57 protein-coding genes and 1 pseudogene (1 of these 58 cut by a window edge) are annotated in these 56,405 nt (G+C 60.5%); 13 read left to right on the plus strand and 45 right to left on the minus strand.

The window, feature by feature from the left end:
* From KP003_RS16140 to KP003_RS16160, 5 genes are all read left to right on the plus strand, one after another.
* Positions 1-472, plus strand: partial view of a DegQ family serine endoprotease gene (locus KP003_RS16140; RefSeq protein ID WP_216789188.1) — the end only. The gene continues 962 nt to the left of window position 1, outside the view; only the last 472 of its 1,434 coding nucleotides appear in the window; its start codon lies off the left edge, out of view; it ends in the stop codon at positions 470-472.
* A 59-nt stretch (positions 473-531) separates the two neighbouring features.
* Complete coding sequence (locus tag KP003_RS16145) at positions 532-795, plus strand: hypothetical protein (protein WP_216497702.1); 264 nt, start codon at positions 532-534, stop codon at positions 793-795.
* 104 nt (positions 796-899) lie between these two features.
* Positions 900-1,859 (plus strand): RluA family pseudouridine synthase, encoded by a 960-nt coding sequence (locus KP003_RS16150; protein WP_216497701.1) that lies wholly within the window; start codon positions 900-902, stop codon positions 1,857-1,859.
* 76 nt (positions 1,860-1,935) lie between these two features.
* Positions 1,936-2,736, plus strand: a complete 801-nt coding sequence (gene pgeF / locus KP003_RS16155; protein WP_216497700.1) for a peptidoglycan editing factor PgeF — start codon at positions 1,936-1,938, stop codon at positions 2,734-2,736.
* Positions 2,737-2,808: 72 nt separating this feature from the next.
* Positions 2,809-3,855 (plus strand): hypothetical protein, encoded by a 1,047-nt coding sequence (locus KP003_RS16160; protein ID WP_217299896.1) that lies wholly within the window; start codon positions 2,809-2,811, stop codon positions 3,853-3,855.
* Between the two features lie 79 nt (positions 3,856-3,934).
* Here KP003_RS16160 and KP003_RS16165 read toward each other — a convergent pair whose 3' ends face one another.
* The 7 genes from KP003_RS16165 to KP003_RS16195 all read right to left on the minus strand — a co-directional run bounded on the left by KP003_RS16165 (position 3,935) and on the right by KP003_RS16195 (position 13,541).
* Positions 3,935-4,099: a hypothetical protein gene (locus KP003_RS16165; RefSeq protein ID WP_216497698.1), complete on the minus strand. Its 165-nt coding sequence runs from the start codon at positions 4,097-4,099 to the stop codon at positions 3,935-3,937.
* 3 nt (positions 4,100-4,102) lie between these two features.
* A complete protein-coding gene (gene glgA / locus KP003_RS16170; RefSeq protein WP_216497697.1) occupies positions 4,103-5,563 on the minus strand; it encodes a glycogen synthase GlgA in 1,461 nt (486 codons plus the stop codon).
* A 36-nt stretch (positions 5,564-5,599) separates the two neighbouring features.
* On the minus strand, positions 5,600-7,864 hold the full coding sequence (locus KP003_RS16175; protein ID WP_302467700.1) for a glycoside hydrolase family 57 protein: 2,265 nt from the start codon (positions 7,862-7,864) through the stop codon (positions 5,600-5,602).
* A gap of 36 nt (positions 7,865-7,900) precedes the next feature.
* Entirely contained in the window at positions 7,901-10,411 is a 2,511-nt protein-coding gene (locus KP003_RS16180; RefSeq protein ID WP_217299897.1) for a mannose-1-phosphate guanyltransferase, read from the minus strand.
* A gap of 131 nt (positions 10,412-10,542) precedes the next feature.
* Positions 10,543-10,917 (minus strand): response regulator, encoded by a 375-nt coding sequence (locus KP003_RS16185; protein ID WP_216497694.1) that lies wholly within the window; start codon positions 10,915-10,917, stop codon positions 10,543-10,545.
* 1 nt (position 10,918) lies between these two features.
* A complete protein-coding gene (locus KP003_RS16190) occupies positions 10,919-12,541 on the minus strand; it encodes a GAF domain-containing sensor histidine kinase (RefSeq protein ID WP_216497693.1) in 1,623 nt (540 codons plus the stop codon).
* A gap of 316 nt (positions 12,542-12,857) precedes the next feature.
* Complete coding sequence (locus KP003_RS16195) at positions 12,858-13,541, minus strand: Crp/Fnr family transcriptional regulator (RefSeq protein ID WP_217299898.1); 684 nt, start codon at positions 13,539-13,541, stop codon at positions 12,858-12,860.
* A gap of 97 nt (positions 13,542-13,638) precedes the next feature.
* Here KP003_RS16195 and lptF point away from each other — a divergent pair, with 97 nt between their 5' ends.
* The 3 genes from lptF (at position 13,639) to KP003_RS16210 (ending at position 16,848) form a co-directional block, all read left to right on the plus strand.
* Positions 13,639-14,802: an LPS export ABC transporter permease LptF gene (lptF, locus tag KP003_RS16200; RefSeq protein ID WP_216497691.1), complete on the plus strand. Its 1,164-nt coding sequence runs from the start codon at positions 13,639-13,641 to the stop codon at positions 14,800-14,802.
* Positions 14,799-15,881, plus strand: a complete 1,083-nt coding sequence (gene lptG, locus KP003_RS16205; protein WP_216497690.1) for an LPS export ABC transporter permease LptG — start codon at positions 14,799-14,801, stop codon at positions 15,879-15,881. Before lptF ends, lptG begins: the two co-directional genes overlap by 4 nt.
* Before the next feature lie 73 nt (positions 15,882-15,954).
* Positions 15,955-16,848 carry a choice-of-anchor Z repeating domain-containing protein gene (locus KP003_RS16210; protein ID WP_216497689.1) on the plus strand — a complete coding sequence of 298 codons (894 nt, stop codon included), beginning with the start codon at positions 15,955-15,957 and terminating at the stop codon, positions 16,846-16,848.
* Between the two features lie 4 nt (positions 16,849-16,852).
* Here the strand turns inward: KP003_RS16210 and KP003_RS16215 are convergent, their stop codons facing one another.
* The 7 genes from KP003_RS16215 to KP003_RS16245 form a co-directional block, all read right to left on the minus strand.
* On the minus strand, positions 16,853-17,257 hold the full coding sequence (locus KP003_RS16215; protein ID WP_216497688.1) for a VOC family protein: 405 nt from the start codon (positions 17,255-17,257) through the stop codon (positions 16,853-16,855).
* Between the two features lie 18 nt (positions 17,258-17,275).
* Positions 17,276-17,992 carry a cytochrome c biogenesis CcdA family protein gene (locus tag KP003_RS16220; RefSeq protein ID WP_216497687.1) on the minus strand — a complete coding sequence of 239 codons (717 nt, stop codon included), beginning with the start codon at positions 17,990-17,992 and terminating at the stop codon, positions 17,276-17,278.
* A 57-nt stretch (positions 17,993-18,049) separates the two neighbouring features.
* Positions 18,050-18,565 carry a TlpA disulfide reductase family protein gene (locus KP003_RS16225; RefSeq protein ID WP_216497686.1) on the minus strand — a complete coding sequence of 172 codons (516 nt, stop codon included), beginning with the start codon at positions 18,563-18,565 and terminating at the stop codon, positions 18,050-18,052.
* On the minus strand, positions 18,565-19,926 hold the full coding sequence (locus tag KP003_RS16230) for a sigma-54-dependent transcriptional regulator (RefSeq protein ID WP_216497685.1): 1,362 nt from the start codon (positions 19,924-19,926) through the stop codon (positions 18,565-18,567). Before KP003_RS16230 ends, KP003_RS16225 begins: the two co-directional genes overlap by 1 nt.
* Positions 19,927-20,274: 348 nt before the next feature.
* Entirely contained in the window at positions 20,275-20,535 is a 261-nt protein-coding gene (locus tag KP003_RS16235; protein ID WP_239027563.1) for a hypothetical protein, read from the minus strand.
* A gap of 246 nt (positions 20,536-20,781) precedes the next feature.
* On the minus strand, positions 20,782-21,750 hold the full coding sequence (locus tag KP003_RS16240; protein WP_216497684.1) for a polyprenyl synthetase family protein: 969 nt from the start codon (positions 21,748-21,750) through the stop codon (positions 20,782-20,784).
* A 258-nt stretch (positions 21,751-22,008) separates the two neighbouring features.
* Positions 22,009-22,479, minus strand: a complete 471-nt coding sequence (locus KP003_RS16245) for a hypothetical protein (protein WP_217299899.1) — start codon at positions 22,477-22,479, stop codon at positions 22,009-22,011.
* Positions 22,480-22,846: 367 nt separating this feature from the next.
* Here KP003_RS16245 and KP003_RS16250 point away from each other — a divergent pair, with 367 nt between their 5' ends.
* The 3 genes from KP003_RS16250 to KP003_RS16260 are packed head-to-tail and all read left to right on the plus strand — an operon-like array spanning position 22,847 to position 25,866.
* The gene (locus KP003_RS16250) at positions 22,847-24,451 is read left to right on the plus strand and encodes a glucose-6-phosphate isomerase (RefSeq protein WP_217299900.1); all 1,605 of its coding nucleotides are present in this window, start codon (positions 22,847-22,849) and stop codon (positions 24,449-24,451) included.
* 58 nt (positions 24,452-24,509) lie between these two features.
* Entirely contained in the window at positions 24,510-25,529 is a 1,020-nt protein-coding gene (gene ltaE, locus KP003_RS16255) for a low-specificity L-threonine aldolase (RefSeq protein ID WP_217299901.1), read from the plus strand.
* Position 25,530: 1 nt separating this feature from the next.
* Complete coding sequence (locus tag KP003_RS16260; protein WP_217299902.1) at positions 25,531-25,866, plus strand: tRNA-binding protein; 336 nt, start codon at positions 25,531-25,533, stop codon at positions 25,864-25,866.
* A 203-nt stretch (positions 25,867-26,069) separates the two neighbouring features.
* On the opposite strand, the gene rsmI is transcribed toward KP003_RS16260, so the two are convergent.
* The 15 genes and pseudogenes from rsmI to KP003_RS16335 all read right to left on the minus strand — a co-directional run bounded on the left by rsmI (position 26,070) and on the right by KP003_RS16335 (position 36,308).
* Positions 26,070-26,900 carry a 16S rRNA (cytidine(1402)-2'-O)-methyltransferase gene (rsmI, locus tag KP003_RS16265; RefSeq protein ID WP_217299903.1) on the minus strand — a complete coding sequence of 277 codons (831 nt, stop codon included), beginning with the start codon at positions 26,898-26,900 and terminating at the stop codon, positions 26,070-26,072.
* Between the two features lie 97 nt (positions 26,901-26,997).
* On the minus strand, positions 26,998-27,819 hold the full coding sequence (locus KP003_RS16270) for an NAD+ synthase (RefSeq protein ID WP_216789208.1): 822 nt from the start codon (positions 27,817-27,819) through the stop codon (positions 26,998-27,000).
* On the minus strand, positions 27,819-28,670 hold the full coding sequence (locus KP003_RS16275) for a nitrilase-related carbon-nitrogen hydrolase (protein WP_216789210.1): 852 nt from the start codon (positions 28,668-28,670) through the stop codon (positions 27,819-27,821). Before KP003_RS16275 ends, KP003_RS16270 begins: the two co-directional genes overlap by 1 nt.
* 138 nt (positions 28,671-28,808) lie before the next feature.
* On the minus strand, positions 28,809-29,249 hold the full coding sequence (locus KP003_RS16280) for a DUF4149 domain-containing protein (protein ID WP_216497676.1): 441 nt from the start codon (positions 29,247-29,249) through the stop codon (positions 28,809-28,811).
* Positions 29,250-29,519: 270 nt separating this feature from the next.
* The gene (locus tag KP003_RS16285) at positions 29,520-29,897 is read right to left on the minus strand and encodes a YraN family protein (protein WP_216497675.1); all 378 of its coding nucleotides are present in this window, start codon (positions 29,895-29,897) and stop codon (positions 29,520-29,522) included.
* 97 nt (positions 29,898-29,994) lie between these two features.
* Positions 29,995-30,687 (minus strand): ribonuclease HII, encoded by a 693-nt coding sequence (gene rnhB, locus KP003_RS16290; protein ID WP_216497674.1) that lies wholly within the window; start codon positions 30,685-30,687, stop codon positions 29,995-29,997.
* 204 nt (positions 30,688-30,891) lie between these two features.
* The gene (gene rplS, locus KP003_RS16295; protein WP_129124523.1) at positions 30,892-31,248 is read right to left on the minus strand and encodes a 50S ribosomal protein L19; all 357 of its coding nucleotides are present in this window, start codon (positions 31,246-31,248) and stop codon (positions 30,892-30,894) included.
* A gap of 95 nt (positions 31,249-31,343) precedes the next feature.
* Complete coding sequence (locus KP003_RS16300; RefSeq protein ID WP_217299904.1) at positions 31,344-31,913, minus strand: RNA methyltransferase; 570 nt, start codon at positions 31,911-31,913, stop codon at positions 31,344-31,346.
* 137 nt (positions 31,914-32,050) lie between these two features.
* Positions 32,051-32,767 (minus strand): annotated as a pseudogene (gene trmD / locus KP003_RS16305) (tRNA (guanosine(37)-N1)-methyltransferase TrmD); the annotation flags it as partial.
* The gene (rimM, locus tag KP003_RS16310) at positions 32,764-33,282 is read right to left on the minus strand and encodes a ribosome maturation factor RimM (protein WP_217299906.1); all 519 of its coding nucleotides are present in this window, start codon (positions 33,280-33,282) and stop codon (positions 32,764-32,766) included. The gene rimM and the pseudogene trmD, both read right to left, overlap by 4 nt.
* A gap of 3 nt (positions 33,283-33,285) precedes the next feature.
* Positions 33,286-33,516 carry a KH domain-containing protein gene (locus KP003_RS16315; RefSeq protein ID WP_216497670.1) on the minus strand — a complete coding sequence of 77 codons (231 nt, stop codon included), beginning with the start codon at positions 33,514-33,516 and terminating at the stop codon, positions 33,286-33,288.
* A gap of 51 nt (positions 33,517-33,567) precedes the next feature.
* Positions 33,568-33,834 (minus strand): 30S ribosomal protein S16, encoded by a 267-nt coding sequence (gene rpsP, locus KP003_RS16320; RefSeq protein WP_135869506.1) that lies wholly within the window; start codon positions 33,832-33,834, stop codon positions 33,568-33,570.
* Between the two features lie 107 nt (positions 33,835-33,941).
* Positions 33,942-35,303: a signal recognition particle protein gene (gene ffh / locus KP003_RS16325; RefSeq protein WP_216497669.1), complete on the minus strand. Its 1,362-nt coding sequence runs from the start codon at positions 35,301-35,303 to the stop codon at positions 33,942-33,944.
* Positions 35,304-35,454: 151 nt separating this feature from the next.
* Positions 35,455-36,048 (minus strand): sulfurtransferase-like selenium metabolism protein YedF, encoded by a 594-nt coding sequence (gene yedF / locus KP003_RS16330; protein WP_217299907.1) that lies wholly within the window; start codon positions 36,046-36,048, stop codon positions 35,455-35,457.
* Positions 36,045-36,308 carry a putative Se/S carrier protein gene (locus tag KP003_RS16335; protein ID WP_216497667.1) on the minus strand — a complete coding sequence of 88 codons (264 nt, stop codon included), beginning with the start codon at positions 36,306-36,308 and terminating at the stop codon, positions 36,045-36,047. The genes yedF and KP003_RS16335 overlap by 4 nt, the downstream gene beginning before the upstream one ends.
* Before the next feature lie 93 nt (positions 36,309-36,401).
* Between KP003_RS16335 and KP003_RS16340 the strand changes: the two genes are divergently transcribed.
* Positions 36,402-36,668, plus strand: a complete 267-nt coding sequence (locus KP003_RS16340; protein WP_216497666.1) for a hypothetical protein — start codon at positions 36,402-36,404, stop codon at positions 36,666-36,668.
* Positions 36,652-37,137 (plus strand): DciA family protein, encoded by a 486-nt coding sequence (locus tag KP003_RS16345; RefSeq protein WP_236026742.1) that lies wholly within the window; start codon positions 36,652-36,654, stop codon positions 37,135-37,137. Before KP003_RS16340 ends, KP003_RS16345 begins: the two co-directional genes overlap by 17 nt.
* A gap of 29 nt (positions 37,138-37,166) precedes the next feature.
* Here KP003_RS16345 and KP003_RS16350 read toward each other — a convergent pair whose 3' ends face one another.
* The 16 genes from KP003_RS16350 to KP003_RS16425 all read right to left on the minus strand — a co-directional run bounded on the left by KP003_RS16350 (position 37,167) and on the right by KP003_RS16425 (position 56,298).
* Entirely contained in the window at positions 37,167-37,949 is a 783-nt protein-coding gene (locus KP003_RS16350; protein ID WP_217299908.1) for a tRNA1(Val) (adenine(37)-N6)-methyltransferase, read from the minus strand.
* A 110-nt stretch (positions 37,950-38,059) separates the two neighbouring features.
* Positions 38,060-40,513 (minus strand): YfhO family protein, encoded by a 2,454-nt coding sequence (locus KP003_RS16355; RefSeq protein ID WP_216789221.1) that lies wholly within the window; start codon positions 40,511-40,513, stop codon positions 38,060-38,062.
* Positions 40,514-40,558: 45 nt separating this feature from the next.
* Positions 40,559-41,767, minus strand: a complete 1,209-nt coding sequence (locus KP003_RS16360; RefSeq protein ID WP_217299909.1) for a glycosyltransferase family 4 protein — start codon at positions 41,765-41,767, stop codon at positions 40,559-40,561.
* Between the two features lie 46 nt (positions 41,768-41,813).
* Positions 41,814-43,262: an MBOAT family O-acyltransferase gene (locus tag KP003_RS16365; RefSeq protein ID WP_216497662.1), complete on the minus strand. Its 1,449-nt coding sequence runs from the start codon at positions 43,260-43,262 to the stop codon at positions 41,814-41,816.
* On the minus strand, positions 43,259-44,344 hold the full coding sequence (locus KP003_RS16370) for an alginate O-acetyltransferase AlgX-related protein (protein WP_217299910.1): 1,086 nt from the start codon (positions 44,342-44,344) through the stop codon (positions 43,259-43,261). Before KP003_RS16370 ends, KP003_RS16365 begins: the two co-directional genes overlap by 4 nt.
* 27 nt (positions 44,345-44,371) lie before the next feature.
* On the minus strand, positions 44,372-44,605 hold the full coding sequence (locus tag KP003_RS16375) for an acyl carrier protein (protein WP_216497660.1): 234 nt from the start codon (positions 44,603-44,605) through the stop codon (positions 44,372-44,374).
* Positions 44,602-46,233 (minus strand): AMP-binding protein, encoded by a 1,632-nt coding sequence (locus KP003_RS16380; RefSeq protein WP_216497659.1) that lies wholly within the window; start codon positions 46,231-46,233, stop codon positions 44,602-44,604. The genes KP003_RS16375 and KP003_RS16380 overlap by 4 nt, the downstream gene beginning before the upstream one ends.
* A gap of 7 nt (positions 46,234-46,240) precedes the next feature.
* Positions 46,241-47,161: a glycosyltransferase family 2 protein gene (locus tag KP003_RS16385; protein ID WP_216497658.1), complete on the minus strand. Its 921-nt coding sequence runs from the start codon at positions 47,159-47,161 to the stop codon at positions 46,241-46,243.
* Entirely contained in the window at positions 47,155-48,342 is a 1,188-nt protein-coding gene (locus KP003_RS16390) for a glycosyltransferase family 4 protein (RefSeq protein ID WP_217299911.1), read from the minus strand. Before KP003_RS16390 ends, KP003_RS16385 begins: the two co-directional genes overlap by 7 nt.
* 17 nt (positions 48,343-48,359) lie before the next feature.
* The gene (locus tag KP003_RS16395) at positions 48,360-49,508 is read right to left on the minus strand and encodes a glycosyltransferase family 4 protein (protein ID WP_239027564.1); all 1,149 of its coding nucleotides are present in this window, start codon (positions 49,506-49,508) and stop codon (positions 48,360-48,362) included.
* 10 nt (positions 49,509-49,518) lie between these two features.
* A complete protein-coding gene (locus tag KP003_RS16400; RefSeq protein ID WP_216497655.1) occupies positions 49,519-50,739 on the minus strand; it encodes a glycosyltransferase family 4 protein in 1,221 nt (406 codons plus the stop codon).
* A complete protein-coding gene (locus tag KP003_RS16405; protein ID WP_217299913.1) occupies positions 50,736-51,791 on the minus strand; it encodes an ATP-grasp domain-containing protein in 1,056 nt (351 codons plus the stop codon). The genes KP003_RS16400 and KP003_RS16405 overlap by 4 nt, the downstream gene beginning before the upstream one ends.
* A 25-nt stretch (positions 51,792-51,816) precedes the next feature.
* Positions 51,817-53,172, minus strand: coding sequence for a DUF362 domain-containing protein (locus KP003_RS16410; protein WP_216497653.1), 1,356 nt, complete (start codon positions 53,170-53,172; stop codon positions 51,817-51,819).
* Positions 53,173-53,259: 87 nt separating this feature from the next.
* The gene (locus tag KP003_RS16415) at positions 53,260-54,594 is read right to left on the minus strand and encodes a flippase (protein WP_217299914.1); all 1,335 of its coding nucleotides are present in this window, start codon (positions 54,592-54,594) and stop codon (positions 53,260-53,262) included.
* Positions 54,591-55,691, minus strand: a complete 1,101-nt coding sequence (gene pseG / locus KP003_RS16420) for a UDP-2,4-diacetamido-2,4,6-trideoxy-beta-L-altropyranose hydrolase (protein WP_217299915.1) — start codon at positions 55,689-55,691, stop codon at positions 54,591-54,593. Before pseG ends, KP003_RS16415 begins: the two co-directional genes overlap by 4 nt.
* A gap of 1 nt (position 55,692) precedes the next feature.
* Complete coding sequence (locus KP003_RS16425; protein WP_216497650.1) at positions 55,693-56,298, minus strand: winged helix-turn-helix transcriptional regulator; 606 nt, start codon at positions 56,296-56,298, stop codon at positions 55,693-55,695.
* Positions 56,299-56,405: the final 107 nt, after the last annotated feature.

Below are 56,405 nucleotides of genomic sequence, written 5' to 3' on the forward strand. Positions count from 1 at the left end.
GGGTGACATCATCACCGGCTTTAACGGAGCGAGCGTCAAGGACGTGCGCCAATTGCAGCGCCTGGTCGGGGAGACCCCCATCGGCAAAAAGGTCGAAATCACCCTGTACCGCGACGGCAGAGAGCTCAAGGTTTTAGTCACCACGGCCCCGGCGGAGAGCGCCCCGGTGCAGTCGCAGATGCAAAGACCCGAGCGCGAGGCAGGATTGCTCGGACTCTCCGTCGAGGAACTGGGCCCCGAAATGCGGCGGCGCGGCATCACCGGTGTCGTGGTAAGCGACCTCGAACCCGGCGGCATCGCCGAGGAGAGCGGCATCCAGCGCGGCGACGTGATCGTGTCGGTGAACCAGAAGAAAGTCCGTAACCTCGCGGAGTACCAAAAGGCGATGAAGGACGCGAACAACCGGGGTGCGGTGGCGCTCCTGGTGAGACGCGGAAACGCGAACATCTATTTCGCCTTAAAATTAAGATAGAATCTTGATTGAAAACTGCGTATAGTGTCCCCTGATATTTGACCGCCAGGGAGTGATCGATGAGTCTCATAGAAAACCAGGATCAGGCCAGAAGGCTGGCCAGGGCCATCGTATCGGATGTCGCCCTTTACAACCGCGAGAAGGTTGAGCAGGGAATAAAGGAAGATAACATCTTCGAGCTCCTCAACGACCAACTGGCAGAAGGAAGGGAACACTTCCAGTCCCGGGTGAGCAAAGAACTGGCGGAATCCAACATCTTCGATATAGCCGTGGTCGACGTACTGATAAAGCGGGCAGGGAAGATCGAATCCAACATCTGGTAAGCAGTACAACTTCAACACTAGACAGGTCCCGGGCGCGCTTCCTTTCAGAAACGCGCCCGCGCTTTTTTTACGGGAGTGCCCTCTCCCAGGAGAACCCAACGTAGATGGAACCCATTGAACTCATCTTCCCCTGTGGCGCCGACCCCGAACGGCTGGACAGCTTCATTTCCCGCAGCGTCGCCGAACTTACCCGCTCCGCCGCCCTCAGGCTCATCGAAACCGGCCATGCCACGGTGAACGGGCAACAGCAAAAGCCATCGCTCAAGCTCAAGGGGGGCGAGACGGTCACCGTGACCATCCCGCCGCCGGCACCCGCCCAACCGCAACCGGAAGAGATCCCGCTCGAAATCCTTTACGAGGACAGCGACATCGTCGTGGTGAACAAGGGGGCGGGAATGGTCGTGCATCCCGGTGCGGGCAACGCCGAGGGAACGCTTGTGAACGCGCTGCTGGCCCACTGCAAGGACCTCTCGGGAATCGGGGGGGAGTTGCGGCCGGGCATCGTACACCGCATCGACAAGGACACCTCGGGAACCCTGGTGGTCGCCAAGAGCGATCGGGCCCACAACGGCCTCGCCGACCAGTTCAAGGTGCACAGCATCAAGCGGATCTACCTCGCGCTGGTGTACGGTAGCCCCAAGGAGGAGAGGGGACGCATCGAGTCCGTGATCGGACGCCACCCCGTGGAGCGCAAGAAGATGTCGGGCACGGCACGGCACGGCAAGAACGCCATCACCCACTGGCGCGTCGAGGCGCGGTACCCCGGCATCACCCTGGTGCGCCTGAAGCTGGAGACCGGGCGCACGCACCAGATCAGGGTGCACCTCTCCGAGGCGGGACACCCGCTTTTGGCCGACGAGGTCTACGGCGGCGGCAGCCGGCTGTCCCAGTTGAAGGACCCTGTACTCAAGCAGATGATCAGGGCGATGGGGCGCCAGGCACTGCACGCCAAGACCCTCGGTTTCCTCCACCCGGTCACTGGAGAGTACTTGGAGTTCGACACGGAGCTCCCCCCCGACATGGCCGGCATCATCGACTACCTGGAAGAGAAAAACAGGGGCTAGGGACCGGGGCCTGGGGCTGGAAAATCCGCCCCCCCCCAACCATAGCCACCCCCCATATACACAAGAGGTGTCATTCATGGAAATGCAGAAAGCAGGAAAGATCCAGTACCTGAAACCGCGGCTCGCCGCAGGCGGCGCCGTCGCCGGCTTCACCACGCGCCACGAAGGTGTGTCGCGCCCCCCATACAACTCGCTGAACCTGGGGAGCAACACCCTGGACTCCTCGCACAACGTCGAAGGGAACCGCAGCCTGCTCGCCCGCAGCCTGGGCGCGACCCTGGACCGCTTCCTCACCGTGAGCCAGGTGCACGGGACCGACCTCCTGGTGATCGACGCACCCAACCCGGAACTGTCCCACTTCCTGAAACTGGAGTGCGACGGGATCGTCACCAACCAGCCCGGCATCATGATCGCCGTCTGCGTCGCAGACTGCGTCCCCATCCTGCTGCACGACCCGGTGCAGAACGTGGTGGCCGCGCTCCACGCCGGGTGGCAGGGAACCGCGGGCAACATCGGCGCCAAGGGCGTCGAGGCGCTGGTGAACCTGTTCGGCTGCAACAAGAAGAACATCCGTGCCGCGATCGGTCCCCACATCGGGGCCTGCTGCTACGAGGTGGACGCCCCGGTACGCGACGCCTTCAAGCAGGCAGGCATGGCCTGGGATCTCTGCGCCACCGCGCAGGGGGAAGGGAAGTGGATGCTCGACCTGGGCAAGGCCAACCGCCAGCTGCTCCTGGACGCCGGTCTTAGCGCCGACCAGATCCAGGTGAGCGAGCACTGCGTCTGCTGCAACCAGGAACTCTTCTTCTCCTACCGCCGCGACGAAGGGGACACCGGCAGGCAGGTGGGCTTCATCATGCTGGAAGGGGAGCAATAACTGTAGCGCTCCGGCCGAGCTTCTGGTATAAGACGGCGGAGAGTTAGAATCCTTTACAGGAGGCTTCAACAGATGAGGATCTTGTTCAGACTTGCCCTGCTCATGGTGGCGACCGGCGCCCTTTTCGGCTGCGCCCACAACTACTACAACATCCCCCAGGACACCCTCGAGAAGAGGGTGCGCACCATCGGGGTGGCCCCCTTCTTCACCGACGCGGAGAGCGACATCAGGCACCCGGAGAAGGCGTCGATCGTTTCCATCGTGCGCAGCTACAACCTGAAGAACGAGAAGGAACTGATCGCGAGGATCAGGAGCACCGGCATATTCTACGCCGTGCGCCCTGTTACGGCGGAACCGGACCGGCTCTTCAGCTCCCTGGTCTGGAACCGCGAGAAACGCGACGACGCCCGCATCGTCTACAACAAGTACTTCTTCAAAAAGGACGACCTGAAACAACTCATGACCGAGAACGGCCTGGACGCCGTCCTGTTCGTGACGGTGAGCGGCCTGACCAAGCCGGGGAAGGTCTTCTCGAGCAACTTCCTTTCCTACCTCGAGACGGACTTCAACTACCTCACCATGTCCGCGGTGATGCTGGACAGGGAAGGGAACACCATCTGGGAATACCCGAACTTCCGGCGTGAGTCGCCGTCCTACCAGATGTTCTTCTCGCTGCAGTACCCGGATTTCGACGAGGCGGCGGCGAACCTGACGGAGAAGGTCGACGTGAAGTTCAAGACGGTGGCCGGCGTGAACGCCGCCTTCGCCAAGAGCGAGCCCTCATCCGTCGCCAACGCCCCCGAGGTCTCCACCCTGTACGTAAAACAGTTCGACGAGATGCTCGCGCTGCTGCAGACCTACAAGCCGCTCTTCGGCGCCAAGGAGAAGGAAAAGGAGACCCTGCCCGCTCCGGTGAGCGCACCGGTCTACTACACTCCGCCGGCCGCCGCCGCTCCTATCGCTCCACCCCCTGCCGCTCCTGTTTCGGCAGCCCCGCAGGGTGTGGCGCCTGCAGCACCGGCAGCACCGGTTCCCCAACCGGCAGCACCTGCTGCACCGGCCGGTCCGCCCCCCATCACCTCGGGCGATATCGTCCCGGAACAGCCCCCCGCTAGGTAACGGCGGACAACAAAAAGGCGGCGCCCGAGATCAACTCTCGGCGCCGCCTTCTTTATTCAGCACCCGCACGCGGCCTTAACTACAACTCTTCGAAATCCTCCGGGTCCTCCGGGCTTTCGTCCTCCCCCTCCGCCTCTTCCTCGTCGTCGTAGTCCTCCTCGACAACACGCTTCAGAAATTCCTTGTTGCTTTCTATGAGCCTCCGGATCTCACCGGCGAGTTCGTCGAGATCTTCGTGTTCCACGGGTTACGCCTCCCCTCCCTTGCGCAGCAAGGCCTTGCGATACAGCTCAAGATACTTGTGCACCGAGTTCTGCCAGGAATAGTCGCTGCTCATGCCGCGGCGCATCAGCTTCTTCCAGAACGCCTTGTCCTGGTATGCGGTCAGCGCCCGGTTCATGGCCTCCCAGAGCGCCTCCGCGCTGTACTCGTCGAAGACGAAACCGTTGGGCGCCTTGTCGTTGTCCCGGGGATCGAAGACGCTGTCGGCGAGCCCGCCGGTCCTGCGCACCACCGGGACGGTGCCGTAGCGCATGGCGATCAGCTGCCCCAGCCCGCACGGCTCGAAGAAGGAAGGCATCAGGAACATGTCGCTTCCGGCGTAGATCTTGGGGGCCAGGGAATGGTCGAAGCCGCTGGCGAAGGCGATGTTACGGGCGCCGGAGGCCTTGATGTCGTTGAAGGCCTTCACGTAGCGCTCCTCGCCGTTGCCCAGCAAAACGAGCTGCATCGGGGCCTTGGCGATCATCGGCAGGAGCTCCGCGATCAGGTCGAACCCCTTCTGGGCCACCATGCGCGAGACCATGCCGAAGACCGGGACCTCCGGGGCGCTGGCAAGCCCCATGAGCCGCTGCAGCCCGATCTTGTCGACCATCTTCCCCGAGAGGGAGGCATGGCTGTAGTTCTTCATGATCTCCCGGTCCATGGCGGGGTTCCATTCCTCGTAGTCGAGCCCGTTGAGGATGCCGACCAGGTCGTCCTTTCTGGTCTGCAGCACACCGTGCAGGCCGCATCCCATCTCCGGCGTCCGGATCTCGCGGCAGTAGGCCTCGGAGACGGTGGTCACCAGGTCGGCGGTGAGGATGCCCCCCTTCAGGAGGTTCACCTTGCCGTAGAATTCCAGCCCGTCGATGTTGAAGCACTCCCTGGAGAGCCCCATGGTCGGGAGCTCCTCCTTGGGGAAGAGCCCCTGGTAGGCCAGGTTGTGAATGGTGAAGATGACCCCGGTCCTTGCGAAGAAGGGATCGTTCTTCCTCTCGTGCTTCAGGTAATGGGGGATCAGCGCGGTCTGCCAATCGTGGCAGTGGATGATGTCCGGCCGGAAGTCCATCTTCTTCAACAGCTCGAGGACGCAGCGGCAGAAGAAGGAGAAGCGTTGGGCGTTGTCGGGATAATCGCCGCTGGGGGTGCCGTAGAGTTCTTCACGGGCGAAGTACTCCTTGTTCTCGATGAGGTAAACCGGGATCTCCCCGAGCGAAGCCTGGCGCAGGAACCCCTTCTTCTCGACGCCGTCCACCATGACCGACGCGCTCTTGCGTCCCTTGCGGACCGCCATCCCCCCCCGCTCGACCACCGAGTAGAAGGGCATCATGATCCTCACGTCATGACCGAGCGTTTTAAGAGTCTTCGGGAGTGCGCCGGCGACATCCGCCAGACCTCCGGTCTTGGCGAAGGGAGTGACCTCTGACGCAACAAACAAAATCTTCATGTAAAACCTCTAACACCCTGGAATTATAGGCACATTCTAGATTAAGACTGCCCGCGGGTAAAGTTTTTTTGCAAAAGAAAAATTTAAGATGGGTCGGGCTCCAAGGAGGGAAGGTCCTTGAGCGCCCCCTGCTCCATCCCGAGACAGGGTCCCGCATAGGCGAGGGGGAGCGGCGCCTCGGTCGGCCAGCGGCCGAGCAGATTCGCCCCGCGGGAGTGGGTAAGGTAGCAGCAGAGCCTGTCCCCGGGGGCGAGCCGCAGGGCCGAGAGCGGGATGCGCAGCTGCGCGCTGCGGTCGACCCAGTAGCGCCCCACCCCCCCCGGAAGGCTGCCACCGCCCCTCCTTCAGAAGCTGAAGTTCCCCCTCGCCGTCCCCGGCCTGCATCTCGATGCGGTATTCGCGCCCCCCCATTAGGTGCAGGGAGAGGCGGTCGCCTGGCTGCAGCAGCTTCTCCAGCGACTGTGCTCCGTCGATCCTGAAATAGAAGTAGTCCAGATCATAGCCGTAGTAAAACGATTGCAACCCCGTCTCAGCGGCGTGCATCGCCCCCCCCTGCCGGGTCAGATCGTACAATCCCGCCGCGAGCCACTCGAAGTAGTCGTCGGCGGCCGCGTTCAAGCATGGTGTGATCAGCCGTGCCGGCCCCCGGACGAAGCCGGCGGGACGCTGCTTCTTGATCGGCTCGAGCAGCTCCCCGGGGACCTCCAGTGCCAGCAGCTGGTACACGTTGATCAGGTGGCTGCGGAACAGCAGATCGAAGTGGCCGGAGTGGGGGGAGAAATGATCGTCGCCGTACCACCAGAACCAGTCGCTCCCCTGTGCGGCGTAGAGGGCCTTGCAGGCACGCCGGGCCGACTCGTCGCTGCTGGTCCCCCCGGAGAGAAGCTGTGCCACCTCGGGGCTCTTGTGGACCGCGGCCTCCCTCGCCTTGGCGAGGTATTCCCACCCCAGGTTCTCCTCGGGATGCCCGATCCAGATGCCGTAGTCGGCGTTGATCCAGGAGCCGGGATGCACGTGCCGCAGCACCCGCCGCTCCGAGACCCGCTCCAGCACCTCCGAGAAGGTGGCGGGCTCCACTCCCGGTGTCTGCGCCAGCGCAGCGTATAGCCTTGAGAGGAAGGGAAGCCCGTTGTCGTGGTAGTGCTCCCAGGCGTTCTCCCCGTCCAGAATCACCGGCACCACGCGGGGGGAACGGCACTGCTGCCGGATCTCCTTGACCCGCCCCACGAAGTCCGTGACGGCACGCTCCGCCTCCCACTGGGAATAGGTGAAGCCGATCTGGTCCGAGAGCACCTGGTCCCGGAAGAACAGGGCGATCTCCTCTCCCCCCTGCTGGAACAGATAGGGGTGGTAGAGCGCTTCCCGCTCCCCCCCCAACCCTGCAGGAAGGGTCTGGGCCAGCACCCGCTCGTCGGAGGCGGTCCAGCAGAGCCCCTCCCGGGACATGATCCCGAGTGCCTCGTCGCTCACCGACCCCTCCGGGGGCCACATCCCGCGCGGCCTGAAGCCGAACAACCTCTCGAAGCTCTCGATGCCGTGGGCCACCTGCCCCCGCGCGTCCTCCGGGTAGCGGATGTCGATCTTGGGCAGCTTCGCAGCGGGGAGCGCCACCCGCGCTATGCGCGAGTCGCACAAAAGCGGCAGTATCGGGTGAAAATACGGGGTCACCGAAAGCTCGACCTTCCCCTCCTGGTGCAGCCTGCGGTACAGCGGGATGATCTCGGAGATCAGCTCGCGCTGGGTGTCGAACAGCAGGGCCTTGTCCGCGGCATCAAACCCCTGTCCCTTGCGGATCAGTTCGCCGAACACGGGGAAGCGCCGGCGGGCCGCCACCCCGGTCCAGGCGAGGTAGAACCAGACCTGCAGGTCGAGCAGGTCCCGCTCCCCGAAGAGTGCCACCCGTGATGCGGCCGTCCCGGGGGCGCCGTCCCCCGCCATCCAGTACAGCTCCAGGTAGCGCGGGTAGGGCTCGATCATGCGCCGCTTGTTGGCGGAGAAGAAGTTCTCCAGGAGAAAGAGCCGCTCCGCGTGGTCCAGGTCGGCCGGGGCCTTCCGCGCGAGGCAGAGATAGGGGTCGACCGCCTCCCCCGAGGCGTAGTCGAGGATCTGCTCCAAAAGCGAGGGGACCAGGTTGAAGACCACCTTGGCACCGGGGCTCTCAGCGACGATGGCCGGCATGTCGTAGTAGTCCTTCACCGCATGGAGGTAGGCCCAGGGGAGCAGGTACTCCCCCCGGACCGGATCCTTGTAGAAGGGCTGGTGCATGTGCCAAAGCAGCGTGAGGTACAGTGGTTCGCTCATCCTATCCCCTTGACGCGGCCCAAGCCGCGGCGCCCGCTACTGGGCCAGCTCCTTCTTCCAGCGCTGCACCTTCTGCATGTAATCCTCCAGAAGCTTCTGCGCCGTCTTCGGGTCCTTTGCCTCGGCCACCACGTGGATCACCGGCTGGTACTGGTCGGGGAGCACCAGCACCCAGTCGTTGCCGAAGGAGACCTTGATGCCGTCGATGAAGGAGGCCTCCTTGTCCAGGCTGTCTTCGCTCATCTTGCGCATGACCCCCCCCTTCTTCTCCCAGACGCAGGGGACCTTCCCCTGCAGGAAGGAACTCTTGGGGACATCCTTCAAGACGCGGGACAGCGGCACCCCGGCGGCGCTGGAGAGCTCGATGGTCTTGGCGATGGTGAACATGCCGTCGAAGGCGGCCTGGAACTTGGGGAAGGCGAAGCGCCCGGTCATGGAGCCGGCCATGACCACCTCGGATGAGATGGCCGCCTCGATCATGGAGCGGTCCATGCTCTTGGTACGGCGCACCGAGCTGCCGTTCTCGTTGGCGATCTCCTCGATCACCGAGGGGGCCGACACCGGGACCGCGAAGGCGCCCCTGGAGCCGCTCTTCAGCATGAGCGACGTCATGAGTGCAAGGAACTCCTCCGGCTGGTAGATCTTGCCGGTCTCGTCCACCAGCACCACCTCCTCGACCGTGGGGTCGAGCCAGAATCCGGCCCGCGCCTCCAGCGTCATAACGATCTTGGCCAGCTGCTGCAGGGAGTTCGGCTTCTCGTCCACCGTCTTCGAACCGCGCTGCTCGTCCAGGTAGGTGTTGAGCCCGATCACCTCGCACCCCAGGTCATTCAGGATCTGGGGGAGGATCTGGCCGGCCGGCGAGTGGTTGAAGTCGACCACCACCTTGGCCTTGGAACTCCTGATGAGCTGCTGGTCCAGCCCCCTGAAGAACCCCTCGCGATAGAAATCCATCACCTGCGGCAGCTCGGTGATCCCCCCCGGCTCCATGTGGTGCGCGCGCCGGAAGTTCTCCTTGTAGAAAATGCGCTCGATGTTCTTACCCATGGAGGAGGAGAAGTCGAGTCCGTCCGCGTCCAGAAAGACGATCTCGGTGGTGGCGGGGTCCTCGAGCGACTGGCGAAAGTGCACCCCCCCCACCTCGCCGAAGGTGCGCAGCTTGTAGCGCAACACCGGCAGCGATACCATCCTGATGTCGCGCACGTTGACGCCGGCGGAGAGGATCCCCCCCAGGAAGCTCCGTTTCAGCATGCGCGAGGAGAGGGTCGTGTCGCGGCCGACCAGGACGTGGCTCCCCTTGGGGAGGGAGGTGCCGTAGGCGCAGCCAAGTTTCGCGACGAACTCGGGGGTGAGCTCGATGTTGGTGAGCCCCTTGATCATCTCCCCCTCGAACAGGGACTTCTTCCAGCGCTCCCCCCAGATCAGGTTGCCGGTGACGGTGGAGCCTGCCTCGATAAGCTTTCTGGGCCAGATCTTCACGTCCCGCTTGATGTAGCTTTCCTCGCCGATGGCGGTGTCATCCGCTATCACTCCTCCCTCTTCCATCACGGTCGCGGTGCCGACGCTCACGTTGTTGCAGATGACGCAGTCGTTGATCTTGGCTCCCTTCTTGATGTAGGCGTTGTCCCAGACCACCGCCCGGGTCAGCTTGACCCCCGGCTCGATGATGCAGTTGCGGCCGATCACGCTGTCCTTGATCTCCGCCCCCCCCTGGATCTGGGAGTTGTCCCCCACGACGACCGTCCCCTCCACCACGGTCCCCTCGCCCAGCCTCACGTCCACCCCGACCCGCAGGTCGACCCCCGCCATCTCCCGCCGGGGCTCGTCCACCTTGACGCTCACCTTCCCCTTGAGAATGTCGTGGTGCGCCTCGCGATAGGAATCGGTGTTGCCGATGTCTCTCCAGTACCCTTTGACCGGGAAGCCGAACAGCGGCGCCTTCTTCTTCAAAAGGAGCGGGAACAGGTCCTGGGAGAAGTCGAAGTTCTCACCCTCCGGGATGTACTTGAAGATCTCCGGCTCGAGGACGTAGATGCCGGTGTTGATGGTATCGGATATCACCTCGCCCCACCCCGGCTTCTCCAGGAACTGGGTGATGCGCTTCTCCTTGTCCGTGATCACCACGCCGAACTGCAGCGGGTCCTTGACCGAGGTGAGGGTGATGGTGGCCAAAGCCTTGTTCGCCTGGTGGAAGTCGATCACCTTCTGCAGGTTGAAATCGGTCAGCAGGTCGCCGCTGATGATCAGGAAGCGCTCGTCCAGGTATTTTTCGGCGCACTTCACCGCGCCGGCCGTGCCCATATCCTCCAGGGGCGTCACGTAGGTGATCCTCACCCCCAGGTCGGCGCCGTCGCGGAAGAAGTTCTTGATCACGCTGGGCTGGTGGTACAGGAGCATGACCAGATCGGTGACGCCGTATTTCTTCAGCAGTTCGACGATGTGCAGCATGATCGGACGGTTCATAAGCGGAACCATCGGCTTCGGGATGTTGCAGGTAAGCGGTTGCATCCGGGTACCAAAACCACCCGCCATAATCACTGCCTTCATAGTTGCAGCCTCCAAAATCAGATTGAGATTAAGACTAAGATTAAACCTGGGACTGAGATCAAGGACGGCCGGGGCCTGACCAAGTTTTCATACCTAAAAACTTAGTCTTTATCTCAATCTTTATCTGCCTTTCAGACGTACGTGCCCCGCTGCCGCTTGGCGAGGACCCGGGCGATCTCGTCCTTCAGCTCCCGCATATCGCTCGACTTCACCACGTAGCCGTCGGCCAGCCAGGCCGAGAAGTCGTCCTTGTAACAGGAAAAGGCGGTGCAAAGGATCACCGGAATGGTGTGGCGCTCCTTGACGATGCGCTGCAAAAGCTCGATGCCGCTTTCGTTCTTCAGCTTTATGTCGATCACGGCAAGGTCGAAGCTTTCCGACTCCAGCTTCTCCACCGCCTCCAGGGCGCTGCCGGCCGTCACCACCTGGTACCCCTCGTCGCTCAGCTCCTGCGCGTACAGCAGCCTGATATTCGCCTCGTCGTCAACCACCAGCAGTTTTGCCATTTCAGATGTTCTCCTTTCTGGTCAAGAGCCTGATGCTGTACGTGTTGCCGCCCCCGGGACGGCTCAGTATCGATAAAGAATTTCCCTGCCTCTCCAGGATGGACTTGCACAGCGAAAGCCCCACCCCCTCCCCGAGCTCCTGGGTCTGGAAAAACGGGGCGGTGAGCGCCTCCTGCGCGGTCTGGGTGAGCGACTTGCCGTCGTCGCTTATGCGCAACAGCACCCCGTCGCCGTCCAAAACGCTCTCGATGCGCAGTTCCCCCCCCGGCTCCATTGCCGCAAGCGCCGTGGTCGTGATGGTCTTCAGGCAGTAGCTGATCTGCTTGTAGTCGATGCGCACCATGGGGAGCTCCGGGGCGAGCTCCATCCGGGAGCGCACCCCCGCCTGTTCCAGCGCCCCCTCCAGCTCGCCCATCGCCTTCCCCACCAGCTCGTTCAGATCCCAGAAGTCGGTGACCGGGAACAGAGACTCGGAGTAATCCAGCACCTCGCTCAGAACATCCTCAAGCTGCCGGGTCTCGCGCACGATCGACTCCAGGAAGCCGCGCTTCTCGTCCTTTTCCGGGGTCGCCTTCAAAAGGGTCCTGGCGAAGCCACCGATGACCATGAGCGGGTTCCTGATGGAGTGGGCGATGCTCGAGGTGATCTTACCCACCAGCGCCATCTTCTCCATCTTCACGATCAGCTCCTGCTGCTCGCGCAGCTTCACGTTGGCGGCCTTCTGTTTGGCCACCTCCTCCTGCAGACGCTCGTAAAGGGAGGCACGCTCCAGCGCGAAGGCGACCGGGAAGGCGAAGGTCTCCAAGGACTGCATGTCCTGCAGGGTGATCGGCTTGTGCGTTATGCAGTTGTCGGCAATGATGACGCCGATGCGGCGGTTCCTGGAGATGAGCGGCATGACCAGGAAGGTGTCGACCCCGAGGATGCGGGCCAGGCCACGGTCCAGGTCGGGGTTGTTGAGCGCGTTCTCCACGAGGATCGGCTTTTTGCCCGTGAGGGCCCGGTTGAAGATGTGCCCCTGGTCGGCCAGGGGGACGGTGAGCTGGTTCAGGATGTCGTGGAACTTCACCTTCTCCGAGCTCAGCTTGGTCTTCTGGAAATCCCGCGCCAGCTGCCTCAGGGTGAAGTTGCTGCGGCCGATGTCCTCCCAGGTGCGCCAGGCCTCCTCGTAGTCCCTGGGCCCGACGCCCAGGTAACCGCGGATGTGGCGCCGGTCCTTGTCCGTCATCAGCAAAAAGGCGCGGTTCATGCCGAACCCCTTGCCGGCGGTGATGGCGGTCATGGCTATGGAAAGGACCTCGTCCAGGTCGAGCGAGGTCTGCAGCACGAGGCCTACCTCGCGCAGGAACTTGATCTCGCGGGTCTTGCTGTTCAAAAAACTCAGCATGGCCCCCATCTGGGTCTTTTGTTCCTGGAACTCGGTCAGTATGTACGGAAGTACGTCCGAAAGCGGGTAACCCGCCCCCTTCATGCGGGCCAGGTCGTTCTTGAAGCGGGGGCACTCAACGCACTTCTCCACGATCCTGCGGCGCTGGGAAACCAACAGGTCTTCTTCCCCCTCGCCTATGTACGGGCAATTCTCGGGCTCGATCTGATCCCTACTCCAACAGCATTCCCAATCCAAGCTCCCTCCGGATGCAGCTCATTTATATGACAGGACGAAACGGCAAAAGTATAGCAGCCACTTCGGCCAAAGCAAGTGCAATCGGCCAATTTAGTTGAAAATATTAATTAACAATTTGGTTTCAATTGGTTGCGCCCCCCGCACGTCGACGTGGAGGTGCAGGTGGCGCAAGCGTTGGCGTGGTGCGACGCGAAAAGGAGTCCGAATTCGGGAGACGGGGCGACGGAAAAAGGGGAGAGGGTACCATTAACAGAAAGGGCCCCGCGGTCTTAACCTGGGGCCCTTATATCCATCTCTATTGGGTTCTGCGCGGGGTCTACTTCCCGGCTATCATCTTCAGCTTCTCCATCTGCATGATGGTCACCTTGTTGCCGTCCAACTCGATGACCCCCTCGTCCTTCATCTTCTTGAAGGTGCGGGAGAGGGTTTCGCTGACCGTGCCCAGGCGCGAGGCGAGTTCGCCCTTGCGCATGTCCAGCTCCAGGTAGGTCTTCCCCTGGTAGCTGGTGCTCTTGCGACCGGCAAGGTCCAGGAGGTAGGAGGCGAGCCGGGACGGGGCGTCGGCGAAGGAGAGCTCCTCGATCTGCCGGGCGAAGCGCCGCAGCAAAAGCGAGAGCGAGGCGATCAGGTTCATGGAGAAGCGCGGGTTGCGCTCCAAGAGCCCCATGAAGGAGCCGCGCGGGAAGAAGATGACCTCTCCCCTCTCCACGCCGCGCGCCTCGGCGGGGTACTTGCCGTCCCCGAAGAAGGCGGCCTCGGCGAAGGTCTCCACCGGGTGCACCATGTGCAGCACCTTCTCGCGCCCGTCGGGCGAGATCTTGCAGAGCTTCAACGCACCCGAGGCGAGCAGGTAGAACCCTTCCGCCTTCTCCCCCTCGGTGAACAGCGTCTCCCCCTTGGCGAAGGGGCGCCGTACCGCGATCTCGGCGAGCTCGACCAGGTACTCCTCTTCCAGACCCGAAAACAGCAGCGCTTTCCTGATGATGTCTTTGTTTTCCATGCCCACCTTTGTACCCAAAATGAAAACGGAGGTCAAGGGGTAGTTGACTCTGTCCCTCCTTTACTTCCCCAGCCATCTCATGTAAGATCGGCAGTTCATGAAAAAGACCCTGTACCGCTACATTTTCAACGAGATACCCCCCCCTTTCCTGGTAGGCATGGTGACCTTCACCTTCGTCCTCCTGATGGGGCGTTTCCTGAGGTTGGCCGAGATGGTGGTCGAGAAGGGGGTCCCCTTCACCGACGTCCTGCGCATGGTGAGCTACCTGCTCCCCTCCTTCTGGCTCTTCACCATCCCGATGGCCCTGCTCCTCTCCATACTGCTCGCCTTCGGGCGCCTCTCCGGCGACAGCGAGGTGACCGCCATGAAGAGCTGCGGCATCAGCCTGTACGGACTGCTCCCCCCGCCCCTGCTCTTCTCCGCGCTGGCGACCCTGGGCTGCCTCTGGGTCACGATTTACGCCGTCCCCTGGGGCAATAGCTCCTTCAAGAAGCTGATGATGGACATAGCCCAGAGCAGCGCCGGCGTCTCCATCAAGGAGAAGGTCTTCAACAACGCCTTCCCGGACATGGTGATCTACGCCGACGGGCTGGACGCCAAGGCCCAGAATATGACGGGGGTGATCGTCCACGACGAGCGCGACCCCAAGACCCCCACCACCATCTTCGCGGCCACCGGCTCGCTCTTCTCCGACCCGCGCAGCCACTCGATGGAGTTCCAGCTCAAAAACGGCTCGATCCACCGCAGCGAGGAAGGCGCCGGATACCGGATGGTCCAGTTCCAGGAGTACATCCTGCGGGTGGCCCTGACCGACCCCGCCCCCAAGGGGCCCAAGAAGGCGAGCGAGATGACCATCGAGGAACTGCGCCACCCTCCTGCGGGGGCCCCCAAGAAGGACGTGCTGGCGCGCCGCCTGGAGCTGCACAGCCGGCTGGCCCTTCCCTTTTCCTGCATCGTGTTCACCTTCGTGGGGGTGCCGCTTGGGATCCAGAACCGCCGTTCCGGCAAGGCCTCCGGCTTCTCGCTCAGCATTGCCGTGATCCTCTGCTACTACATCGCCCTTTCCGGCTTCGACACCCTGGGTGAGAAGTCCATCCTGCCGCCGCTCCTCTCCGGCTGGGGGCCGAACCTGTTGTTCCTGCTGGGCGGAGGCTACCTGTTCATGAAAACTTCGGCGGAGGAACCACTGCCGCTGACCGCGCTGTACCAGCGAGCCAAGGAAGCGGTCCAGGCCCGTGTTCCGAAGGGGGCGAAGGGATGAGGATCCTGACCCGCTACGTGGCCAAGGCGTACCTTAGGATGCTGGGGCTTTGCCTCGGTTCCTTCGTCACCATCTACCTCGTGGTCGATTTCATGGAGAAGATCGGCCGTTTCACCCGCACGGGCGCCTCGTGGAAACACCTGGCCCTGTTCTTCATCACCAAGGTCCCGGAGATGATCAACGATTCAGCGCCGCTTGCGGTGCTGATGGCGACCCTGCTCACACTGGGCGCCTTCTCGCTCAGCTCCGAGCTTACCGCCATGCGCAGTTGCGGCGTCAGCCTGGTGCGCATAAGCGCCCCCATCCTCGCCATCTCCTTGCTGATGAGCCTGGTGGTCCTGATGCTTGGGGAGTTCGTGATCCCGAAGAGTTACGCCCAGCGCCTCTACATCCAGGAGGTGCTGATCCAGAAAAAGAGTCCCTCCATGTACTTCCGTCAGCACAACATCTGGTACCGGGAAGGGGAGACCGTGCTGCGGGCGAGCCTGTTCGAGCCGAGCCAGAACCAGCTCAAGGGGGTGACGCTCTGGGAGGTGCAGCCAAAGACCGGTCTGCCGCTCCGGCGGGCGGACGCCTCCCTCGGACAGCTGGGGCCGGGCGGCTGGAGCTTCCAACAGGTGACGGTGCGGGATTTCCGGGACGGCGAGGTGGTCCAGACCCGGAAGTACCCGGAACTGGCGCTTCCCCTGAAACTGAAGCCGGCCGACCTGAAGGTGCTGGGAAAATACTCGGACAGCATGACCCTGCGGCAGCTCAACAGCTACTGCAAGAAGATCCAGGCCGGTGGATACGACGCCACCCGCTACATCACCCAGTTCCACAGCAGGATCTCGCTCCCCTTCGGCTGCGCCGTCATGGCCTTTTTAGGCATCCCTTTCGCCTTGCGCGGCGGGAGGTCGAGCGGCATCGCATTCGGCGTGGGGCTCTCGATCGGGGTCGGTTTTCTTTACGTGATCATCAACTCCGTCATCATCTCGGTCGGGCAGGTCGGCCTGCTCCCCCCCATGGTCGCCGCCTGGGCCACCAACTTCATCTTCCTGGCCGCGGGGGGGTGGCTCGCTCTTACTATTGACAACTGATCGGCCAGGGCCGAAAATGGCTCCCGGCCTTCAGGCTGCCGATATCACATGAAGCTTCTCGGGAGGGAGTCCCATGCCCCGCAACTTCGCCATAACCTTGCTGCTTCTTCTGCTCTGCGCCGCAGTGGCGCCCGCCCAGCAGACACCCCCCCCGGCGGCTGACTCCGGCCGGCAGGCACCGCTGGGCGTACTGAGCATCCTCCCCGCCCAGGGCGAGCCGGGAACGACGGTGACCCTGAACGGTACCGGGTTCACCTCCGCCACCCGCGTCGTGCTCGGGAGCCGCGAGATCCCGGCCCAGGCGGTGGGGGGGCGCATCATGACCTTCGAAATCCCCGAGCTCCCCCCGGGCGCCTACGCCCTGTTCCTGAAACGGGAGGACGGCGCCACCACCCGCCCCTTCAACTTCGTGCTGCAGGCGCAGAAGCCGGTCGTCTCCTCCCTCATCCCCGACACGGTCACCAGCTGCGCCACCGGCAGGGAACGCGAGGTGCTGGTCAACGGGGCCAACTTCAGAAACGGCACCCGCGTCATACTGGACGGCGCCGTGGTCACCACCCGCTTCATCTCCCCGGTCATGCTCGCCTTCACCACACCGACGCTCCCCGCGGGGATGCACCAGGTCCAGGTGAGAAACCCGGCCGATGCCCTCTCCACGGCGCTGGCGCTCTTCATCGACGCAAAACCCGAGATAGCGAACGTGTCAGTGGGGAGGGAATTCGTGAACTACTACGAATTGATCGTGAGCGGGAGGAACTTCCAGCAGAATTCGGTGCTGGTCGTGGACGGCAAGAGGCTCGCCACAGGGAAACAGCTGGTGGGCGAGAGGGAGCAGCTCGTGTACGGCGGTTGCAACCAGATCACCTACCTGAGGTTCCCCTACGACCCGACCCTTAAGGAGATCACCCTGCAGGTGGTGAACCAAAACGGCGAGGAAAGCGCCCTCTTCACCATCAGCGCCCCCTGACCCGCTAGTCGACCGGCTCCTCGAGCACCACGAGGTAGCCGTCGGGATCGAAGCACCAGAGCTCCCACGTGCCGTAGGGCTTGCGCTCCAGGGGGTAGAGAATCTCCAGGTCCTCTTCCAGAAGCTCCTGGTAGATCTCCTCGATCCCCTCGACCACGAGGTGCAGCGTCATACCCACCCCGCGCGGGAAACCCTCCAGGCGCGCCTGCAGTATGGGGTGCAGCTGCCCCACCGCCGCATCCTCCACGAAGATGACCTGACACAACTCGGTCTCCAGGAGCAGGTGCTCCGGCGCCCCCAGCACGGTGACCGGGCGCTGCAGCGGCAGCCCGAGAATCCCCGCATAAAAGGCCTCGGTGGTCCCGAGGTCGGACACGCAGAGCTGGATGGTGAGCGCGATCTCCTCCACGGACTCCCCCCGACGTACCTACTCGCCGAACCAGGCGCTGGTGTACCTGCTGATCAGCACCATCGAGTTGGTGAAGATCAGGATCCCCACCACGACCATGAACCCTCCGGTGATGATCTCGAAAAGCCGTATATGCCGCTTGAAGCGGCGGAAGAAGAGCAGGAACTGGTGCAGCGCGAGGGAGGCGATGAAGAACGGTATGGCGAGCCCCATCGAGTAGGACAAAAGGAGCCAGACCCCGCGCCCTTCCGTGGCGGCGACGGCCAGGATGGTGGCGAGGATCGGTCCGATGCAGGGGGTCCAGCCGGCGGCGAAGACCACCCCCACCACGAAACTCCCCAGGTAGCCCGCCGGCTTGCGATGCAGGGTCAGCTTCTTCTCCCCGAGCAGCATGGTGATGTCGAACAGTCCCGAGACGTGGATACCGAAGATGACGATCAGTATCCCCCCCACGCGCCGGATGGCCGTCTTGTGCTCGTGCAGGAAATCCCCGACCAGGGTGGCCGAGGCGCCCAGGAGGACGAAGACGCAGGTGAAGCCGGCGATGAAGAGCAGGGAGTGGATGATGGTCTGCTGCCGCACCTTGTGGCTTGGGTGTTCGGCGTTCAGGTCGGCGAAGGAAAGCCCGGTGATGTAGGTGATGTAGGAGGGGATGAGCGGCAGCACGCAAGGGGAGAGAAACGACAGCAGCCCCGCCACGAAAGCGCCGATCATGCTGATGTTGTTCGTTTCCATACTTTCCTCCTGGCGTTTAGCGGTTGCGCCCCAGCGACTTCAGGGGCGATTACGGTATCACTTGTCGGCCATCAGCTGCTGCAGGGCCTGCATCACCTCGGGATGGCTCCAGTCCAGCCCCCCCACCACCTTCTTCCTGATCACCCCCTTGGGATCGACCACGAAGGTCTCGGGGACGCCGGTGGTGCCGTAGCGCCTGGCGACCTGGCCGTCGGTGTCGAGCAGGGCGGGGAGCGTGACGCCGCCGCGCTTGAAGAAATCCTCGACGGCGGTCTTGCCCCCCTCATCGATGGAAACCGCCAGCATCTGGAAGTTCTTGCCCTGCATCGCCTGGTTTAGCTTCACCATGGACGGGATCTCCTCGCGGCAGGGGGGGCACCAGGTGGCCCAGAAGTTGACCAGCACCAGTTTACCCTTCAGGGTGGAGAGCTGCACCGGCTTACCGGAGAGGTCCTTCAGGGTGAAATCCGGGGCGGGATTTCCCTCCACGGCAGGTGCCTCGGCTGCTTTCTTTGCGCACCCCGCGGCGGCCAGCGCAGCTATCAGCAGCAAGGCTGCGATCAAACGTTTCATCATTTCCTCCCCGGTTGCGAGATATTGTACTTTTCCATCCTGTAGATCAGGGTGTGGCGCGGGATGCGCAGGAAGCGCGCCGCGGCGGTCTGGTTCCAGTCGCAGCGGTTGAGCGCCTCCAGGACCACCTCCATCTCGAGCTGTTCCAGCGAATAACCGCCGGCGGGGAGCCTGAGCACCCCCCCCTCGGGAGCAGGTGCCGCGGCCGCGATCTTGGCGGGGAGTTCGTCCACCCCGATCTGGTCCCCCTCGCGCATGATGAGCAGGCGCTCCACCGTGTTCTCCAGCTCGCGCACGTTTCCCGGCCAGGCATACTCCTGCAGCCTCTGCAGCGCCTCCTTCGAGAACGTCACCGCTTCGGCGCCGAACTTGCCGCAGAAATAGCGGATCAAAAGCGGCACGTCCTCCACCCTTTCGCGCAGCGGCGGGAGCTGGACCGGGATCACCGAGAGCCGGTAGTAGAGGTCCTCGCGGAACTTCCCTTCCGCGATCCAGCGCTCGAGGTCGGCGTTGGTAGCCGCCACCACCCTGAGATCGATCTTCTGCAGCGAGGTCCCCCCCACCGGTTCGACCACCCGCTCCTGCAAGACCCGCAACAGCTTCGGCTGCAATTCGAGGGGGAGATCCCCCACCTCGTCCAGGAAGATGGTGCCGCCGTCTGCGAGCTGGAACTTCCCTTCCTTGTCACGGATGGCGCCGGTGAAGGCGCCCTTGACGTGGCCGAAGAGTTCGCTCTCGAGGAGATCCCTCGGTATGGCGGCGCAATTGACCGCCACGAAGGGAGCGGCCCGGCGGGAACTGCCGGAATGGATCGCCCGCGCCACCAGTTCCTTGCCGGTCCCGGATTCCCCGGTGATCAGGACGGTCGCTTCGGTATCCGCCACCTTGCGCACCACGGAAAAAACCCCCTCCATGGCGCGGGAGGTGCCCACGATGCTCTTGAATTCGGTGCGGCCGGAAAGCTCCTCCTTGAGCAGGCGGTTCTCTTCGGAGAGCCCCTGCAACTGGAGCCCCTTCAGCACGGTGACCTTCAGTTCTTCCCTGTTGAAGGGCTTGGTGAGGTAATGAAAGGCACCGAGCTTCATCGCCTCGACGGCGGTGTCGATGGCGCCGAAGGCGGTCAGGACGATGACCACGGTCGAGGGGGCACGCTCCTTGACCGTGGAGAGGACCTCGAACCCGGTGATCCCCGGCATCTTCAGGTCGGTGATCACAAGTTGGGGGGACTTCTCCTCGAAAAGCTGCAGACCCGTCGAGCCGTCGGCGGCGGTGTAGACGTCGTACCCTTCCTGCTGCAGGTTGTACTCGAGCACGCGTCTGAGCGAGCTGTCGTCATCTATGATCAGTATCTTTGGGGGCATGGTTTCCCGGATGAGGACGAAAGGGGTCGTATAAGGAGACAGGTAAATTTTTAACCGATTTACCGAACGAGGGCAACCCTTTTTATAATGAGCCCAATCTCGCGGCACCCGGCTCTGCCGGGCGGCGAAGACCGAAGGCGCGAGCGATGCGGGTCGCGGAGGCAGCCGATTGCGGATTAGCAGCGGGCCCCACATGAGAAGAGCTGATGGTGCCAGAGGGAAGCAAGAAAGGAAGCGGGAGGGGAAATCGAGGGAAAAAGGGGACGGCTGGCGCCGCTGGAACCGGGCGGTGCCACAATTGGCCCGGCATCGGCGCCGGGCGGGGTCTGCGCCACGGAACCGTGTACGCTAGGTGCGACGCCCCCGGGGTCTGCGGGGCCCGCCGAAGTAGCTTTGGGTCAGTTCCCGGGTGCCGACGGCCAGAGGCAGCAGGTCTTCGTGCCGTTTCAGCGTCTCCGGCAGCGAGGGGCCGTCGGTGATGATGAAATCGTCCTCGCCCAGGCAGGTCTTGGCGAAGAAGCGCCCGGCGGCGCTGCAGAAGATGTTTATGCTAAAAAGCTCTCCGTTCACTTCCAGTTCAGACGAGTGCAACAGCATTTCTTCGTCCACATCTCCCCCCGGAACCCATAACACTAAATATGAAGACATGGATCTAACAGCAAGAAATGCACCAAGGGGAGGGAAGCCCGGGCGTAACGGGATAGGAAATGCGGAAAGCCCCATCCTTCTTGAAGAAAACAAATGAGCGCCGAATAACTGGCGCTCATTAAGGATAGGAGAAAAGGAGTAGAGTCTGCTTTTTCCCGAAATTTTGGCGTCAAAGCCGCTAAATGGCGGGAAGGGATCCCGGGGCGGTTATTTGACCCGGGTAACCACGTAGTCGGCAAGGTCGGCAAGGGCCTCCCTGGCGACCGAGGCCGGGAATTTCTCCAGGTGCTTCTTGCAAAGGGCGACATGCTCCCCGGCCGAGGCGACGGTGTGCTCGATGCCGCCGTAGCGTTGCACCAAGGCCAGCACCTGGCCGAAGTCCTCGTCCGAGAGCAGGTCCTTCTCCACGACCGAAGCGATGAAATCGCGCTCCGCCTCGCTGCACTGCTTCAGGGTATGGATCAAGGGCAGCGTGATCTTCCCCTCCTCGAGGTCATGCCCGATGCTCTTGCCGAACTGCTCCTCGCTGGCGGTGTAGTCCAGGGTGTCGTCCATGAGCTGGAAGGCGATGCCGAGGTCCATGCCGTAGTCCGCAACCGCCTGCCTGAGTTCCGGATCAACGCCGCCGAGGATGGCGCCGACCTCACAGGCCGCCGACAGCAGGATGGCGGTCTTGCTGCGCACCACTTCGATGTAGCGCTCCACGGTGATCTCCAGGTCACTGGTGCAGACCAGTTGCAGCACTTCCCCTTCCGCGATCATGGTGGTGGCGTCGGCGAGTACCTTGAGGATGCCCAAGTCGCCGTCGGTCACCATGAGCGAGAAGGACTTGGAGAAGAGGAAGTCGCCGACGAGAACCGAGGCTTCGTTCCCCCAGAGGGTGTTGGCGGAGGCCAGGCCGCGGCGCAGGTTGGCGTTGTCCACAACGTCGTCATGCAAAAGGGTGGCGGTGTGGATGAATTCCACCACGCTGGCAAGCGGCACGCTGCGGCTCCCCTGGTAGCCACAGAGCTTGGCCGCCAGAAGCACCAGCGCCGGGCGTATCCTCTTCCCGCCGCTGGAAAGCACGTACTCGCCCACCTTGCGAATGAGCGGGACATCCGACTGCAGATCCTTCTTGAACTGCAGTTCCACGTTTTTGAGATCTTCCCCGATCAGGGCAAGCGCTGCATCCATAATAAGGCCTCGGTTCTGCGACTCGCACTAGGGCTGTCTTACACTTAGAAAATATTAACGGCACGAAATCGCGCCGTTTTTTTGCACCAGCCGGGCTGGAAATTTTAATGGGAAACGACGCAGCACTCTAACAAATCCGTATTCATTATTCAAGGCATTTCGTCTGCAAAGATGAGGCGGAAGCAGGGAAAACGGGCGGGGAGGGAGGTGCGGAGACGGCGAAGAAAGGGCGGGACCGGGACGGTCCCGCCCCTTCGTTCAGGCTGCGCGCTGTTCCTGGTTCACCAGGCCGCAGAGCTTCATTTCCTTTTCGAGTTTCGCCTTGGTCAACCCCAAGGCCCGGCACATTTTCTCCCGGTTACAGCCGTAGCGCTCCATGGCCATGAGCAGCAGCGCCTTCCTGAGTGAGACCGAGAGTTTGTCCATGACGTGCTCCTTCGAGGTCGCCGAGATCAGGGCGAAAAACGGTTGCAGGCTTCTCTGGAAGAGCTGTGCGCTCTCGTCGACGTGCATTTTGCTGTCCTTGTTCATGTTTCTCACCCTCATCAAGTTGGATGCGATCTCGTCCATATCCTCGTTCACCAGCCGCCAGACATCCGGATCGTAGGCCACGGTCAACACCACGGCGACACGTTGCGCGTCAGAAGGCTGTTGCCGTTTGACCAGCACCACCTCCATCGCGCCGAACCCGTCTCCCGCCGTACAGGCCCCTCTATGATTGCTAACCATGTCCCACCTCCCAGTCGCGGTATCGAATCAGGAGCCCGGACCGCGCTCCCTGTTCTTCTTGATGGCACCCTTTCCGATTCAACTGCCGTACCAATTCCGCGGGCCGACGCCTTGGTGCGCCAAGTGCCGGATTCTGCGCGACTCCACCCCCGAGGCGGCAACGGCCGCCCCGGCGCTCTGCTGAAAACCTTGTTCACATGTTGCACATCGACCACTCCGGCTGTGCAATATAATACCTCGCGTGGGAGGTCCCTCCCCCCCCAAGCGCCGCCCGCCCTCGTACTTGAATAAAATTTAATCTGTGTTATCATGCCCCGACACACATGAGAACGAAGCGGGCAACACCCTAATCAAAGCAGGAGGGTACATGCAAAAGCTGCAGCTTTGGGAGCGCTACAAGAACCGGCTCTACCACCATTCCGAACTGGACCTAACCGTCGATACCAGCCGCATGAACTTTCCCGACTCCTATCTGGAGGAGATGGAACCGCGCCTGCAGAAGGCCTTCGAGGAAATGGCCGAACTGGAAGCGGGGGCGGTGGCGAACCCCGACGAGCAGCGCATGGTGGGGCACTACTGGCTCAGGGCGCCGGAACTGGCGCCGACACCGGAACTCGCCGAGGAGATCCAGGCCACGCTCGCCTCGGTGAAGGCCTTCGCCTCCTCCGTGCACCAGGGCAACATCGCGGCTCCCGACGGACACCGCTTCGAGAACCTGTTGATCGTCGGGATCGGCGGCTCCGCCCTCGGCCCCCAGTTCGTGGCGGACAGCCTCGGGGGGGCCAAGGACCGCATGAAAGTGTTTTTCTTCGACAACACCGATCCCGACGGGATGGACAAGGTGCTGGCCGAGATCGGCACGGGGCTCCCACGGACGCTGGCCGTGGTGATCTCCAAAAGCGGCGGCACCAAGGAGACCCGCAACGGCATGCTTGAGGCGCGCCAGGCGTTCGAGAAGGCCGGACTTAATTTCGCGGGCCACGCGGTCGCCGTGACCGGCAGCGACAGCGAGCTCGACCGCACCGCCTCGCAGGAGGGGTGGCTGGGCATGCTCCCCATGTGGGACTGGGTCGGCGGCCGCACCTCGGTGACCTCGGCGGTCGGCCTCCTCCCGGCAGCGCTGCAGGGGATCGACATAGACCAGCTCCTGGCCGGTGCGAGGAGCTGCGACCAGGCGACCCGCAGCCGCGTGACGAGGGAGAACCCCGCGGCGCTGCTCGCCCTTTCCTGGTTCCACGCCACCAGCGGCAAGGGGAAGCGCGACATGGTGCTCCTCCCCTACAAAGACCGGCTGATCCTTTTTTCCCGCTACCTGCAGCAGCTCATCATGGAGTCGCTCGGCAAGGAACTGGACCGGGACGGGAACAGGGTGCTGCAGGGAATCACGGTTTACGGCAACAAGGGCTCCACCGACCAGCACGCCTACGTGCAGCAGCTGCGCGAAGGGGTTCCCAACTTCTTCGTCACCTTCATCGAGATACTTAAGGACCGGGAAGGGGCGTCCATGCTGGTCGAGCCGGGAGCCACCTCGGGAGACTACCTCTCCGGCTTTTTCCAGGGAACCAGGTCTGCCCTCTATGAAAAGGAGCGCGAATCGGTTACTATCACCGTCCGCGAAATCTCTCCCGCGACCGTCGGCGCGCTGATCGCGCTCTACGAGCGGGCAGTCGGCCTGTACGCGTCGCTCATCAACGTGAACGCGTACCACCAGCCGGGGGTGGAGGCGGGCAAGAAGGCCGCCGGCAGCGTGCTGAAGCTGCAGGGGGAGATCCTGGAGATGCTGCGGCGCCAGCCCAACCGCGACTTCACCTGCACGGACATGGCCATGACCCTGGCACGTCCGGAAGAAGTCGAGACCGTGTTCATCATCCTGCGGCACCTGGCCGCCAACCCCGCCCACGGGGTCGGCGTCACCCCCGGGGACAAGGTCTGGGAGAACAGGTTCCGCGCCGAAAATACCCGCACCCCCTAACGCCGAAACGCAGAGCGGAAAACGGTGGACCTCCAATAAGCCAGACGCAGAGGAGCAGATGAAGACAGTAGACCTGAGAAGCGACACGGTAACACGCCCGTCGGAGGCCATGCGCCGCGTGATGGCAGCCGCCGAGGTGGGCGACGACGTTTACGGAGAGGACCCGACGGTGAACAGGCTGGAGGCGATGGCGGCCGAGCTCCTTGGCAAGGAGAAGGCTATCTTCGTCCCCAGCGGCACCATGAGCAACCTGACCGCGCTCCTTTCCCACTGCGGGCGCGGCGACGAGTACATCGCCGGGCAGGACGCCCACATCTACCGCTGGGAAGGTGGGGGGGGCGCCATCTTCGGCGGCATCCAGCCCCAGCCCCTGGACTTCGAGGAAGACGGGACGCTGAGCCTGGACCGGGTGCGCCGCGCCGTCAAGCCGGCGGACCATCACCACGCCGTGACCCGACTCCTTTGCCTGGAGAACACCCAGGGGGGACGGGTGCTCCCCCTCCCCTACCTCGAGGAGGCGGCCGGCGTGGCCAATGAACTTGGGCTCGCCATGCACCTGGACGGCGCACGCGTCTTCAACGCCGCGGTCTATCTCGGGGTCCAGGTGGGGGAGATCGCCCGGCATTTCGACTCCGTGTCGGTCTGCCTTTCCAAGGGGCTCGGCGCGCCGGCCGGCTCCGTCCTTTGCGGCAGCGCCGAGCTGATCGGGCGGGCACACCGCTGGCGCAAGGTGGCCGGCGGAGGCATGAGGCAGGCGGGGATCCTGGCGGCAGCGGGCATCCACGCCCTGCAGCACAACGTGGAACGGCTGGCAAAGGACCACGAGAACGCGGCACTCCTCTCCAGCGGGCTGGGTCACATCGACGAGCTCCTGGTGACCCCGGCGCGCACCAACATTCTCTTCGTCACCCCTCCGGCGGGAACCGCCCCTGAAATCTGCAAGGCCCTGGCCGCCGAGGGGATCCTGATCGGGGGAGGCGAGGTGATCCGCCTGGTCACCCACCTGGACGTGGATGGTGCCGGCGTGGAGCGCACCGTATCAGCCTTCAAACGCTTCTTCGCGAGCAGGGGCAACTGACATGGCAGAGATAAGCTGGAACGATTTCGAGCAGGTGGAGATCAGGGTGGGAACCGTGCTGGAGGTGGAGGAATTCCCCGAGGCGAGAAAGCCCGCCTACAAGCTGGTGGTCGATTTCGGCGAGGCCGGGGTGAGAAGGTCGAGCGCCCAGATCACGAAGCACTACACGCGTGAGGAGCTGGTGGGGAGGCAGGTGCTCGGGGTGTGCAACTTCCCCAGAAAGCAGATCGGGCGCTTCTTCTCCGAGGTGCTCATCACCGGGTTTGCAGACGATAACGGCGACATCGTGCTCGCCGCCCCGGAGCGCCCGGTCCCCAACGGCAGCCGACTCTGCTAGAAAAAAAAAGATGGGGCGAATCACCGTTCGCCCCATCTCGTTTGTTAAGGTTCACCCCTTGCACCCTCGCCCACCGGGAGAGGGGGGGCGAAGGCCGGGTGAGGGAGATGCCGTTTCGGCCGAGCCGTCTCCGCAGAGAAAGAGGCCCCTCACCCCGCCTCTCTCCCGGAGGGAGAGGGAGGAAGGCTTGCCGCTCATCCTACCTACCCCTTGATCCTCAGCGCCTCCGCGTAGACCGCGCTCTTGTGGAGCCCGGTTTCCAGAGTCACCCGCTTCACCGCATCCTTCAGGGACATCTCGTCCGACGCCAGGTACTTTTGCAGCAACTCCTCCATCCCCGGGCCATCATTCGACTCCGGCTCCTGCGCGGGGGTCACCAGTATGGCGACCTCGCCCCGGACCTCCCGCCCGCGCACCTCTTCGATGAGCCCCGAGAGGGTGCCGCGCAGAAACTCCTCGAACATCTTGGTCAGCTCCCGCGCCACCACCACCTCGCGGTCGCCGAGCGTCGCCAGCATATCCTCGAGGGTCGCCAGCAGGCGCTTGGGGGATTCGTAGAAGATCAGCACGGCCCGCTCCCCAGCGAGTGCCTGCAGCCTCTCGCGCCTCTTCCCCTGCTTGTTAGGGAGGAAGCCGGCGAAGCTGAAGTGGTCGGTGGGAAGGCCCGAGGCGGAGAGTGCGGTGATGGCGGCGCAAGCGCCGGGAATGGGAACCACGGAGATGCCGCCGGCCACCGCGTCGCGCACGAGCTGGTAGCCGGGGTCGGAGATGCAGGGAGTGCCCGCGTCCGTGATTAGGGCGACGCTTGACCCCTCGCGCAGCCGGTCCAGGATCTGGTCCCCCTTCAGTTCCTTGTTGTGGTCGAAATAGGAGGTGAGCGGCTTGGAGATGCCGAAGTGGGTGAGGAGCTTGCGCGAGTGGCGCGTGTCCTCGGCGGCGACCAGGTCGACCTCCTTGAGGATGCGCAAGGCGCGCAGCGTGATGTCCTCGAGGTTGCCGATCGGCGTGGCTACTATGTAAAGAGTTCCGGGCATAACGGCAAGAAGCCGTTCTATGTTCTACGTTCTATGTTCTGTGTTTAAAGCCTCTCGGGTTTACGTAGAACATAGAACGTAGAACGTAGAACAGGTTCTATTTCCCCCAATCCCGCGCGTAGCGGAAGTCACGATCGATGGTGCGGTTGGAGACCTTGGCGATGATGGGGAGACGGCGCTTGAAGTGCGACCCCTGCACCTTCTTGTGCACGTTGTCGATGAACTGCGCGTCGAAACCGGCGGCCACCAGCTCCTCCCGGCTCATGCGCTGGTCCACCATCCGGTACAGGAGCTCGTCGGCCTCCCGGTAGGTGAAGCCCAACTCCTGCTCGTCGGTCTGCCCGGCCCAGAGGTCGGCGGAGGGCTTCTTCTCGATCACCTCGCGCGGCACCCCCATCGCCTCGGAAAGCGCCCAGACCTGGCTCTTGTAGATGTCCCCGATCGGGTTCAGCGCGCTCGCCATGTCGCCGTGCAGCGTGCCGTACCCAAGAAGCAGTTCGGTCTTGTTGCTGGTCCCGAGCACGAGCCCGCCGACGGCCGCGGAATGGTCGTACAGGATGGTCATGCGCTCGCGGGCCATCTTGTTGCCGCGCCGCATGTTGTCGGCATCCGGGGTCAGGGTGAAGTACGCGTCGATCATCGGGGTGATCTCGATGACCTTGAAGTTGATCCCCAGGCTCTCGGCAACCAGCCTGGCGTGGGCCTCGCTCTCTGGGTTGCTGGTCCGGTACGGCATGCAGTAGGCATGCACGTTCTCGGGCCCGAGCGCCTCGGCCGCGATGTAGGCGACCAGCGCGGAGTCGATCCCGCCGGAGAGTCCGAGCACCCCCTTGCGCACGCCGACCTTGTACACCTCGTCGCGCACGAACCCGACCAGGATCTGGCGCAACAGCTTCGTATTTACAGTCAACCCGCCCATTAGCAGCCTTTCTCCCTGTCGATGCGTTTTAACTCTTTCACGGTGATGGCCAGGTTCTCGTCCCGCATCATCGGGGAGAAGATCCGCTCGCGCCTGAGGGCGCCGCCATCCACCTTGGCCAGCACGAAGTCCTCCTCGAGGATCGCGCCCCGGTCGGTCATCTCGCCGGAGGGAGAGATCGCCTCGGAGCCCCCCCAGAAGTTGATGCCGTCCTCGTAGCCGACGCGGTTGCAGTAGAAGACCCGGCAGTTGAGGAACATGGCGGTCGTGGTGGTCAGTTTCTGCCATGCGGCAGCGGAGCCCAGCCCCTCTGACTCGGTCACCCCGCGGCCGGGGCTGGAGGAGAGGCAGATCAGGGTCATGGCGCCGTCCATCGCCAGGATGTAGGGGGCGGAGAGGTGCCACATGTCCTCGCAGATCAGCATCCCGATGCGGCCAAAGCGGGTGTCGAAGGCGCGGAAGCGTTCCCCGCGGGCCATGTAGCGCTGCTCGTCGAAGAGGCCATAGGTCGGCAGATAGACCTTGCGGTGCACGTGGCGGATCTCGCCCCCCTCAAGGTAGACCGCAGAGTTGAAGAAACGGAAATCGGCCGACACCTCGACGAAGCCGATGGCTATCGAGATGCGCTCGGAAAGTTTCTTCAGCTTCTCCATCTGGGGGGAGTCCAGGCGCAGCGCGACTTCGGGCACCAGGTCCTTCAGGAAATAGCCGGTGAGGGCCAACTCGGGGAATACGACCAGGTCGGCGCCGGCGGCGATACCCTTCTCGATGGCGGCCTCGGCGAGGGCCATGTTGTCGTCCAGGCAGCCCAGCTTAGGCTTTATCTGGGCCAGGGCAACGGTAAAATCCATGAGCTTCTCCGCAATTTTTTTCTCATTACTAGCACAGCGAAAGAGGCTTTGTAAACCTGAATGCTTCATGAGAGTTGGCGTACCCCCTCCCCGCCCCTCCCCCTCCAGTGGGGAAGTGACGGTAAGCGAGGACAGCGGCTAGAGCAGTATGACGAGGACGACCCCGCCGGCGATCACCGAGAGGTTGCAGACGGCGGAGACACCGTGCAGTTTGGAGAACTGGCGGCGCATGGGATCTTCCTTCGGGGTCGTTTCGAATGAAGGGATCTGCTTCTTGATCTCGGCGGCTTTCGGCTCGATGTAGAAGGCCTGAATCGAGGAGAGCGTCAGCATGACGGCGATGATGGCCGCCGCGAGGACCGTACCCTTGCCAGCCATGACCACGCGGCAGATGATAGCGATGACGCCGCAGGCGACACCCCAGCGGAAGTAGCCGGGGAAAAAGAGCCCCACAATGCGAGCTGCAACGTCCCGGCTCTCGGAGCGGAACAGGATCGGTGTGAGCACGAAGGTGAAGAGGGCGGCCCCTCCGAGCCAGAGGGAGATGGCCAGACGGTAGATCGCTGCAACAACCTGCATGTACGTTCCTCCTTGGTGGTTCTTTTAAGCAGGGCGAATGATTATTCGCCCCTACAGTGCGGTAGCGATGGCTTCTCCCTCTCCCGGGATGAGCGGGGATGCTCAGGGATCTCCTCCCTCTTCCCCTGGGAGAGGGTCGGGGTGAGGGCGCTGCAATAGGCAAAATGTCCCTTCGTGGCGTCCCCCTTACCCGGCCTGCGGCCACCCTCTCCCGGGGGGAGAGGGGATTCTCTCCCGGGAATAGGGAATGAGAAGGAATCTGCACCCGCTCTAGTAGGCGAGATCGAAGGCGTTACGGATATGGTCGATGTCCGGCAGGTCGTGGTCGTGCAGCACGATGGCGACCACGTCGAAGCGCGCCTCGGCATCGTAGAGCTTCTTCCTGGAGAGCCAGACCAGCGCCGCCTTGGAAATCTGACGCTGCTTGAAGGGCGTCACCGCGAGCTGAGGCGGCCCGTAATTGTCGTTCTTGCGGCACTTCACCTCGATGAAGACGATGGTGCGTCCGTCACGGGCGACGATATCGATCTCCCCGCAGGGACAGCGGAAGTTGCACTCGACTATCTTGAAACCCTGCCCTTTCAGGTAGGTGGCTGCGATGGATTCGCCGGTGCCGCCGACAGAACCGTTGCTTTTGTTGACTGGCATAGCCGCCCCCCCGCAGTGATAGTGCCGCCCGGTGAACAAGACAACAGTGTAACAGCAAGTACAGTGACCTGATAGCGAAGGCTGGAAAATAGTCAGGCTAGAAGGAGAAAAGTCCGGTAGAAGGCTCGCAGGGGGCTGCACCCGGCTCGGCGGGGCAGTGTTCCTTGACGCCGCTGAAGCTCTTGCGGTGGATCGGGCAGGGCCCCAGTTCCGCGATGGCGGCGAGGTGCGAGGCGGCGCCGTACCCCTTGTGGCTGGCGAAGCCGTAACCGGGAAACTGGGCGTCGTACTGCACCATCATGCGATCCCGGGTGACCTTGGCGATGATGGAAGCGGCGGCGATGGAAAGGCTCAAAGAGTCCCCCTTTTTCACCGTGCGCTGCGGGATGTTCATGGGAACGCTGGAGATGCCGTCGATGAGGAGGAAGTCGGGGGCGACGCTCAGGGCACGCACGGCGTCGCCCATCGCGGAGAGCGTGGCCTGGAGGATGTTGATGCGGTCCACCAGGGCATGATCCCCGATGCCGACGCCCACAGCCAGGGCCTCGCGGTAGATGACGTCGAAGAGCTCTTCCCGTTTCTCCTCGGTGAGTTGCTTCGAGTCGTTCACCCCGGGGAGAAGCATGCCCGTGGGGAGGATGACTGCGGCAGCGACCACCGGACCCGCCAGAGGACCGCGCCCGGCCTCGTCCACGCCGGCGATGCGAGCGTAGCCGCGCCGCAGCACCTGCCCTTCCAGTGCCAGCATGTCGATGGGAGCATCCGGGTTGTCGGGGAAAAGACCGGTCATGGTAAAACCTGAACCATTGGCCACGGAGAAAATCTGAGAACTTCTGAGAAACCCAAACAGAAGCGAAGCTTTTGGGTCACCCCTAACGTCTTTCGCGTCTCTCCGATTTTCTCAGATTTTGTCCGTGGCTGACGGTTTTGCGCTTTCGGGTTGAACAAAAAAAGCCCCGGTCGCCGGACCGGGGCTTTTTCGACTGCGAGCCTGTTACTGGCCGGCGACGTATTTTCTTTCCTTGATCCTGGAAGCCTTGCCGCGCAGCTTGCGCAGGTAGTACAGCTTCGCACGACGGACCTGGCCGCGGGTCACCACCTCGATCGCCTCGATGGACGGGGAGTGCAGCGGGAACACCCTCTCCACGCCGACGCCGTTGGAGATCTTCCTCACGGTGAAGGACTCACGAATGCCGCCGTTCTGACGGCCAAGGCACACGCCCTGGAAAGCCTGGATACGGCTCTTGTCACCCTCGACGATCTTAACCTGCACCTTGATGGTGTCGCCCGGAACGAAAACCGGGATGTTCTTCTTCATCTGTGCCATTTCAATCATGTCAATCTTGTTCATTTGGTACTTCCTCCCTTATCTGGAACCTCTAGCCATAAGACTTAATACTGACAGTTGACCTGCGTTACTCGACTACCAATCTATCCATTTGGCGCCTAGCGCCCGAAAAGCCTGTCCAGCATGATCGATGCCGCGGAGCGTACCGAGAGGTGGTTGTAATCACCCGCTCCCTTGATCGGCTCCAGCACCAGATCGCTCTTGTTGAACACCTGCTCGATGAGCCCCCAACCGGTTCCCAGAAGCAGCAGGTAGGGCTGCTCGGGATCGGCGTCGACGAGCCCCTTCAGCTCTGCGAACGTCACGCTGTTGGGTCTGCCTGAGGCGCCGGTCACGACCACCTTGGGCCTGCGTCCGGTACGGCTCTCGATGTCCGCGATGGTCGACTCCAGCGACTCTTCACACTGCAGCGTCTCAAGCGCCATCTTCCGCTTGGGGTTGTAGGTGGAACCCCAGCCGGTGAGCCAGTGCTCCCGCACCTTCTCAACGAGCTTGATCTGCTCCACGACCGGGGTCACGATGTAGTAGCGGGCCAGACCGAAGGTCCGCGTCAACCGCGCCATGTCGTGGATGTCCAGGTTGGTTACCGAGGTCGCAACCACGTCCTTGTGCTTGTCGTACACCGGGAAGTGGATCAGCGCCAGGCTGAAGTTAGCTGCCGAGGTCATGCGCTTCCGCCTTCCGCCTTCGCTAAAGCTTCGGTGGACAGGTCCGCCTTCGCCAAGGCTTCCACCTTCACTGAAGTTTCGGTGGACTCGTCGGCGGACAATTTCGCCGGCTTCGCCTTCACGTGGGGGTCCAGCCCCAGCTCTTTCAGAAGTTTCTTGTCCTGCTTGCTCCACTCGATCCCGTCGAGGAGCTCGGGACGGGAGGCGAGCGTTCTCCTGATCTGCTCCTTCCTGCGCCACTTGGCGATTTCGGCATGGTTGCCGGAAAGGAGGATGTCGGGAACCTTCTCGCCCCTGAATTCGGGAGGCCTGGTGTACTGCGGGTACTCCAAAAGCCCGTCTGCAAACGAATCGTACTGGGCCGACTCTTCGTGCCCCAGCACTCCCGGCACCAACCGGGACACAGCGTCGACGATCACCATGGCGGCGATCTCCCCGCCGGTCAACACGAAATCCCCCAGGGAGATCTCGTCATCCACGAACAGGGTGCGCACCCGCTCGTCGACCCCTTCGTAGCGGCCGCAGATGATGATGAGCCCTTCCTCGCGGGAAAGCTCCTGCGCCACCTGGTGGGTGAAAGGGCGCCCCCCCGGTGTGGTGAGGATCACCTTAGAACCCGGCCGCTTTTCCTTGACCGCCTCGATGGCGCCCGAGAGCGGCTCGACCTTCATCACCATCCCGGCGCCCCCACCGTAAGGGGAGTCATCGGCGGTGGCGTGCTTGTCCAAGGCCCAGTCGCGGATGTTGTGCAGGCCGATCTCGATGAGCCCCTTGTCGCTAGCGCGCTTCAGGATGCTCTCGGTTAGCGGTCCCTCGAACATAGCCGGGAACAGGGTCAGGATGTCGAATTTCATAGATCGAGCAGCCCCTCGGGAAGAGAGACCGTCATGCGACCTGCTGCCAGGTCAACAGACAATACGACGTCCTCGAGTGCGGGGATGAGTACCTCGCGCCCGTCGTGTTTGACCACGTAGACGTCGTTGCTGCCGGTTTCGATGATGTCGACCAGCTCTCCCAGCTCTTCCCCATCCGACGTAACAACCTGGAGCCCCAGGAGGTCGGACCAGTAGAACTCGTCATCGGGGAGTTTCGGGAGCGCCACCCGGTCGGCGTAGATCTCGCTGCCGACCAGGTGCAGCACCTGGTTGATGTTGTCAAACGGCTTCAGGGTCAGGATGACCCGTTTGCCGTTGGGCTTGGCGGAGACCACGGAGAATTCCTCCATGACCCCTTTCGGAGACGTGATGAAAACGCTCTTTAGCTGCGAGATACTCGAGGCATCCCCCGCAAAGGGAATGACCCGCAACTGTCCCCTGATCCCGTGCGTACCCTGGATCTTGCCAATCAATACTTTGTTACTACCGGACATCTATCACTCTACAATCTTAAGGATGGCTTTCTTGTTGTCCTTTGTGGAGACAGCGTTGAGCAAAGTGCGGATCGCTTTAGCTGTGCGACCTTCCTTGCCTATGATACGTCCCATATCCTCTTTTGCGACGGTCAGCTTGATTACGTTGGTTTCTTCTTCCAACTCCTCGGTTGCTCTCACCTGGTTCGGATCGTCTACAAGTGCCCTGGCGATGGTCTCAACAAGCTCTTTCATGTCGCTATCCTCTGTAGTGTGGGATATCCGGCTGGCCGGTACTAAGAGATATTAAGCGGCAGGGGCGACGAACTTCTCCCAGATGCCGGTCTTCTTCAGGATCTGCTTGACCGTGTCGGTCGGCTGAGCGCCCTTGCCGAGCCACTCCAGAGTCTTCCCTTCTTCCAGGTTGTAAACCGCCGGGTTCTTGTTCGGGTCGTAGGTGCCGACGTTCTCGATGAAGCGTCCGTCCCTGCGGCTACGGCAGTCAGCAACCACTACCTGGTAAAAGGGTTTCTTCTTAGCGCCCGCACGTGCAAGTCTGATCTTTATTGCCATTTCTTCCTCCTGGTATTCTCGGATCCTTGGGATCCGCCATTGCGTGTATTGTGTTTACGATTCTGGTAACTGTATCTGAGTTGGTGCAATAGTCAAAGGCAAGCGGCCTAAAAGGGGAGCATCCCTTTACCCATGCCTTTCATTCCTTTCATCAATCCCTTGGGGCCCATTTTCTGCAACTGTTTGACGACCTTCTGAGCTTCCGTGAAGCGCTTCAGGAGCTGGTTCACTTCCTGTATGCTGGTGCCGCTACCCTTGGCGATCCTCAAGCGGCGGCTACCGTTGATGATGGTGTGGTTGGCGCGCTCCTTGAGAGTCATGGAGTCGATGATCGCCTCGATCCGTTTCAGCTCCTTCTCGGAAGGCTGGGCGCCCTGCATCTGCTTCATCGCCTTCCCCATGCCGGGGATCAGGTTCATGATCGATTCGAGCGAGCCCATCTTCTTGATCTGCTGCAGCTGGCTTCTGAAGTCTTCGAGGTCGAACTGACCGCTCTTCTTCATCTTCTGCTGCAGACGCTCGGCTTCCTTCTCGTCGAAGGTGGCCTGCGCCTTCTCGATCAGGGTGAGGACGTCGCCCATGCCGAGGATGCGGGAGACCAGGCGGTCGGCGTGGAACACGTCCAGCGCGTCAAGCTTCTCGCCCAAGCCTACAAATTTAACAGGTTTCCCGGTAACCGCCTTGATGGAAAGCGCCGCGCCGCCTTTGGCGTCGCCGTCCAACTTGGTCAGGATGACACCGGTGATGCCGAGACGGTCGTTGAACCCCTGCGCCACGTTGACCGCTTCCTGGCCGGTCATGGCGTCGGCGACGAACAGGGTCTCGCGCGGGGCGAGCTCGTCGCGGATACCTTCCAGCTCCTCCATCAGGTAATCATCGATCTGGTGGCGGCCGGCGGTATCGTAGATGATGACGTCGAAACCGTTCAGGGTCGCGTAGCGGTGCGCCTCGCGGCAGATGTCCAAAGGCTTCTGGCTCGCCAGCGAGTTGAACACCTCGATGTCGAGCTGGCGGCCGAGCACCTTCAACTGCTCGATCGCGGCCGGGCGGTACACGTCGGCCGGGACGAGGAGCGGCTTCTTCCGCTGCGCCTTGAGGTACTTGGCCAGCTTGCCGCAAGAGGTGGTCTTACCGGCGCCCTGGAGGCCGACCAGCATGATCGCCACCGGCGGCTTGGCCGCAAGATCGAGCGAGTTGTCCTCGCTGCCGCCCATGAGGAGCACCAGCTCGTCGTGGACGATCTTGATCACCTGCTGCCCGGGGGCGAGGCTCTGCAGCACCTCGGTGCCGACGGCACGCGTGCGCACCTTTTCGACAAAATCCTTGACGACCTTGAAATTTACGTCGGCTTCGAGCAGCGCAAGACGAACCTCGCGCAACGCATCCTTGACGTTGTCCTCGGTCATCACCCCCTGCCCGCGGAGCTTCTTGAAGACCAGGTCGAGTTTATCGGAAAGAGTCGCGAACATCTATAAACCTATAAGTCGTCGAAATGACGTATTTATTTTCCAGAAAAAACCGCACGGCCCGGCAAAAGCGCACAGGTATCCCGCGGCAAGAGAGTCACTTTAGTGGATATAGTCGCAAATTGTCAAGCGAAATTATCGGTGACAACGTCAGTTACGGCCGCAGGACCGAGCGTGCGTTGAGCATGGTTTCCGCGATGGTGAACATGTTGGTCACCCCGCCGGCGGCGAGCGATTCCTTCTTCTTGAAGAAGTCGAGGCAGATGCCGCAGGAGAGCACCTCGACGCCGCGGTTGCCCAGCTCGTTCAGCGTCTCGACCACCTCGGACCCCTCGACTGCGAGCAGCACGCCGGTATTGACGAAGAAGATCCGGTCCGGCAGTTCGCTCAGGTCCAGAAGCGTCATGATGAAGTTCTTCATCAAGAGGCGTCCCAGATCCTCGGGGCCGTCCCCCATACGGTCCGAGCCGATCAGCATCACCGTCGGGCCTGCGGCAACGGCAGCAGCGGGAGCCGCTTCGCGTGCAGTCGGGGTGCCGGGGCCGGTAATGGTGAAGGCGAAGCCGTCTTCGAGCTGCTCTTCCTGCACCCGGTAGCCGCGCCCCTGGGCGAAACGCTTCACGTTCTCGCGCGGCGCGCCGTCATCGAGCAGCACGCGCAGTTCCGCGCCCTGTGCCGCCTCGAGCGCCCTCTTCACCTGCACGACCGGCAGCGGGCAGGCCATCCCCCTCACGTCAAGGTTGTTCATTGCTCTTCTCCTATCTTCTCGAAGCTGTCTCCGTTTTTTCTGTACAGGTCGCGTGGCAAGAGCCCCGCGGCGGCAAGCGTCCCTTCAACCTCGCCCCGCACGTCCTCGGCGTACCGGATCGCCAGACCGCAGTCGGCCGCGAGCGCACGCGGCGCCGGAATGAGCAGGATCTTGAGTTGTTTATCCTTGAGCAGCCGCTCCGCCTCCATCACGCGGTGGATGGAATTGAAGATGGCCACGAAGTCTCCGTCTTTTATCACAACAACTCCTTATACTGAGTGCAAAGCAACGCCATAGAAGCACATTGACAAAGAGAGGTCAAACCCATAGTATTACCGACCCGAGAGGTAAACATGGAAACCGTGCTTTACGCAGCGGCACTCGTAGTAGTGGCCACGTTGATCAACATCCCCTTGGGGTACCAGAGGCAGTCCTACCCGAAGTTTTCCTTCGGCTGGTACTTCTACGTCCACATCTCCATCCCCGCCATTATCTACTTCAGGATCAAGACCGGTCTGGGGTGGGGATTCATCCCCTTCAGCATATCCAGCGCCGTGTTCGGGCAGATCATCGGCGGCAGGATGTACCGCAAGAGACACCCCGTTGAAGACGAGCAGTAAACGCCCCAAGATGAAACGGCCGGCCCCGGTCACCGATCTCCTGACCGCCCTTTTGCGCGGCACCCCTGCCGAGTTGCGGCTCAAAGAGGGGCGCATCTGGGAAGTGTGGGACGAAGCGGTCGGCAGCAAGATCGCCCTACACGCCCAACCTGCCTCCTTCCGCGAAGGCACCCTCACCCTTCATGTCGACAGCTCCCCGTGGCTGCAGCAGCTCACCTACCTGAAGAAAGACCTCATCGCCAAGGTGAATGAAGCCCTGGACGAGGAGTTGGTAAAAGAGATCCAGCTCAAGGGGGGCAAGGTCAGATCAGCGGCCGCCAAGCCCCAGCAGGCGCCGAAGCGGCGCAAGCTGAGTGAGGACGAACAGGCCTGGATCAAGGAACAAGCCGAAACAGTCACCGACCCCGAACTCCGCGCCGTCTTCGAAAGCCTCATCCGTAAAGACAAAGAACATCAGGACAAAGGCTAAAAGCATTAACGCAAAGGCGCCAAGGAGGCTTAAGGGGTTTCGTCTCCGCGACTTTGCGGCTCCGCGTCTTTGCGTTGAAGCCTGTAGATTCTCAGCTTTTCATCTGAATAACCACTCCCCTCACCTCTGACCATCAGGGGGGGCTCCACTTTCAGCTCTCCCGTTCTCCCCTTTGCCAACTCGATCATGAACATCCTGGCGTCCATCGAGCTGTTGCCGTGCACCATGCGCAGCCGCAGCGGCGCGAGCTTTTGCTGAGCCGCCTGGGCCATAAGCTCAGCCAGTCGGCAGGTGTGGTAGATGAAACAGATGCGGCCGGAAGGTTTCACCAGGTACTTTGCCGCCGCCATGAAATCGGCCAGCGTCGCGCTCGTCTCGTGTCGGGCCTCGTCGCGTCCGGCGCGGGGGCTGATCTTTCCGGTGCCGGGACGGCGGTACGGAGGATTAGAGACCACCAGGTCGAAGCTGTCCACCGGGAAGCGCGTCTTCAGGGAGATCACGTCGTCCTGCACGATGTCGGCCCGTTCCGCGAGCCCGTTCAAGGCGACGTTGCGCGCAGCGATATCGAACATGGCCGGCTGGAACTCGATTCCAGTGACCGAACAGTTGCCGGAAAGGCGTGCGAGGAGCAGCGCGATCACACCGCACCCGGTCCCGAGGTCCACGCAGGACTCACCGTTTCGTACCCCGGCGAAGTCCGCCAAAAGCAGCGGGTCCACCGAGAACCGGTACCCGTGCCGCGGCTGGATGATGCGCAGGTCGTACCCGGAGAGCTCGTCCAGGGTTTCCAGGTCAAAGTTGAGATTCTGCATTCAAGAGTCCATAGATGCCTACTCACGCAAAGCCGCAAAGGCGCAAAGGGGAAAGTCAATGACTTCCGGTTTCCTTTGCGTCTTGGCGGCTTTGCGTGACAGTGTTCGGTTTATGGTCTGGCCCCTTTCGCCCTGCGCGCCAGCCAGACCTCGCGGCCGAGGAAGAGGGCGAAGACGGCGAAGGATACCAGGGTCAGGGTCTTGCCGATCTTGAACGGCGTCGGATCGAAAACCATCTCGACCTTGTGCGTGCCGGGGGTCAGGTAGATGCCGCGCAACACGTGGTCGACCGGGTAGATCTCGGTCGGCTTGCCATCCACCGTCGCCTTCCATCCCTTGTAGTACTTCTCCCCCATAACCAGCATCGAGTTCATCGACACCGCGGCGTCGAGGTCTATCTTTTCCGCCTCGTACTTGTTGATGCGCACCTGCCCGGGGCCCATCACCGGGAGAGCGGCGCCGGGAACCAGCATCGGGATGGGGGGGGCCGACTCCACCAGCGCAACCACCCTGAGATCGAACTGCGGGTTCTGCAGGGCGCCCAGTGCTTCGGTGGCGCTGGGGACCTGGACCGCAACCGGTGTGAGCCACGCCTTGGGCAGGACATTGGGGTTCTCTAGAATCATCCTGTTTCCGTCCGGGGAAGTGAAAGCCGGCCGGTACTTGGCGAGTAAAGTCCCCTTGTCCTGATCGAACTGCTGCTTGGTCAGCAACAAGTACTTCACGTTGATGATGTCCGGCATACTGGAAAGCAAGTTGAAGCTGTCCAGAAACTCCTGCCAACGGCGCTGCTGAACCGGATTGGAGGTGAACATCACCGGTATGCCGGCAGTCGCGTACTGCATCGGGTCGCCGTCCATGGGGATCACCCGGTATTCCTTGGGCATGGCAGAAAGGAATTGGATTTCAGGTGTCTTCACCCCCTTGACCTGCTGGGGCTCGTTGGTAAGAACCAGGAATTTGGCGTTCACTCGGCCGACGTCACAGATGAAAAGGGCGAGTAGCAGGTAAATGAGCATCCGGGCACTCAAACGCCCACGGTAGTAAAAGAAATACGCCCCGGCGAACAATGCGGAGAGACCGGCGGCAATCCCCGTCTCCTGCACAAGGTTCCCCCAGCGCTGTGCGACCAGTTGCTCGCTGGAGGCTTGGTACCTCGTGGGCTGGGCCAGCATTTCCAGAAAGAGATTCACCCAAGTGCGTGCCCCAGCCACCTCGATGACCAAAAACAGCAGGAGGGCAATAGGAACAAGGGCAACCCCCGTGATGTACCGCTTGAACTCACGGCTCTGGCGCAGCGCCGGGTCGAGCAGCAGGTCGACGGCACGCGCGGAAAGGACTCCCAGCCCAAGCACCGGGATGAACATCATCATCTTCGGCACCCTGAACCGATTGATGCCGGGAAAGTAGTCAAAGAGCAGGTTGTAAAACGGGGTGTACTTGCCCATCGAGAAGAGCACACCTACCACTACGGCTGCAAGTGCTAGCCATGTGTACCGGTCGCGCCTGAAGATAAGGGGCAGGGGCAGCAGCAACCACGGGAGCAGCCCCATATAGCTTACGGTCTGGGTGAAGTTCATCCGTCCCCAGTAGTAGACATCGATGTTGGTTGGGTTATCCCCCCCCTCCTGGCGTGAAAAACCGAAAAGGCCCGGGATGACAAATGCGGCGGTTTCCTCGGGCGGCATCGACCACGACATCGCCTCTTCCCGGTCAAGCCCCCCTTTTGCCGTCTTCTGCCCAGAGGTCGCGACGACGTTGGCACCGCTGTTGACGCCACGGTTGGTCTCTTTGGCCCAGTTGGCCAAAGGTGCGAGCGAAATGGCGACGGTGGTCAGGAAAAATACCAGCAGTGCCACGTTAAGCCCAAGAAGGCGCGCGAATTCCTTCCCCACTACCTGTTCCTCCCTGAGGATGAGTATCGACCTGGCGATGCCGTAACATGCCACGGCAAGGCAGGTGTAATACGCTATCTGCCAGTGAGTGTGGAAGAACTGGAGAGCGAGGACTACCGCGGTAGTAAGAAAATACACCAGGCGCCTGGTCTGGAACCCCTTTTCAAAGAAATAAAAGACCCACGGCACAAACGAAATGGTAGCCAACTTCATGACGTGACCGGCGTTGATCAGCGATGCGTTCTCCGGTGCCAGGACAAAAATCAGACCGCCCAAAAACGCGCCCAGCCTCCCTGCGCCCAGCAGTCGGCACAGGTAGTAGGTGCCTGTGGCGGCGAAGAAAAAGTGCAGCACGATATACCAGGCGACGTTCGCCGGTGCGGGAAAAAGCCAGAAAACGAGGTTGCGCAAAAAAAGTAACTGGCCGGACGCGCCCCCCCCTTCCAGGGTGAGCCCGCTGTTGACATAGATGTTCCAGTCGGCGACGAGGTTGACCTTCCACAGGTCCAGAAAGGCCCTGGTCCCGTAATCCCTCACCCCCCAGTAAAACTCGGCGATGATGTCCGGAGCACGGATGATCTGGTGCGTAAAGAGGATCTTGGAAAAGAAAAGCAGCAGCACGGCCAGCAGCATCGCCAGAAAAAGAAGATCTTTGCGGCGTTCATTCATAAAGACAAGGCTCCGAAAGTGAAATACATTGGGGCAAAGTAGCCGCTAACACCGAGGCGGCGCGAGACGTGCGGCTCCGGCATAAAACTCTTGCAGCCGCTGCGCCGCGGCCTTCCAGTTGAAGTTCTGCAACAGGTGCGTTCGCGCCGCGGCACCTATCTTGAGGCGTCGCCCGCTGTCGGAAAGCAGCCCAACAGCATGGTGCACCATCTCCTCCCAGCGATCGGGATCGCACAACATGCCGGACTCGCCGTCGCGGATGTACTCGGCCAACTGCCCGACTCGATCGGCCACTACCGCCCGCTCCGCCAGTAACAGTTCGGTGAGTTTAGCGGGACACTTGGTCCGGTTCACCAGAGTATCGGCGAAGGGATAGATGGCCACGTCGCCGGCGGCAAGAAGCTTTGGTATCCGCTCCGGCTCCGTCCACCCCGCCATGACAAGCGCGCCTGCAAAACCGGCTTCCTGTGCCGCTAAGCGCAGCGCATCCTCCTCACCGTGGCGTCCCTTGCCTACCACCAGAAATCTCACCTGCGGGACCTGTGCAAAGATCTCGGAGCAGACGTAATGCAGCTTCTCCTGGCTGAATTCGAAAAAGCGCGTGTACAAAAGGATGACCGGGGCCTGCCGGTCGATTCCCAGCTCGTCGCGCGCCACCGTCCCGTCGTTTTTTCCCGGTTCGCGGACGCAGTTGGGGAGGTAGAGCAGGCGCTCCGGCAGCGCCCCAGCGGCCACGCAAAGATGCTCCAGGCCCCGGCTTGCCACCGTCACCGCAACAGCATGGCGCAGCAGCCACCGTTCCTGGAAGCGGTAGAAGCGTTTTTCCGGCCCCGAATAGGCATGCAACTCGTTCATGCCACCGTCGCCTTCCCAGTCATCAGTATCGACGAACAGGGGGGGTAACCTCAGTCCAAGGCTTTGCAAGGCGAGGTGCATCATCGCAGCGACACCACCATACCCTTTTGGCTTGAACAGGTGCACAAGGTGGGCTTTTTCCGCGAGCGCCGAGCGGAACATGCGCCAGGCGAGCACAGGAACGGCAAGAACCTTGTGGCTCGGGCCAAGCTCTACGTTCACGAGCCGCACGCCGCGTACCACTTCCGTCTTTCCGGAGTCCTCGGGGTTCGTGTAGGGAGGAGCGATGACCACGACCTCGTGTCCCAGGGCCTGGAGCTCCTCGGCAAGCGGGATCATGCGAGCCAAAACGGTCCCCTTGGGGCGAATCCCGAACGGTGCCAGGAAGACTATTTTCACCTGCACTCCTTTGCCAGTTGCCTGGTGCTCTGCCCGGCCTGCCACATCAGAAGTTAAAATAAATAAAACCAGCGTTGCTGTCCATATTAAAGAAGAGCAGCCCTGCCGTGAGTCCGAGATACACTCCCCACCGGATCCACAGTGGCGCCTGGAAAAAATCCTTTTGCGCCAAGTTCCGCTCCCGCACCAGGTAGACCGACAGCATGAGCACGCCCGATACCGAGACGATAGCGAGGTCGGTCGCCCCCTGAGCCGCAAAGAGGTCGGCTAACCCGGAACTTCCCTCGAACAGGTGCGCGACGACGTAAAAAGCATCGGAAACCGAGGCCGCCCTGAAAAAGATCCAGGCAAAACAGACCAGGTGGAAGGTGAAGAGGGTCTGCCAGACCTTAAGCAGCCCCGACTTTTCCACCTCAAGGCGCCGGTGCATCTTTTTCTGCCAGGGCTTGTAGAAGACAGACGACGCGAGGTAGATGCCGTGCAACCCGCCCCAGATGACGAAACACCAGCTGGCACCATGCCACAACCCAGAAGCCAGGAAGGCGATCAATAGGGCAGCTGCCGTCCCCCAGTTCTTCCCGGCACGGAACTGCATCTGGAGCGGCTTGAAGATGTAGTCAAGAATGCAGCGGGAAAAGGAAATGTGCCAGCGCCGCCAGAATTCGGCCACCGACCGTGACAGGTACGGTGTCGCGAAGTTCTGCGTGAGCCGGATGTTTAGCATGCGAGCCGTTCCCAGGGCCATGTCGGTGTAGCCCGAGAAGTCGTAGTAGAGCTGGAAAGCGTAGAGGTACGTCGCAATCCAGAGGGTCAGCCCGGTGTAGGCATGCACGTCGCCGTAGACCGTGTTGACGTACAAGGCAAGGCGGTCAGCCACAACGGCCTTCTTGAAAAGTCCCCACCCGAAAAGGAGCAGGCCTGCCCGTATGTTTTCCTGGTCGAACGGTTGTGCCTCACGCAGCTGCGGCAGGAGATCGCCAGCCCGTTCTATGGGCCCCTGCAACAGTTTCGGGAAAAAGGCGAGGTAAAGCGCGAAGTAGCCCGGATGGCGCTCGGCCTTTTCCATCTCGAGATACACGTCAACCAGGTAGGAGACAGCCTGGAATACGAAATAGGAGACGCCGATGGAAACAAGGACGCGCCCTTCCGGAACCGCAAGGCCCGAGGACACCCCCTTAAGCAGGAGGTTCAGGTTCCCTTCGATGAAGGGGAGATACTTCATGCCTGCAAGCACCAGGAGGTCGGCACCTACGCCGCTCCAGAAGAAGGCCCGCTTCCAGCGTTGCTCTTTGCACCGTTCGATGCCGATGCCGCAAAGGTAGGTGACGGCGGTAACGCCAAAGAGCGCCATCAGCAGGTACAGGTGCTTCAGCGTGAGATAGAAGTAACAACTCCCGGCAAGGAGCACCACCCAGCGAAACCTTGCGCCGGCAAGGAGCAGTGCCAGAAACACGAGCGGAACGAAGAGGAGGTATTCGATGGAATTGAAGTTCATCTGCCGCCCTCCCCGGAAGACGCTATCGTGCTCATGCCGTCTCCTCTGGCGGGAAGGGTGGAACGGAGCATGTTTGCCGTGGCCTCGGCGAGGACAGCTTTGCCGTGGGCGGTGTAGTGCGTGTCGCTCGCAAAATACAGGGGCGGTATTCCAGGCCGGTTGTAGCGCTCATAGAGCGTGTAGACATCGATGTTCTTCACGCCGAACTCGGTCAGCCTGCTGCAAAGGCGGGGGATGAACCGGTCATACGAAGGCGCACCCTTGACCAGCCCCCGGTAAACCGAGTACTTGTCCGGGATGACCATGTACACAAGGTCAATGTTGTAGCGTTCCTTCAGGGTGGCAGAGAGCTTTGCGATGTCCCTGGCAGCCGCGACAACGACAGCGTCAGTCTTTTTCACCCTGCTGAACTCTATGTCACGCTGATAGAAAAGCATGTTGGGGTTCAGGGAATACGCGCCTATCGATTTGTCGACGATGTTCAGGTACTTGAACCTGAAGTTCTTGAGCCGGGACTCCAATGGCCCGACCATCACGTTGTGCTTGAAAAAGTATTCGACGTCGTTGTTCTTGAGCACCTTGAAGGCGAGGGCGTCGAGCTCGTTGCCGGCCGCCGCCCCCGCTCCGTTGTAGGTACCGGACCTTTCCAGCGCGCTGCGCTCCACGGTTTCAAGAACAAGGATCCTCTTGCGGTCGCCCCGGTATCCGATGTGCTGCAGGTAGGACAGGGGATAGCTTTGCGGCTCGAAGAACTCTTTGGTGGCAAGGTTGTGCACCTTCCCCCCCAACCGCCGGCCGAGCTCGTTGGCAAAGATATCGGAGGCAAGGGCACTGTTGAAAAACGAGTCGCCAAGAGTGAGAACGTCAGCCTCTTCCAAGGTGGCAGCGGCCGAGGGCTTTCCCGCCGGGATCTCTTCCCGGAAGCGGTCGAGGTCGCACATCCGGTACTGGTCGCCCAGGATGTACGCCGTGGGCTCCTTCGGGAGAAACAGCCTGCCGACGGCAGGAAACTTCCCCCCGACAACGACGAACGCGGCGAACAGCATCACTGCGGTGTAAAGACATTTAAGGCTTTTGGTCATTCTGAGCTTCCGTGGTGCATGGAGGCGTTACCCGATCTTGCTTTCGATGGAATGCAAAAGGTCGCCGACGTTTTTGAAGGTGAGCAGCTCCCGCTGGTTGAACCTGATCTTGAACGCACTCTCGACGGCCACGATGAGGTTGATATGGGACAGCGAGTCCCACCCGTCCACATCGGCGGCCGTCATCTCCGGCGCAATCTCCAGATCGTCATCGTCAAACACCTCACAGAAAATGGCATTGAGCCGCTCCATTGTTGTCATACATCGTCCTCCAGTGTTGATATGTCTCCGGTATCGGTTCCCAGGTAACGGGCCTTCAGGACGCGGCGCATTATCTTGCCGCTTTTGTTCTTCGGCACCGAGGCCACGAAGAATATTTCCTGAGGGGTGGCGATGGAAGAGGCCCTGTTGGCCACGTGCAACCGGATTTTGAGTTCGAGCTCCGGCGACTGGCTGCACCCGTCGTGCAGCGAAACGAAAGCGACGACCTTTTCAAAAAGCAGTTCATCGGGCGCGCCGATGACCCCCGATTCAGCCACCTCAGGGATTTCCAGCAGCGCGCTTTCGACCTCGAACGGGCTGATCAGGTGCCCTGCCGTGTTGATGACGTCGTCGCTTCTGCCCATGAAATGGAAGTAGCCCTCGCCATCGCGATAGGCGGTGTCCCCGGAGTAGTAATAGCCGTTCTTGAACTTGGAGTGATATGCGGCCTCGTTGTTGAGGTAGGTCACGAACATAGATTCCCATCCCGGCTTCAGGCAAAGATGCCCCTGAGCGCCGTCGGGAAGCGGCACCCCTGAATCGGAGAGGATTGCCGCCTCCACGCCCCGCACGGGTTTCCCCATCGAGCCCGGCAACACGGGGAGGCCCGGCCGGTTGCTGACCATGATGCCGCCGGTTTCGGTCTGAAACCAGGTATCGTAGATCTGCCGGTCCAGCACCTCCGCCCCCCATCGGACCACCTCGGGGTTAAGCGGTTCCCCCACACTGAAGACGTGCCGCAAGGCGTTCAAATCCCTCCCCTTGAAGACGCTTTCCTCTTCCCGCATGAGCATGCGAAGCGCGGTCGGAGCGGTGTACCACACCGTCACTTTCTCTTGTTCGAGAATGTCGAACCACACCCCGGCATCGTAGCCGCCGCCGTAGTGTATCTGGGTGGCCCCCAGGCTCCAAGGCGCGATGATGCCATAGGAGGTCCCGGTTACCCAGCCTTGGTCAGCGGTGCACCAGTAGGTATCCTCCTCCCCAAGCTGCAGCACTTCGCGTCCCGTCCGGCTTTGGTGCACAATGCTGCCGTGGCGGTGCAACACGCCTTTGGGCTTTCCGGTCGAGCCCGAGGTGTAGTGCAGAACCGACGGGGTATCAGCGCCGGTAACCGGAGCAGTGAACTCCGGTGCAGCCTCCCGCATGAGCCTGCGATAGCTGAGGATGTCCGGAGCAAGGTCCGCATCTGCGTCGACCACGAGCACCAGCGATAGCGCAGGGAGGCGTTCGCGGATCCGTCCGAGCTTCTTCAGCGCGCTTTTCCTGAGCAGGATGCCCTTCGCGTTTGAATCTCCAAGCCGGTCCAGAAGTGCGTCGTCCCCGAAGTTGGAGAAGAGTGTCCCCACGATGACGTTAAGTTTGAGCGCCCCCAAGAAGGAGAAGAACTGCTCAGGCATCTTCGGAAGGAACGTGAAGAAAACGTCCCCTGCGGCAAAACCAAGCTTCTGCAGTACGTTGGCAAACCTGCTGCTCTCCCGGTCCAGGTCGAGGAAGGTGAAGTCCTGGCGCTCCCCCTGGACGTTGATGAAGCGGAAAGCAAGGCGCCCCCCCCTCCCCGCCAGGCACTGCTGCCGGGTACAGATATCGCCGATGTTATGCTGCTGGTTCGCGATCACATCTTCCATGTTAGATTTACCGCCGTGCAGCTCGTTTTGTTCCGAGTGCTAGTAACACTGCAAAATTAAATTGATAGAGCAAAAATGCCACATCGTTACGACTTTGACTCAAGAACATGCTCTTCAATATGACATCGATTTTCTCCAATAACGATTCGCTGAGGCCCGTCAAAAGAGAAACCAGTTTACTGATCGTCGAGGCGTGAAAAGCACCCGGGCAGAGCTCCTTAAGAAGCAGATAGTTGCGTACGGACGCCCGCATCTTGTCATAAGTGGTTATCTTCGACACCAGACCGAGGTGCGATGCCGTGTTATCGATGTGCAGGATCCGGTACTCCCTCGATAAGCGTACCCCCCATTCGATGTCTTCGTATCCATAGCCGGTAAAGCGCTCGTCGAAAGAGGTGCACTCAAAGACGCTTTTTCTGACCATGATGTTGGAGGTGAGAATGTGGCGCCAGGGTTCCTTGTTCCTGTCAGCGGCAGATTTTACCTCTTTGCGATTGCCAAGGTAGGCGTGGTAGTCAAACTCGGTGCCAAGCATCACTCTCGTGCGGTAACTTATTCCTCCGCATACGACGTCATGGCTGTCCGCCTCTGCACAGAAGAGGTACTTGCCGATGAAATCGCCGGAGTCGGGGAGTACATCGCAGTCAAGAAACAGCAGAAAACGGCCGCTAGCTTCTGCCGCCAACGTGTTGCGGACCCTGGCACGCCCAAGATTTTCCCTGGCCGGAAGATATCTTAAGCAGGGCCGGGAATTGCTGGCCAGGAAGGCGTTGTTTTTGGAAAGAAGCGCGGCATCGGTAGATGCGTCGTCTACGACAATGAGTTCGACCAGTCCCTCTAAAGCGGGTGTATCTATCTCTGCCAGAAGTGAGGCAATCAGCCTTGATATGTCCCAGTTGAACACCGGTACGAGGATCGATATCAGCATCTTTCACCTAAGAGAAGACCACGGTAGGCGGCGCAAAAGGATTCCCCGCTGAAATGCTTCTTCGCATAGGAATAGGCATTTCGTGACAACTTCTCGAGCAGGTCGCGCTCTTCGCACATGGCGGCGGCCATTTCGCACATCCGGTCCACGATTTCCCCTTCATCCGCGGCCTCCGGGACCAGCCAGCCGTTGGTTCCCGAGTGGACATGGGATGGGATTCCTCCCACGGTGGTCGAGACGGGCACCACTCCGAAAGCCATGGCTTCCATGATCACCATCGGAAATCCTTCGCGGCTGGAGGTAAGGAGCAGCAGGTCCGCATCGCGATACACGGCCTGCAGTTGCTCTTGATCCGATATTTCCCCAAGAAAGGTGCAATTGACGCGATCCGGTTCCTCGACGGCCTGCAGGGCATCCCCTACGATGACGACATCAACGGGGATGCCGCGTTGCCGGCAACGCGAGGCTACCCGCCCCACAAGATGCACCCTTTTTTCCTCAGACCCCCTGCCGACGTAAAGCGCCTTCAACGTCGTGCCCCGCATTTTAGGTGACAGTTCATCCGGCACGTCGACACTGTTTTCGATCAAGACAATCCGGTTTTCCAATGAATCAGACATGCCGTTGGCGCGGTACTGTGCCTTTAGGTCGTTTACCGTCCGCTCGTTGATTGCGATCCGTGCGTCAAGCCTCTCGGCCACTCCAAGGCTGAAATGTTCCGAGCCCCCGCCGAAGGCATGGATGAGGTCGATGCAACGGGCCTCCTTCCTCAAGTAGGGAAGGAGCAGATAATAAAAGAGGCTGTTGCAGCCACAGACGATGGGTTTGTCGTGCTTGTTGATAAACCCGGCCATAATCCCGACACTCAGCGGGTAGCCGTACTTCAAGAGCTGCCAAAGGTTACAAAGCCGTGCCTTGGTTCCAAATAAGGGAAGGAATCCGTCATTGGCGGACTTCTTGGTAAAAAATACCCAGGGGTGTTCCCCCGCAAAACACCGAACGATCGCCGCATGCACCTTTTCCGCCCCCCCCACGTGGAAGAAGGGGTAGAAAAAGAAGAGGGGAGCCCCTTTGCGAACGGGCATCATCCTGCCGAGCAGGCATCCGAGTGTCGCGACACTGCGCACCAAGGGGCTCGTGTTCAACCGCACCGCGATCATATCTTTCTCAAGGACCGTCATGCTTACCCATCTCCCAGCTAATCCTTCCTTTGATAATGACGAAAGGCACTGGCGATCACGTCCTCCGACCTCCGGCACATGACCTCAAGGGAGAAGCTCTGCTCGACCCGCTCCCGCAGCGTCTGCCCCACCTGCTGCCTGGCTGCTTTTTCCCGCAGCAACTCTATTATCCGGTCAGCCATCGCGTCGCAGTCGCCTACGGGAGTCAGGTATGCCACCCCCTCCGGACCTACCGCCTCCCGTATGCCCGGAATATCGGTGCCAACTACCGCCAAGCCGGATGCCATTGCCTCGAGCACGCCGTTTGGGACGCCTTCGCTTCGGGAAGAATAGACAAAGAGATCGAGTGCCTGAAGCAGGCCCGCCACATCATCAACTGCACCAATGATCTTCAACTGCTCAGAAATGCCCAAGTCATGGGCCAGAGCTTTCAGCCCCTGCTCAGTACCGTCACACCTGCCGGCGAGTACCAGAACAGGCGGCTGCTTCCAACCGGCAGCGATGACCCGGCCCCAGGCACGGACCAAGGTGTCGTGGTCCTTGTAGACGCTGAGGTTGGCGACCATTCCGACAACCGGTACTTCCAAGGCGACGTCCCACTGACTACGCCACTCAGCCCTTCCCAGCCGCGGCGTGGCCATTGCGACGCCGTTTGGTACCACGTTGACCTTGTCCGGGGAGATGCCGTAGGTTTCCATCAGGAAGGCCCGCCCCCCCATTGAATTGGAAATAAAGCAGTCAGGCGCCTCAGCCGCGACACGAAATGCGAAGGAGCCGTTCAGCAGTAGTCCCTCATCCGCCTGGTTCCATACAAGCAACTTCGCTCCGAGCCACCTTTTCCCCCAGGCACAGACCAAATTAGGGACACGAGTATAGGAAAGGACGATGTCCGGTTCGCCCCGGCGGACAGCCTGAACCGCCCTGAGAAAAGAAGTAACACGACGCCTGAGTCCCCAATGAAAGCGGACGCCCCACCAGGATATGCCAAGCTGATCGCACAGGGAAGAAAGCCGGCCGGGCGTGTCGTTCAACCCGATGACCTGGACAACGGCCCCAGTGCATTTTTGGAGGTAATCCGCCAGCAGGAGCCCGCGTCGTTCAGCGCCGCCTAGGTCGAGACTTCCAAAGACGAAAACGACCTTCTTCCCGCGCAGGGTTTCTGACAAACCGGCCACCCTACTGCACCCGTCCGGCCTTGATCTCTTTGGCCTTGGTGCGCTCGATTACGTCCTTATAGTACGCCAGCAACTGCTCAACTATCTTTTCCGGTGACAGCTCCATTGCGCGCCGTGACGATCGCTCGCCGATCTCTTGAAGCTCTTGCTCCGGCATGTCCAGGGCCTTTGTCACCACAGCAAGCAGACTCTGTGGATCGTCGGGAATGGACAACAGTCCGCTGATGCCATCATCTATCAACTGTTCAAAGCTGGCGCCTTTGGTCCCGATCACGACTTTTTTGAAAGCCATGGCCTCGACACAGCAGTTGGGAAAGTTGTCGATCCTCGAGGGCAACAGGACCAGTTTTGCCCCTTCGATAACAGGATAGAGTTGCTCATGCTTGACCCTGTCGTGCCAGACTATTCTATCGGCATGCTCTCCGGCTCTTTCCAACACATAGCTCATGATAGGCTGACCATTGTACCCCATGTCCTTGCCCACAAAGACCATGCTCAGCTTTGGATACTTTTCGAGGAGATCATGCGCCATGTCGGCTATGGTCTTGACCCCCTTGGCGAGCCCCAACGATCCGAAAAACAGGAGGTAGTCGCCGGCAACTCTCGAACGGATGTTGCTATAGACGTCAGTGTTAAAGGCACTGCACTCCTGCACGAAGGGGGACTCTATGATTTGAACGTCGAAGCCGTGATTCGCCTTGAGGTAATCCGCAATCACCCTGCTCGGGCCATACAGCGAATCAGCCCGCCCCAGACCTGCGATTTCGAGATCCTGGTAGGCACTTTTCTTACGGGACGGAGCTTCCTCATAGGCGATATCCCAAAGTTTCTGATTACCCGAAATTCTCGCAACCGACGGAATATCTTGGTGCCGCGACAGGATCGTGGCTCCGACGCTCGCATACTGAACGACATCAAAAGGTTGCTCTTGATGAAGCCTTCGAATTCTCCTATTGAGCTGCCAACTGACTACTTTCCAATCGAGGCCAGGGAATATTTGGAGGATCTTCATCAACCTTTTGCTGTAACAGAGGGCCTTCACCCTGTTTACCTCAACTTCGTTGTGACGAAAGCTTCCGTTAGATGACGATGCAACTACTATGACGGGCTCGTGCCCTTTGCTCTTCAAAGCAAGGCTTATCCTACTAAGGTAATTGGACAGCCCCCCATCGTAATTCTGCTCTTCCGTCACGTATTCCGTGGTTACAAAGCCAATCCTCATGACGTAGTGTTCCCTCTGCGGATTGACTCTACGAAATCTATGATCTGGGCATCCTCCGGCCACATCTGGCCATCATGCCAGCAGAGGTTGCTGTCCCAATGCCCCGGACAGGAGTGGATGGCATAATCGGCAAAAGTGTAGCTAATTTCACAAACCACCGGTTTCCCGTCCTTGTAGAGAAAATCGTAGGCCATGCACGTGAAGCCTGCCGCCTTCGAGGTCTCGAAGGCAATTTTCACCATCTCCAGATCGATGCCGGCAGGATTGTAATCTATGTTTCCACTGCCAGACGCCCTGAAATCGTTGGGCCGGTTATATCTTCTGAACCCGAAGGCCCTGTCACCTATGACTGTTATTCGGGTGTCATACTCGTTCTTGGGAAGAAATTCCTGGAATAGCGCGTAGCCCATCTCCGGCTTCCACCATTCCGAATCGAGACGCGGATACTGGTTCATCGCGATGTAACCAAAAGTATCGGTGAAACGACACAAAAACTTCTTCGCCTCACGACGACTTGCGGGAATGAACCGATGACGAAACTCGTTCATGGTCATCGGGAAGATTCCCCTTTTGAACATGCGGTCTACGAAGGAGAGAGCTTCGGCGCAAGAGTCCACCTTGGCAACACTCGAGGCCCCAGCGCCTACGGAAAGTTTGAAGACCACCGGATACTTTGCCTGACACTTTGCCCATGCAGACGCGTCGTCGTGACTCCAGAAGACCCATTGATCCGGGAGCGGCACATCCAAGGATTGCAGAAGGTATTTCTGAGCCACCTTTTCATCAAAGTGCCATGAAGTCTTGGTTTCGGGAAAGACTGGGAGCTTAAGATACTTCTCGATGACGTACAAGATCATCTTCGCGGATTGCTTGTCCTGCGCCCGGTGCGCCCAACGCCACATCACGCCATCGCATCCCTTGACTTGGTCAAGTGCGTCCTGGCGAAGCAAATCCAAGATCTTGACGTCCACATCAAGAGTTTTCAAAAACGGTATCCACCTGTCGGAGAAGCTGGTCCCCCATACATGATCCGGATGTATGCCAATCAACATTCCAATCTCCTTGATCTATGAGGAGCTATAACTCGATATGCCCTTGCCATCCCCGCGCAGGAACCGCCCTTTGTCCAAATTCGGCCGACACATCCATCGGCGAATAGAGCCTCTGCTGTGCCGCCACCTGGCAGGTTGCCGCGTCACCCCCAACCAACGGGAATCGAAAATCCCCGAAAGCTTCCCTAACCAGTGGGATCTTTCTGAAATCCAACCCTAGCAGGTAACTGTGAACTAGGTCCGCGTAGGCAGACGAAGCTGCCAAGGTGCAGACCCCCAAGTCCAACGGAGTCGGAGCCAGAGGCCCTTCGCCTTGGCCACCGATGATCCCGTCCGCTATGGAATAGATGTGCCTTTGCTTTGCATCTGACATAGTGCCATCAAGCCTACCGTAGAGGGCAATCCTGTTCAGGTCTAGCGCCATCCGCCAGACAGTATCATTGCCATACCAACCGCCTTCGATTTCAGTATCCCCGAACCGGGAACGGAGCTTAATTACTTTCTCGAACCCTTTCATCCATCTGGCACAGGTTTGAGTTCCAATGTTTCTATTGGCCTCATCCAGACAATATTCTGCAATTCTTTTTAAAGGCGAGAGTTGACGGTAGCAATCTCCCCCCTCTACAAGGCTTCCGACACGATGATGGGGCAGGTATTCCTTGTTTCCATTGATGCCGACCAAGTTCTTCAATGCTGCGGTCAGGCCTGCCTTCTTATGGGTTTTCACTTTGGGCAAATTGATGATTACGTCGCTCTCAAAGGGTTCCTTGCACAACAAGTACTGATGCTTGCCTTTATGATGGCGTTTAGCAAGAATATCCGGATCGTAGCAGGTTATTCTGAATGCTACGTTATTTTTGCTTACCGGCTCTAGAAGACTGTCCTCTTTTAGGTCAAATAGAAGAAATCTATCCTGAGAGCGGGCATCTTTTACCTGTCCAACTGTCAGCCCGCCCTCTTTAAGAACGGTTCTTCGAAAATCAACGATTTCATAAGGACAGGTTGCGATTTTTTCGACTTCTTTTCGCCAACTGTCCGTGACGATGTTTTCGAAGATGCAACCTTGCACCGGCGCATCCCCTATGACCACCTTTTTGGGAGAGCAGCTAAAGACCTCTCTTAACACCGCCAGAACAAAATTGGGGTGCGTGACGAGACAATCAGTACCTTTGCCGCTGAAATTCTGATGAAGAACCCAGTTTGGCTTTAGGAGAACAGAGCTTCCAGGTTTGACGATTCCGCCCAACGGCAGGTCCGGTATTGCGTTTGCACGACAAACCTCACCCGACACTTGTCGTAATAGATCCTGTATCCGGTCTACATCGGAGTAATCTAACTTCTTCCCCTTCATCGAAGCGAGGCCTACGATGGATTCATCCAAGTACATTTCCTGGGTTCTCCTTTGGAACCTTTCCTATTGCTGCCATAGCTTAGGAGCATCTCCGAGGTACCGGTTCTCAGAGCCAAGCTACCAGAACCGTGGATAGATCAGAGCGCGGGTCAACATGCCACCGGTCCTGCGTAACGGCTTATAAAGAAAGCAGCCGCCGTGTGCCGCGAACCAATAGGAAATCAATGAGGCGGCAGCCGCCCCGACCCCGCCGTATTTCGGTACCCACCAAAAGTTCAATGCGATATTTGCCAGTGCGCCCAAGAAGGTCATGACCAGGAGGACTCGCGTCCAATTCATCGCCATTAAGAAGGTGTTTCGGGCAACTGCGAGGTTAGCAAAAACATCACTCCAGATGAGGAGCACCAGCATCGGCGCGGCGCTTGCGTATGCCTCACCATAGAAGAGGTGAACCACCACACTGGCTATAAACGTGGTTGGAATGGCAATGGCGTAGCCCAGGAATGCAAGGAGGTTGTAAAGTTTCTGCAGCCGGTTATAAAACTCCTTCTCGTCCACTTCCCTCGCGCGCACGATATTGGGAAATACCGAAGACACGATCGCGGTCGGGATGAAGAACCAAATTTCGGCGATTTTTACAGCCGAGGCATAGATACCGAGTTCATGCGAGGTGGCCATCTGCCCAAGCATGATCTGATCGATGCGTAAATAGACCATGAAGACCACACTCGATAAGACGAGGGGCCAGCAGTCCCCCAGCAGTCTTCGCGCAAGCTCCCAACTCGTTCTGAGTTTGCTTATCAACTGGCCATTGCTGCGATATACACAGCAGAGGCCGACTGCTGCAAGGCCGAATTCCAATGAGTTGGCCGCCGCAAAAGCAACCACGGGCGCTTTAGTGACAACAAGCACCACCCGTACAATAGAGGCGATGAGGAATGCAGTATTCTTTGCATAAACCACGTACTTTGACAAAACTTTCGACTGAAACCACAAGTCAATGGTGTCAAAGGAACCAAAAATCATGGCCCATCCCATGATTGCGACCAAGATCTGAGACAGACGGTCATCAGGGCGCAGTAAGAACGTAGTAGCTACCATCAAGATGTATGCGATGAAGCTAGCCAGCAGGCGAAGTGTGAGAACAGTTCCAAGGATCTCCTGCTCTCTCTCTGGTTCTTTCACTACTTCGCGAACGACAATGGCATCCAACCCGAGCACAGCTACTGCCGAGAACACCGCAATCATCGACGCGGCATAGCTCAAAAGACCATACTGGGTCGGGCCGAGATAGCGCGCGATCCAGATCCCGACGAAGAGCCCTACTCCCATTCGGAGCAGTCGGTCGCCGAAAAGCCACCCGGTGTTGGTGAGGACCTTCTGAAGTTCGTGCCTGCCCTCCACCCGCTTTTTTAGAAATGCGGGGAGGTAGCTAACCCATGCCTGATTCATAATTTCCTTAACAGCCTCTCTACTAGCAAAACAGCTCCGGGCGACGCGGAATCTCCCATCAATACAAAGCTTTCGCGGATCATGTCTCGCATGACCTCCGGTGTTCCAATGACCTGCTTAATAGCTGCCGCAAGGTCGGCGGCCGCTACGTCCTCATACCAGCCGAGGTTCAACGTTGCCCCCCGGCGCCCGACCGCTTTGGTGGTTTCGGCCTGGTTTTCGGCGACGATGAGCGTGATGGAGGGAAGCCCGAGAAAGCATCTCTCCCATGTGGTGCTGCCGCCGGCGCCGACGGCGAGATCGGCCTCGGACATCATCTGGGCCATGTTGCTCACATTGCAGTAGAAGGAGACATTGGGCAGTTCGGAACACAACTGTTTCAACTGCTCTCGGTGGGGGTTCGCCGCACCGACGACGACGTCGACCACGACGTCTTCGCGACCGACAAGACGCCACGCTTCCAGGGCCTTGGCGGTCTCGTTGCTGGCATCGCCCCCCCCGAAGGTGACCAGAACCCGCTTAACCGAGCCGTCGCGCTCCCGTAGAGAGCGGCGTGCCTGCACGAACTCATCACGGAGCAAGGCGTAGCGCGGCCCCAGAAACTTCGCGCAGTTCTCCGGCACAAGTCCGTCGTAACGCGATTCCATGTTTTCATAGAGGTTTTGATCGAGGATGAGATCACAGTCATGCTTGCGGTTGGCGATGTCGTCAATCACCATGATGTGGCCGACCAGGGAGCGCAATGGGGTCTCCCACGTGGCATCGATACCATAATGGTCGATCACCAGCCAGTCGACATTTTGCTCCTGCCGCAGGATCTCTGCGGTCTGGGCGACATCCGCCGGCACATCCAGCGCAAAGGGTACGTCGGGGCAGGGGTTTGCACCTGCAGGAATCCTGAACATCCGAAAACCGGCAGCCTCCACGTTGGCGGATATATTTCCGGTAAGGTCCCGGCTGATGAATGAGACGGTGCAACCTCTGTCACGCAAGGCCGCTGCAAGTGTAAGGCAGCGCATGACATGACCGGCCCCGATGTTCACCGAGGAATCTGCTCGGAATACGACCTTGATGCTTGTGTTCGTCCCGCCAGCCATATCAGCTCTTCCCTGCCTGGTAGATTCGTCCGGTATCCACTCCCATGCGCAGCAATTCCTCGCGCAGGGCATCGCCCCGCTTCATCGAGGTGATCACGATGTTGTGGTTGCCCGACAACAGGCCGATAGCCGGGGTCACCACCGACTTGTCGAAGAATTTGCGACCTGCCGCCTCGGCGTCCATTGCCACCGTCAGTTCCATACCCGCCTCTTTCAACGAAAGGTAGGCGATCTCGGCCACTTCGTCGATGCCGCAGAAGGCTACCTGCTTGACCCCGTGAGCCGACATGGACTTGAACAGCTTCAGGTAATCCTGACGGGCAACCGTGTAGAGGCCGGAGAAATAGCTTAAGTGCTGGTAGGCCAGACGGCTTTTTTCGGCGAAGCCTTTGGGGGTGAGGAGGTAGGCGTAGCGGTTTTTGGGGTAGCTGTTGACCCGGACGAAGCCTTTGGCCACCAGGTTCTTCAGGTAGGAGTTGACCAGTCCCAGGGCGATGCCGAGGCGTTTCGCCAGCTCGCGTTGCGAGAGCTGCTGGTCACCGGAGATCTCCGAGAGGAGGAGAAAAGAGCGATAAGTATCTAAAACCTTTTCATCGTCACCGTTCATGGAGTGAACAGTAGTATAATCCCACACAATTTTCAACAACAAACATCAAAACCATTGACAAGGTGAAAATCTGAGGCCATCAGAGAAAAGAGAACGCCTGAGAAGGA

The sequence above is a fragment of the Geomonas diazotrophica genome, from assembly GCF_019063885.1.
Lineage (GTDB): Bacteria > Desulfobacterota > Desulfuromonadia > Geobacterales > Geobacteraceae > Geomonas > Geomonas diazotrophica.

Excerpts from the sequence above, each read along its gene's own strand:
- KP003_RS16145 (WP_216497702.1), top strand. The coding sequence starts at position 532 with ATGAGTCTCATAGAAAACCAGGATCAGGCCAGAAGGCTGGCCAGGGCC.
- KP003_RS16150 (WP_216497701.1), top strand. The coding sequence starts at position 900 with ATGGAACCCATTGAACTCATCTTCCCCTGTGGCGCCGACCCCGAACGG.
- pgeF (WP_216497700.1), top strand. The coding sequence starts at position 1,936 with ATGGAAATGCAGAAAGCAGGAAAGATCCAGTACCTGAAACCGCGGCTC.
- KP003_RS16160 (WP_217299896.1), top strand. The coding sequence starts at position 2,809 with ATGAGGATCTTGTTCAGACTTGCCCTGCTCATGGTGGCGACCGGCGCC.
- glgA (WP_216497697.1), bottom strand. The coding sequence starts at position 5,563 with ATGAAGATTTTGTTTGTTGCGTCAGAGGTCACTCCCTTCGCCAAGACC.
- KP003_RS16175 (WP_302467700.1), bottom strand. The coding sequence starts at position 7,864 with ATGAGCGAACCACTGTACCTCACGCTGCTTTGGCACATGCACCAGCCC.
- KP003_RS16180 (WP_217299897.1), bottom strand. The coding sequence starts at position 10,411 with ATGAAGGCAGTGATTATGGCGGGTGGTTTTGGTACCCGGATGCAACCG.
- KP003_RS16185 (WP_216497694.1), bottom strand. The coding sequence starts at position 10,917 with ATGGCAAAACTGCTGGTGGTTGACGACGAGGCGAATATCAGGCTGCTG.
- KP003_RS16195 (WP_217299898.1), bottom strand. The coding sequence starts at position 13,541 with ATGGAAAACAAAGACATCATCAGGAAAGCGCTGCTGTTTTCGGGTCTG.
- lptF (WP_216497691.1), top strand. The coding sequence starts at position 13,639 with ATGAAAAAGACCCTGTACCGCTACATTTTCAACGAGATACCCCCCCCT.
- lptG (WP_216497690.1), top strand. The coding sequence starts at position 14,799 with ATGAGGATCCTGACCCGCTACGTGGCCAAGGCGTACCTTAGGATGCTG.
- KP003_RS16210 (WP_216497689.1), top strand. The coding sequence starts at position 15,955 with ATGCCCCGCAACTTCGCCATAACCTTGCTGCTTCTTCTGCTCTGCGCC.
- KP003_RS16220 (WP_216497687.1), bottom strand. The coding sequence starts at position 17,992 with ATGGAAACGAACAACATCAGCATGATCGGCGCTTTCGTGGCGGGGCTG.
- KP003_RS16225 (WP_216497686.1), bottom strand. The coding sequence starts at position 18,565 with ATGAAACGTTTGATCGCAGCCTTGCTGCTGATAGCTGCGCTGGCCGCC.
- KP003_RS16230 (WP_216497685.1), bottom strand. The coding sequence starts at position 19,926 with ATGCCCCCAAAGATACTGATCATAGATGACGACAGCTCGCTCAGACGC.
- KP003_RS16240 (WP_216497684.1), bottom strand. The coding sequence starts at position 21,750 with ATGGATGCAGCGCTTGCCCTGATCGGGGAAGATCTCAAAAACGTGGAA.
- KP003_RS16245 (WP_217299899.1), bottom strand. The coding sequence starts at position 22,479 with ATGGTTAGCAATCATAGAGGGGCCTGTACGGCGGGAGACGGGTTCGGC.
- KP003_RS16250 (WP_217299900.1), top strand. The coding sequence starts at position 22,847 with ATGCAAAAGCTGCAGCTTTGGGAGCGCTACAAGAACCGGCTCTACCAC.
- ltaE (WP_217299901.1), top strand. The coding sequence starts at position 24,510 with ATGAAGACAGTAGACCTGAGAAGCGACACGGTAACACGCCCGTCGGAG.
- KP003_RS16260 (WP_217299902.1), top strand. The coding sequence starts at position 25,531 with ATGGCAGAGATAAGCTGGAACGATTTCGAGCAGGTGGAGATCAGGGTG.
- rsmI (WP_217299903.1), bottom strand. The coding sequence starts at position 26,900 with ATGCCCGGAACTCTTTACATAGTAGCCACGCCGATCGGCAACCTCGAG.
- KP003_RS16270 (WP_216789208.1), bottom strand. The coding sequence starts at position 27,819 with ATGGGCGGGTTGACTGTAAATACGAAGCTGTTGCGCCAGATCCTGGTC.
- KP003_RS16275 (WP_216789210.1), bottom strand. The coding sequence starts at position 28,670 with ATGGATTTTACCGTTGCCCTGGCCCAGATAAAGCCTAAGCTGGGCTGC.
- KP003_RS16280 (WP_216497676.1), bottom strand. The coding sequence starts at position 29,249 with ATGCAGGTTGTTGCAGCGATCTACCGTCTGGCCATCTCCCTCTGGCTC.
- KP003_RS16285 (WP_216497675.1), bottom strand. The coding sequence starts at position 29,897 with ATGCCAGTCAACAAAAGCAACGGTTCTGTCGGCGGCACCGGCGAATCC.
- rnhB (WP_216497674.1), bottom strand. The coding sequence starts at position 30,687 with ATGACCGGTCTTTTCCCCGACAACCCGGATGCTCCCATCGACATGCTG.
- rplS (WP_129124523.1), bottom strand. The coding sequence starts at position 31,248 with ATGAACAAGATTGACATGATTGAAATGGCACAGATGAAGAAGAACATC.
- KP003_RS16300 (WP_217299904.1), bottom strand. The coding sequence starts at position 31,913 with ATGACCTCGGCAGCTAACTTCAGCCTGGCGCTGATCCACTTCCCGGTG.
- rimM (WP_217299906.1), bottom strand. The coding sequence starts at position 33,282 with ATGTCCGGTAGTAACAAAGTATTGATTGGCAAGATCCAGGGTACGCAC.
- KP003_RS16315 (WP_216497670.1), bottom strand. The coding sequence starts at position 33,516 with ATGAAAGAGCTTGTTGAGACCATCGCCAGGGCACTTGTAGACGATCCG.
- rpsP (WP_135869506.1), bottom strand. The coding sequence starts at position 33,834 with ATGGCAATAAAGATCAGACTTGCACGTGCGGGCGCTAAGAAGAAACCC.
- ffh (WP_216497669.1), bottom strand. The coding sequence starts at position 35,303 with ATGTTCGCGACTCTTTCCGATAAACTCGACCTGGTCTTCAAGAAGCTC.
- yedF (WP_217299907.1), bottom strand. The coding sequence starts at position 36,048 with ATGAACAACCTTGACGTGAGGGGGATGGCCTGCCCGCTGCCGGTCGTG.
- KP003_RS16340 (WP_216497666.1), top strand. The coding sequence starts at position 36,402 with ATGGAAACCGTGCTTTACGCAGCGGCACTCGTAGTAGTGGCCACGTTG.
- KP003_RS16350 (WP_217299908.1), bottom strand. The coding sequence starts at position 37,949 with ATGCAGAATCTCAACTTTGACCTGGAAACCCTGGACGAGCTCTCCGGG.
- KP003_RS16355 (WP_216789221.1), bottom strand. The coding sequence starts at position 40,513 with ATGAATGAACGCCGCAAAGATCTTCTTTTTCTGGCGATGCTGCTGGCC.
- KP003_RS16365 (WP_216497662.1), bottom strand. The coding sequence starts at position 43,262 with ATGAACTTCAATTCCATCGAATACCTCCTCTTCGTTCCGCTCGTGTTT.
- KP003_RS16370 (WP_217299910.1), bottom strand. The coding sequence starts at position 44,344 with ATGACCAAAAGCCTTAAATGTCTTTACACCGCAGTGATGCTGTTCGCC.
- KP003_RS16375 (WP_216497660.1), bottom strand. The coding sequence starts at position 44,605 with ATGACAACAATGGAGCGGCTCAATGCCATTTTCTGTGAGGTGTTTGAC.
- KP003_RS16380 (WP_216497659.1), bottom strand. The coding sequence starts at position 46,233 with ATGGAAGATGTGATCGCGAACCAGCAGCATAACATCGGCGATATCTGT.
- KP003_RS16385 (WP_216497658.1), bottom strand. The coding sequence starts at position 47,161 with ATGCTGATATCGATCCTCGTACCGGTGTTCAACTGGGACATATCAAGG.
- KP003_RS16390 (WP_217299911.1), bottom strand. The coding sequence starts at position 48,342 with ATGACGGTCCTTGAGAAAGATATGATCGCGGTGCGGTTGAACACGAGC.
- KP003_RS16400 (WP_216497655.1), bottom strand. The coding sequence starts at position 50,739 with ATGAGGATTGGCTTTGTAACCACGGAATACGTGACGGAAGAGCAGAAT.
- KP003_RS16405 (WP_217299913.1), bottom strand. The coding sequence starts at position 51,791 with ATGTTGATTGGCATACATCCGGATCATGTATGGGGGACCAGCTTCTCC.
- KP003_RS16415 (WP_217299914.1), bottom strand. The coding sequence starts at position 54,594 with ATGAATCAGGCATGGGTTAGCTACCTCCCCGCATTTCTAAAAAAGCGG.
- pseG (WP_217299915.1), bottom strand. The coding sequence starts at position 55,691 with ATGGCTGGCGGGACGAACACAAGCATCAAGGTCGTATTCCGAGCAGAT.
- KP003_RS16425 (WP_216497650.1), bottom strand. The coding sequence starts at position 56,298 with ATGAACGGTGACGATGAAAAGGTTTTAGATACTTATCGCTCTTTTCTC.